Below are 57,671 nucleotides of genomic sequence, written 5' to 3' on the forward strand. Positions count from 1 at the left end.
GTTTTGTTAGCGGCTCTAAAGTGTGCTAAGGGAAGCTCGTCTGGTAGGGGCTCCCATGCTGGGTTATTGAGTTGGTTTAATCTGTTGTGCATAAGCAGGAAAAATAGCTGATATGCATCTTTCCATTGGTAGATTTCAACTTTAGTTAAACAGTCTTTCAGCCATGTGCGTATATGTAGTTTCTTGGCCAGCTCAGTTGTTTCGGCTGGTTGGTTTTCCCATAGCCACTGTTCCAAGTTTAGGATATTAATTTCTTGCTTTATCTCGTCTGGTTCGGAGTAGAGCCAAGGGAAAGGCGCTTCTGGTAACTGAGAGAGGCTAGGGTTTGGATTGTTATATTCTTTCCATTTTTCCAAGTGCCAATATAAAACACTTTTAAAGGGTCCTAGAAGATAAGGAGCTTGTTCACGTTTCAAATAGGCGAGGCTTCTAGCTATTACGCGGGGGTCTTGAAAACGGTAAAGGGATATTTGCTCATCTTCATGTATTTCTATCCTGGCCTGTAAGTGTTTTTTTATAGCAGAAAATTCATGAAATTCTGTACAGGCTAACCAACCCCAGTCCCTTTCTGGATGTTGAATTAGACGTTGAATAGCTACGTTGCCCATGTCTTCAATTCTAATTAGCCAAGGCGCGATGGCAGAAAGCTCTTCATAAGGCGTACCCTGGTAAAGATTGGCGTATTCCTTGATGGCCCCTGAGCCGAATAGCTCCGGTATAGGGTTAGGTTCGGCTAATGAGTCAATAATTAAATAAAGCGATCGCTGCTTATTTGTTTGGGTTTGGATCCACGAATATACGGGGCTCATCTTGCTGAATGTCCTATATCACATACACCTTCACGACATGCCTCGCATATTGGGCAACGGCTTGCACCTAACTGCCGGGCCCTTATAGCCATTTGCAGTTGTACATTGGCTAGTGCTAGCTTGGGTGGTTTCCCCGCCTTATCACTATCCGCTGCCCATGGAACAAGCGGCCCCAGGATCTGAATGCCGGAGCCAACACCAGGGCTTCCGCCTGAGTTGATGTTTACCGCTGCCCCCACCAACGTAACGCCGCTGGGGTCGAGCTTGATGAAGGCGCCGCCTGCCTTGGCGGTCAGTTCAAGGCCTGCTTCGATAACGACTTTGCTTCCGGCATACAGGTGGATCTCATTCCCGGTCTCGATGTATTGCCCATTACCCAGCTTGATGTGCTGATTCTGGCCCACTGTAAGGTGGTCATTAGCCTTGATCTCGGTTTTACGGTCCAGGTCTGTTGTGTGGTGCTCTTCGGCTTTGAATTCCGTGTAGCTGTTTGCCTCGATGCGGTCATGCCGCTCATGGCCGACGCGGATCTTTTGGTCGTTCTCGATGTTCTCGTCCCAGTCCCGCTGGGCATGGATATAAATCTGTTCCTGACCTTTCTTGTCTTCGATGCGCAGCTCGTTGTAGCCGCCACCGCCTGGAGTGCTCAAGGTCTTGAAGACGGTACGCGTCTTGTTGGCGGGCAGGTCGTATGGGACGACGTTCTCCTTGTGATACAGGCAGCCGGTGATTAGAGGTTGGTCAGGGTCAGCCTCGAGAAACGTCACCAGTACTTCCATCCCGATACGGGGAATGGCGATGCCACCGTAGCGGTCACCGGCCCAATTACTGGCTACACGGAGCCAGCAACTGGTCTGTTCATTGGCCTGGCCTTCACGATCCCAGTGAAACTGGACCTTTACGCGACCGTATTCATCGCAATGGATTTCTTCGCCCTGGGGGCCGGTCACGACTGCCGTCTGACTTCCCAAAACAGCAGGCTTGGGATGCTCAAGAGCCGGGCGGTAGGGGACGTCCCACGGGGTAGCGGTAAAGCGGTTGCGGTAGCCCTGGGTGAAGCCATCTTCTTTGGAGACGTCACTGGTGACGGACTCTTCCAACACCTGAGGCTGTCTTCCTTCATGAAAGACTTCCTGGATAAGCCAGAGGGCATTCCAGGACGTGCGGGGGTGGCTGGTCAACGGTAGAAAGTGCCCGCTGACCAGACCCGCGTCGCTTTGTCCTTCTGCGAGTTGTGAATCAGACTGATGGCGCTCCAATGCGCGTTGGGCAAGGTGTTTGCCCCGGGTACGATCGGTAAAGCGGCCCGGATAGTCATAGTCCTCCAGATCAGGGGAGGATGGACCCTGGTAGGCTGCCTCCATCAACAGGCGTGGCTTCTCGAAGGTGTAATCGCGGCGTGTAACCCGACTGGTTCGCGTCGCCAGGCGCACACCGAAACGGCGAACGACTTCATGTTGAGCCGCTAAGCCGGAGTCTTGCTGATAAGGCACAGAGGACAGCTTGGGGAAGACCGTCTGATCGTCTCCAAAAACGAGCACATGACCGCTGCTGCTGTGCTGAAAGTGGTAGCTCAGGCCTTCTTCTTCACAGAGACGCTGGATGAAATGTAGGTCGCTCTCATCGTATTGAACACAGTAGTCCCTCGGTGGATAGACCGTCTTGCCGAGCTGGAAGCGATAAGCTCCTTCGAACAGACCATGCTCCTTGAGGATCGCTTCGATGATCTTGGGGACGGTAAGCTGCTGAAAGATACGCTGATTGACGCGGTGCGCCAGGTAGGCCAGTTGAGGCACAAGGCTGACACGGTAGCGCGTCAGGCGCTTGCCCGAGTCGCCTTGAGCGGCACGGTAAATAAGTCCGTGAACACCGCAGCCGCTAGGGCCAAAAGCAAGGTAGGCCGGCTTGTGCAGCAGGCTTTCCAGATCGAGATCAGGCTGTTCGCTGACAAGCTCGATATCGAAACGATACGTTTGATTGAGGGCTTCGTGGCCTTCAAAGCTCAGGACCTGCAGGTCTGTCGACAGGCCTTCGAGCGAAAGGGTGATATGGCTTTCATTTGCGTCCAGCATCCTGCTGAGCCTTCTTTCCTTGAAGAACAGGGCGCGGAGAGTGCCGAACTAGACCACACATTACCGTGAACTGTGTCGCAATAATGGCTATAGGGCAATAAACCTGCCCGAATGGTTAGACCCATCCCTCCAGCCGCATTGTTGCGCGAACCAGACGTTGCTCTTCCTGTTCGATCTCCCGCAGATTGTCACGAATGCTGTGGATATGGTCGAGCGCCGCGCGGCGGGCCTGATCGGGCAAACGCTGGGTAACAGTCTGATAGAGGCGGGTGTGCTGGCGGTCGATCTGCCTGCGTTGCGACGGGCGGTGATAGAGGTTGGCTATACAGGCAAACACCGATCCGAGCAGCAGATCATTCAACGACTGGAGGGTATGCACCAGGACGGGATTGTGTGACGCCTCGCTGATGGCGAGATGAAACGCATGGTCCAATCGGGCATGGGTATCTGCGTCCAACGCTTCCGGGTTTTCACAAGCCTCGCACAGCGCCTGATAACGCCGGCCAATCAACACAAAGTCCGCCTCTGTACCGCGCAAGGCTGCCAACCGGGCGGCTTCTCCTTCGAGCAGGGCGCGCACTTCGAGCAGATCGAAGAGCGTACGGGGTTGACTGCCAAACAGGTGCAGCAGTGGGCTGGTGTCATTCGAGGCGCTAAGGCGAGCTACAAAGGAGCCTCGGCCCTGGCTGGTTTCAATGATGCCCCTTGCTCTCAGCACACCGAGTCCTTCACGCAGGGCCGCCCGCGAAACTCCCAGCTTGTCGCACAGGCGACGCTCGGAGGGCAGGGCTTGCCCGACCTTTAATACGCCATCAACGATCAGCCGTTCGATCTGCTCGCTTACAGCATCGGCAACCTGTCTTCGCTTGGTGACTTCAAGAGTGCTCATGGCTCTGGTCTGACCAGTTGGTAAAGGCTTAGTGGGCATGAGTGCATGGTCTTTCGTCAAGGTGCATGGCGTCTGTGGGGCTAAGACTTTCGGCTAAGGCTGAGTATTAAAAAACTGGTCTGACCAGCTTTTAGTGGCATAGACGTCTTGGCAAACGGGGAGTAAAAGAAAAGCACGTAGCCTTGAAAGGCCCAGGCCCTCCGGCACAAAAACAACAAGATCGGTACTCTGGCAATGAATATCCTGTATGACGAACGCGTCGATGGCGTACTGTCCAAGGTCGACAAGGCTAGTCTGATTAAGGCATTGGAGGCCGCGTTGCCCGGCGTTCAGCTCCTCCACGCACGCGAAGACCTGAAACCCTACGAGTGTGATGGCTTGTCGGCATACCGCACGACGCCCATGGCCGTCGTGCTCCCGAATACCATTGAGCAGGTGCAGACCTTAATGCGGCTCTGCCATGAGCGTAACGTCCCAGTCGTTGCGCGGGGAGCAGGGACGGGGCTTTCCGGTGGTGCTCTGCCGCTGGAGCAGGGCGTGCTGCTGGTCATGGCGAAATTCAATCGGATCCTTGAAGTTGACCCGGATGCGCGCCGTGCACGGGTTCAGCCCGGCGTGCGTAACCTGGCGATTTCCCAGGCAGCCAATCCTTACGGGCTGTATTACGCCCCGGACCCGTCCTCCCAGATCGCCTGTTCCATTGGCGGCAATGTGGCTGAGAACGCAGGGGGCGTGCACTGCCTGAAGTATGGACTTACGGTGCATAACATCCTGAAGGTCGACATTGTGACCGTTGAGGGAGAGCGTCTGACCCTGGGTAGTGAGGCGCTGGACACGCCCGGGTTTGATCTGCTGGCCTTGTTCACGGGTTCGGAGGGGCTTCTAGGCGTGGTGGTGGAGGTGACCGTCAAGCTTCTGCCCAAGCCACAAACGGCCAAGGTGTTGATGGCCAGCTTCGACAGTATTGAAAAAGCCGGTCGAGCAGTCGGCGATATTATCGCTGCAGGCATCATTCCTGGCGGTCTGGAAATGATGGATAACCTCTCCATTCGGGCGGCGGAAGATTTCATCCATGCAGGCTATCCGGTGGACGCCGAGGCTATCCTCCTGTGTGAGCTGGATGGGGTGGAGTCTGACGTTCATGCTGACTGCGATTGCGTTCGTGATGTCCTGGCGCGGGCCGGAGCCACCGAGATTCGGCTGGCCCGGGACGAGGCCGAGCGGCAGAAATTCTGGGCAGGCCGCAAAAACGCATTCCCGGCAGTAGGCCGGATTTCTCCCGATTACTACTGCATGGACGGCACCATTCCCCGCCGTGCATTGCCGGGCGTTCTCAAGGGAATTGCGGATCTGTCCGAGCACTACGGCCTGCGGGTTGCCAATGTCTTCCATGCCGGGGACGGCAACATGCATCCGCTGATCCTGTTTGATGCCAATCAGCCGGGCGAACTTGAGCGCGCAGAAGAGCTGGGCGGCAAGATCCTCGATCTGTGTGTGGAGGTAGGTGGCAGCATCACCGGTGAGCACGGCGTAGGGCGAGAAAAGATCAACTCCATGTGTACGCAGTTCAAGCCTGATGAATTGACGTTATTTCACGCCGTCAAGAAAGCCTTTGATGAGAAGGGATTGCTCAACCCGGGCAAGAACGTGCCGACGCTGCACCGCTGCGCTGAGTTTGGCGGCATGCATGTACATCACGGCAAGCTGCCTTTTCCTGAACTGGAGCGCTTCTGATGGACGCCATGACTGCTTCCCATGATGCTTCTCAGGCGCTTCAGGACGAAGTGCTGCAGGCTATTGAGCAACGTCAGCCGCTACGCATCCGGGGCGGCGACAGCAAGCGTCACCTGGGCCGACCGGTAGACGGTATGGAAATCGATGTGCGCGCCCACCGAGGCATCGTTACCTATGATCCCACTGAGCTTGTAGTGACGGTACGGACAGGCACTCCACTGGCTGAGTTGGAGGCTGCGTTGGAAGCCAACGGCCAGATGCTGCCCTGCGAGCCGCCGCATTTCGGCCCGGGCGCGACGGTAGGCGGCATGATTGCGACGGGCTTTTCCGGCCCGCGTCGGCCCTGGGTAGGCTCGGTGCGGGATTTTGTCCTGGGGACCCGGGTCATCACAGGCGAGGGCAAACACCTGCGCTTTGGCGGTGAGGTCATGAAGAACGTGGCGGGCTATGACCTGTCTCGTCTGCTAGCCGGGAGCTTTGGTTGCCTGGGGCTGATTACCGAGGTGTCTCTCAAGGTTCTGCCCAAGCCGCGGACGTGTACCCGTCTAAGGTTAGAGCTGGATGCCCCGCGCGCGCTGAGCAAGCTGGCCGAGTGGGAGCGCCAGGCCATTCCGCTGGCAGGGGCCTGCCATGATGGCCGCGCATTACATATTCGTCTGGAGGGCGGTGAGGGTTCTGTCGCGGCCGCTCGGGATCGCATTGGAGGTGAAGACCTGTCTGTTGCGTACTGGACGGATCTGCGCGAGCACCGACTGGAATTTTTCGCTGATCCACGTCCACTGTGGCGCCTGTCGCTACCCAATCACAGCCCTGTATTGGAGCTGCCCGGCTCGGTCCTGATGGATTGGGGCGGTGCCCAGCGGTGGCTGAAAAGCGATATGGATGCCGCCACGCTCAGGCCTCTTGTCGAGCAGGTCGGGGGGCATGCCACCTGTTTCACGCCTGATATCACGCGCGAGCCATTCCACCCACTGGCACCTGCGCTTCTCAAATATCAGCGTCAGCTCAAGCAGCAAATGGACCCGCATGGGCTGTTCAATTCTGGTCGACTGTATGCGGAGCTGTAATGCAAACAATACTAAGTGAAGAAGCACGTCGCCTACCGCAGGCAGCGGAGGCCGAACGCGTACTGCGTAGCTGCGTACACTGCGGCTTCTGCAACGCGACCTGCCCGACCTATCAACTGTTGGGCGATGAGCTGGATGGGCCACGCGGACGTATCTACCTGATCAAGCAGATGCTGGAGGGCGGACCCGTAACAACGAAAACACAACTGCACCTGGACCGCTGTCTGACCTGTCGCAACTGTGAGACGACCTGTCCGTCCGGCGTGACTTACCACAATCTCCTGGATATCGGCCGTGCCGAACTGGAGCGCCGCGTGCCTCGCCCCATGGGGGAGCGCCTTCTGCGGGCCGGCTTGCGCACCGTGCTGCCGCGTCCTGCGTTATTCAAGGCGCTGGCGGACGCAGGGCAAACACTGCGTCCACTCTTACCGGATGCGCTAAAGAGCAAACTTCCTGCCGATCCGCTCCCCGCGGGAGAGCGACCGGCGGTACGTCATGAGCGACACGTGTTGATGCTGGAGGGCTGTGTTCAACCAGGACTATCGCCCAACACCAACGCTGCAACGGCGCGGGTGCTGGATCGCTTGGGGATTAGCGTGGTCGATGCGCCGCGAGCAGGATGCTGCGGCGCCGTTGAGTTTCACCTTAATGCCCAGCATGACGGACTTGACCGTGCCCGCCGCAATATCGATGCCTGGTGGCCTGCCGTGGAAGCAGGCGCGGAGGCAGTTGTGCAGACGGCCAGCGGTTGCGGCGCATTCGTCAAGGATTACGGTCATCTGCTGAAGGATGATCCCGCCTATGCCGCCAAGGCCCGCCGAGTATCCGAACTGGCAAAGGATATCGTCGAGGTGGTTCGTGCCGAGCCGTTGGAGCGGCTGGTGGTGAGTGCGGATCACCGGTTGGCCTTTCATTGCCCCTGTACCCTGCAACATGCCCAGAAGCTGGGCGGCGCTGTAGAGGAGGTCTTGCAGCGTCTGGGCTATACGCTGGCGACGGTGCCAGACGCCCATCTGTGCTGCGGCTCTGCCGGCACCTATTCGCTCACTCAGCCGGAGCTGTCTCGTCAGTTGCGAGACAACAAGCTCGCCGCGCTTGAGAGCGGGCAGCCCGATCTGATCGTTACCGCCAATATCGGTTGCCAGACCCATCTGGGCGGTGTTAGTCGTACACCGGTCCGACATTGGATCGAGATTGTCGATGCCGCTCTGAATTCCGAACCCTACCATCCTCACGTGGAGAATCTGCATGCAAAGCAAAGCCGTCCTGACCGTCACTGAAGTGAATCGCATCCTGGAGGCCGCACGCGCCGAGGCCGAGCGCAACCAGTGGGCCGTCTCCATTGCGGTAGTGGACGATGGCGGACATCCGCTGGCGCTGCTCAGGCTCGACAATGCCGCGCCAACCAGCGGCTACATCTCTACGGAAAAAGCCCGGACCGCAGCCCTGGGGCGCCGTGAATCCAAAGGGTTTGAAGACATGATCAACGGCGGGCGTACCGCCTTTTTATCTGCACCGATCCTGGCTGGCATGCTGGAGGGTGGTGTGCCGGTCATGGTCGAGGGACAGGTCGTCGGCGCGGTAGGCGTTTCAGGCGTCAAGGCCGATCAGGATGCACAGGTGGCCAAAGCGGGTGCTGCGGCTGTTTTGGGTTGAACCGATAAGAAGAACACAGGGATTACGACATGACTCAACGCACTTCTTGCCATCGCTTACAGGTAGCCACCTCCTTGCATCGCTTTGTCGAGGAGCAAGTGTTGCCCGGTACGGGAATCGATAGCGCTGCTTTCTGGCAGGGCTTCGATGCTCTGGTGCATGACCTGGCACCGCGTAACCAGGCACTGCTGGCCGAGCGTGATCAGATCCAGGCAAAGCTGGATGACTGGCATCTTACCAATCCCGGCCCGATCAAGGACATGGCGACCTACCGCCGCTTTCTGGAGTCGATTGGCTACCTGCTGCCGCAGCCGGAGAAGGTCCAGGCGACCACAGCCAATGTCGATACTGAAATCGCGCAGCAGGCTGGTCCGCAGCTGGTTGTACCGGTGCTCAATGCGCGTTATGCCCTAAACGCTGCGAATGCGCGCTGGGGCTCGCTTTACGATGCACTCTACGGCACCGACGCCATTCTAGAGGACGAAGGCGCCGAGAAAGCCAAGGGCTACAACCCCGCTCGCGGAGCCAAGGTTATCGCTTACGCCCGCGACTTCCTGGACCGGACCGTTCCGCTGGCCAAAGGCTCCCATAAAGAGGCGACGTGCTACCGGGTCGACGGCGGCCGTCTCGTGGTAGACATGAAGAATGGGGCCTGCGAGCTGGCCGATCCGTCAGCCTTTGTCGGCTATCAGGGCGATGCATCCGAACCATCGGCCATTCTGCTCAAGCACAACGGTCTGCATTTTGAAATTCAGATCGATCGTCACTCCCAGATCGGCCAAACCGACTGTGCTGGTGTGAAGGACATCCTGATGGAATCGGCCGTCAGCACCATCATGGATCTGGAGGACTCGATTACTGCTGTGGATGCACAGGACAAGGTCCTGGCTTACCGTAACTGGCTGGGCCTGATGAAGGGCGATCTGGCTGAAGAAGTGACCAAGGGTGACAAGCGTTTCACGCGTACGCTCAACCCGGACCGTGAGTATACGGCGGCCAATGGTGAGAGCCTGTCGCTGCATGGCCGCTCGCTTCTGTTCGTACGTAACGTCGGCCACCTGATGACCAACCCGGCCATTCTGTATGCCGATGGTCAGGAGATTCCTGAAGGCATTATGGATGCCGTGATGACCGTGACCATCGCCCTGCATGATCTGGCACGCCGTGGCAACTCCCGTACCGGCTCCATTTATATCGTGAAACCAAAGATGCACGGGCCGAAGGAAGTGGCTTTTGCGGCTGAATTGTTTGGACGGGTCGAGTCCATGCTGGGACTGCCTGCCAACACGATCAAGATGGGTATCATGGATGAGGAGCGCCGTACCAGCGTCAACCTCAAGGCCTGTATTGCCGAGGCGGCTTCCCGCGTGGCCTTTATCAACACCGGTTTCCTGGATCGCACCGGCGACGAGATGCACACCAGCATGGAAGCGGGTGCGATGCTGCGCAAGGGCGACATGAAAGGAAGCAAGTGGATTGCCGCCTACGAGCGCAACAACGTCCTGGTTGGTTTGTCCTGCGGGCTGCGTGGCCGCGCCCAAATCGGTAAGGGCATGTGGGCCATGCCTGACCTCATGGCCGCCATGCTGGAGCAAAAGATTGGTCATCCTAAAGCTGGCGCCAATACCGCCTGGGTGCCATCGCCTACGGCTGCGACCCTGCATGCGCTGCACTACCATCAGGTCGATGTGCAGGCGATCCAGCAAGAACTGGAGCAGGTCGATGTCAACGCCGCCCGTGACAGCATTCTGAACGATTTGCTGACCATTCCAGTTGTCGAGTCTGCCAACTGGTCTGTCGAGGAGATTCAGCAGGAGCTGGACAACAACGCCCAAGGCATTCTAGGTTATGTCGTGCGCTGGGTAGACCAGGGTGTCGGCTGCTCCAAGGTGCCGGATATCCATAACGTCGGCCTGATGGAAGACCGCGCCACACTGCGTATCTCTAGCCAGCATATTGCCAACTGGTTGCGCCACGGCGTAACCAATCAGGCACAGGTGATCGAAACGTTGCAGCGGATGGCCCGTATCGTGGATGAGCAAAACGCAGGTGACTCCCTGTATCGCCCCATGGCGCCCAACTTCGAAACGTCCTATGCCTTCCGGGCCGCCCGGGACCTGGTTCTAAAGGGACGCGAACAGCCCAACGGTTATACCGAGCCGCTGCTTCACGAGTGGCGATTGAAAGCCAAGGCAGGCTTGTAAGAACCTTGAAAAGGGACGCTAACAGCGTCCCTTTTTTGTTGGCTCAAACAAGGATCGGTTGGGTGACCGAAGCTGACTATCTGGTCGCATCATGAACCTATGGCCCTTTTGGCGTGTTCGCTACACTCAGGGAATACTCACAAAAAAGCGCCGGATACCCTGCGCCTCTGCTGGAGGATTGCCCCATGGCTGACTACCAAGCTCCCCTACGTGATATCCGTTTCCTGCTCAACGATGTGTTCAGGGTGCAGGAGGCGTGGCAGCAGTTACCTGAGCTGGCGGAACGGGTCGATACCGAGACGGCCGACGCCATTCTGGAAGAAGCGGCCAAGGTGGCTGCCCGCACCCTGTCTCCACTCAACCGCAATGGGGATGAAGAGGGCTGCCGTTGGGATGGGGGCAAGGTGATTACGCCAAAAGGCTTCCGGGAGGCGTATACCGTCTATGCCGAAGGCGGTTGGGTAGGCGTAGGCGGTGATCCTGAGTACGGTGGTATGGGCATGCCCAAGGTGATTTCTGCTCAGGTCGAGGAAATGGTCCATGCGGCCAATCTATCCTTTGGCCTGTACCCCATGCTCACGGCAGGCGGTTGCCTGGCCATCCATGCCCATGCCAGCGAAGAGCTGAAAGCGCGGTATCTGCCCAACCTCTATTCCGGTGTATGGGCAGGCTCCATGTGCCTGACCGAGCCCCATGCCGGCACAGACCTGGGCATCATCCGCACCCGTGCCGAACCGCAGGCGGATGGCAGTTATGCCATTACCGGTACGAAGATCTTTATTACAGCCGGTGAGCATGACCTGACGGAAAACATCATCCACCTGGTGCTCGCGAAGCTTCCGGACGCACCTACCGGCTCCAGAGGCATTTCACTTTTCCTCGTTCCAAAGGTCCTGGTCAATGAGGACGGCAGCCTTGGCGAGCGCAATACCCTGGCGTGCGGCTCCATCGAGCACAAGATGGGTATTCACGGCTCCAGTACCTGCGTGATGAACTTTGATGGCGCCAAGGGTTATCTGGTCGGTGAGCTCAATAAAGGGCTTGCTGCCATGTTCACCATGATGAATTACGAACGCTTGGGTGTAGGTATTCAAGGACTGGGAGCAGGGGAGCGTTCCTATCAGAGTGCCGTTGAGTACGCCCGTGAGCGCCTGCAAAGCCGCGCGGCAACCGGCCCTTCTGCGCCCGACAAGGCGGCTGACCCTATCATCGTTCATCCTGACGTACGTCGCATGCTGTTGACCATGAAGGCCTTGAACGAGGGCGGTCGTGCATTTTCCACCTATGTTGCGATGCAGCTCGATATCGCCAAGTTCAGCAACGATGCTCAGGCGCGCTCACGTGCCGAAGGCATGGTGGCGCTATTGACTCCTGTAGCCAAGGCTTTCCTGACAGATCTGGGGCTCGAGATTTGCGTGCATGGCCAGCAGATCTTTGGTGGGCATGGGTACATTCGTGAATGGGGGCAGGAGCAGCTGGTACGAGACGTTCGTATTACCCAGATATACGAGGGCACCAACGGTATCCAGGCGCTGGATCTGATGGGGCGCAAGGTTGTAGGGTCGGCGGGAAGCCTGTATCGGCCTTTCTCGGAAGAGATCAGAGCCTTTATCGAAATACTGAATGACACGTCATCCGAGTTTGCCGAACCGCTGCGAGCAGCGCTGGATAACCTGGACGCCCTGACCGAGTGGGTCATGAACGAGGCCAAAACCAATCCGAACGAGATAGGTGCAGCGTCGGTGGAGTACCTGCATGTGTTGGGTTATACCGCCTATGCCTACCTGTGGGCACGCATGGCTGAAGCCGCATTGCAAAGCGATCATGCCGAGCTGCGCAGTAGCAAGGTCGCAACGGCGCGGTTCTACTTTGCCCGACTGCTGCCTCGCATTCATTCGTTGACGGCTTCGGTAAGGGCAGGCAGCGGCGTGCTGTATGAGCTGGAGGCTGCACAGTTCTGATGTAAGCAAATACTTACAGGATGTTGCATGACTTGGCTCTATTAACCCTACATTTATAGGGAATATCATTCAGCTATCGAGTTCAGCGCAGGAAGCGCCCCAGTTAAAACAGGGAGTTAGAGGACTGCACCAGGACGGTGCCCGATACGGAAATCCTCCATAGTCTGCAAAGCCCCGCTACGGCGGGGTTTTTTCTGCCTGGCATTCGAGGAACCGACTCCCGTGCAATAGGTCCTATAGCTGTTTCGACGGCCTGTTACGAGGAGCTTGCAAATGGACCTGATCAGAATCATCTGCGCCATCATCCTTCCGCCCCTAGGCGTTTTCCTCCAGGTTGGTCTCGGAGGCGCTTTCTGGTTAAACATCCTGCTGACCATTTTGGGCTATATTCCAGGCATTATTCATGCTGTCTGGATCATCGCTCGACGTTAGTCCAGCCAATGGATAATCCGGCTCGCGATTGAATTAATTGAACGCGGGCCGCTTCGCTTTCCGTTTTTTCGTGCATGCTTGCCGTACTGCGGCTGCCTTGCAGCAGGTGGCCGCTTTTTCATTCATGACTGATATTGAGTAACGCATGAATCGTGAGTCGCCTGTCGATCAGCAAAGCTTTCGTCGAATCCTGAGCCGTAACCTGACTCTGCCATTAGGGATCGGTTTTCTTACTTCGGCGTTCTTTGTTGCTGTCGTTTATTACCTTCTTTCCGTAAACCAGTGGATCGAGCATACCGATCGGGTTATCAGTAGCAGTAACAATGTATTCAGGCTCGCGGTAGATCTGGAAACAGGTATGCGGGGTTATCTGCTAAGTGATGATCAATCCTTTCTTGAGCCCTACCAGCGTGCACAGGCTACGTTTCAGCCTCAGTTGGATGAGCTGAAAAGTCTGGTTTCAGATAACGAGGTCCAGCTACGTCGGCTTGAGCGCATTGAAAGCTTGCATCGTTCCTGGCGTGAATATGCGTCTCGAATGATCGCGTTGAATCAGCAGAACGGCGACTTCATGAAGCACGTACGCGACGGCGAAGGCAAAGACTTGATTGATGCTATCCGTCGCGACTTCAATGATTTCATTGCATTGGAGCAGCAGCAACGAGCCGAGCGTAGTTCAACGGCCAGTCAGGCCACCATCATCATTGTTGCGTCATTTCTGTGTGTCAGCCTCTTGCTGAGCGGCCTGCTGGCCTTCCTGGGGCGCCGTGAACTGACGCGCTTGTCTAATACCTACACCACCGCGCTGGATCAGCAGCTCGATCATGCCGAGCAAATGCAACGGCAAGCTTGGTACCGTGCCGGACAGATGCAGCTCTCCGAACAGGTGATTGGCCAGCAGACACTGCCTCTGCTAGGGCAAAGTATCCTGCAGTTCCTGGCCCGCTACCTGGGTGCTTCTGCAGGGGCGATCTATATCGTCCAGGACGATAACCGTAAGCTGGAGCGCGTAGCCGAATATGCGTTGAGCGAAGAGAACCTTTCCACGAGACGCACGCTGGCCTTGGGTGAAAGCCTGGTGGGACAAGCGGCTCTGGAGTCACGCATCATTGAGCTGAAGGATCTGCCACGTGATTATCTGAAGGTCAGCTCGGCCGTCGGCGAGACCACTGCCGCAGCGGCCCTGATCGTACCGATTGAAAGTGATGGTATGGTCAATGGCGTGGTGGAGCTAGGCTTTACCCGCAGTCTGGAAGCGCGGGATACCGAGTTGCTCAAGCTTGTCTCCTCAGCGATTGGTTCTTCCATCGAGGCCGGCAAGTATCGCCAGCGTCTGCAAAAGCTGTTGGCCGAGACCCAGCAGCTCAACGAAGAACTGCAGGTACAGCAGGAAGAACTCCGCACCGCCAACGAAGAGCTCGAAGAGCAGTCCCGTGCGCTCAAGGAGTCTCAGGCGCACCTCGAGCAGCAGCAGGCGGAGCTTGAGCAGACCAACGAGCAGCTCTCCGAGCAGACCCATGAGCTGCAACAGCAGCGCGACATGCTCGACGAGCGCAACAACCTGCTCAACGCAGCGCAGACTGAACTGGAAGATCGGGCTCGCGAGCTTGAGCGTGCCAGCCAGTACAAGTCGGAGTTCCTGGCCAACATGTCCCATGAACTACGGACACCGCTCAATAGCTCGCTTATCCTGGCCAAGTTGTTGGCCGATAACACGGATGCGAACCTTACTGCCGAGCAGGTCCGTTTTGCAGAGTCCATCTATTCTGCTGGCAATGACCTGCTCAACCTGATCAACGATATCCTCGACATTTCCAAGGTCGAGGCAGGCATGCTGGAAATCAGGCCTGAGCAAGTGTCCGTCAAGCGTGTCGTCGACACCCTGAAAAACTCATTCAATCCCGTGGCCGATAGCCGTGAGCTGTCTTTCACGGTTGATCTTGCCGACGATCTGCCTGGCTTTGTGTACTCGGATCGGCAGCGTATCGAGCAAATTCTCAAGAATCTGCTTTCCAATGCATTCAAGTTTACCGAGCGAGGCGGCGTTACGCTCAAGGTGACGCTCGATCAGAACCAGGTCGCGTTCGCGGTCACCGACTCGGGCATTGGTATTGCGCCAGATCAGCAGGAGGTCATCTTTGAAGCCTTCCGTCAGGCCGATGGCGCAACGACCCGTCGTTACGGCGGTACCGGTCTGGGACTTTCCATTTCCCGCGACCTGGCCAAGCTGCTGGGGGGCTCCATTGAAGTACAGAGCGTTCCGCAGCAGGGCAGTACCTTCACCTTGCGCCTACCCCTGCAATATGAGCAGCCACTCATTGCCGACGCACCTGCTTCCCGTGTTCAGGCCGCTCCTGCGCTGCGTCCTACCAACGAGGCGCCAGCTCCAGTCGCGGTTGCTGCATCCGTTGCTGCCGCGCCGTCATCGGTGCCAGTAGTGACGGCTGACGAAATAAGCCCGGCCCGCCCGAGACCGTTCCCGGACGACCGTGAAAGCTTCCCCTTCCCGGATCGCAAGGTACTGGTGATTGAGGACGAGCCACAGTTTGCACGTATCCTTTACGATCTGGCCCATGAGCTGAAATACAGCTGCCTGGTGGCACATGGGGCCGATGAAGGCTTCGACGTCGCAACCGAGTTCACGCCAGATGCCATTCTGCTGGACATGCGTCTACCCGACCATTCAGGCCTTACCGTGCTTGAGCGGCTCAAGGAGAATCCCCATACACGGCATATTCCGGTGCATGTGGTATCGGTTGAGGATCGGGTCGAGGCCGCCATGCACATGGGGGCCGTCGGCTATGCCATGAAGCCCACGACCCGTGATGAGCTCAAGACCGTCTTCAGTCGACTCGAGGCCAAGTTTTCGCAGAAGATGAAGCGCATTCTGCTGGTCGAAGACGATGCGCTGCAGCGCGACAGCATCACCAAGCTCATCGGTGATTCAGATGTGGAAATTACCGCGGTAGAGCTTGGCCAGGAGGCACTTGAGCTGCTGCGTAACAATATCTATGACTGCATGGTAATCGACCTCAAGCTGCCCGATATGGAAGGCAACGAGCTGCTTGAGCGCATGGCCAATGAAGAGATCTGCTCCTTCCCGCCGGTCATTGTCTATACCGGGCGCAGTCTGACCCGTGATGAAGAAGCGAACCTGATGAAGTACTCGCGCTCGATCATCATCAAAGGAGCCCGTTCGCCCGAGCGTTTGCTGGATGAGGTCACACTCTTCCTGCACAAGATCGAAGCCGACATGCCGCCTGAGCGCCAGAAAATGCTCAAGACTGCCCGCAGCCGCGACAAGGCATTCGAAGGTCGTAAGCTCCTGTTGGTAGATGACGACGTACGCAATATCTTCGCCCTGACCAGTGCGCTCGAGCAGAAGGGAGCAATCGTCGAAATCGCCCGCAATGGTCTTGAGGCGGTGGAGAAGGTACAAACGATCGAAGGTATCGATCTTGTACTCATGGACATCATGATGCCAATGATGGACGGCTATCAGGCCATGCAGGAAATTCGCAAGATTCCTTACCTGCAAAAACTGCCCATTATTGCTATTACCGCCAAGGCCATGAAGGACGACCAGGAGCGTTGTCTGCGTGCCGGGGCCAATGACTATCTGGCTAAGCCTGTCGATCTGAACCGGCTGTTCTCATTAATCAGGGTATGGATGCCGTCACTGGAGAAGCTGTAACCATGTGTCCCGACCGTACCCTGGATATTGAGCTGCGCTTGCTCATCGAGGGTATCTATCTCAAATACAGCTACGACTTTCGGGATTATTCCGGCGCTTCGCTCAAGCGCCGGGTGCTCCATGCGCTGTCGAAGTTTGAATGCGAAACTATTTCAGAGCTGCAAGCTCGCGTGCTGCATGATCCCCAACTGTTCAGCGAGCTGCTCCAGTTCCTGACGATTCCGGTCAGCGAGATGTTTCGTGACCCCACCTATTACCTGGCCATTCGAGAGCACGTAGTCCCTGTGCTCAAGACCTATCCATCGCTCAAGATCTGGATTGCCGGGTGCAGTACGGGGGAGGAAGTCTATTCCATGGCCATCCTCTTTAAGGAAGAGGGGCTGCTGGACCGTACGTTGATTTACGCCACCGATATCAATCCACAATCGCTGGATCGTGCCCGGCAGGGCGTCTTTCCGCTGGAGCGGGTGCGTAAATACACACAAAGCTATCAGCTGGCCGGCGGCAAGAATTCCTTTTCCGACTATTACACAGCGGCCTACGATGGGGCGCTGTTTGATAAGTCACTTATGGCCAATGTCACCTTTGCCGACCATAGCCTGGCTACGGACATGGTGTTTTCTGAGACGCACTTCATCTCCTGCCGAAATGTTCTGATCTATTTCAACAAAGGCTTACAGAATCGCGCGTTCGGTTTGTTTCATGAGTCGCTGTGCCACCGAGGCTTTCTCGGACTCGGCAGCAAGGAGTCGCTCGATTTCTCTGCCTATGCGGGTCATTTCGAACCGGTCGTCAAAAAAGAACGACTTTTCAGGCGGTTATAATCGTCATGAAACAAGGGCCGGATACCCTCTTTTCGCTGCCGCAGCGGCAAATTGAAGCAATTGTTGTAGGCGCTTCCGCGGGTGGGCTACAAGCACTTAGTGTACTATTGGTCGGCTTGGTCGAAACTTTTCGCCTGCCTATCGTCGTGGTAGTACACATGCCCGAGGACAAGGACAGTAAACTAGCGGAAATTTTCCGACTGCGTCTGGAGATAGACGTCAAGGAAGCAGATGAAAAGGAACCGCTGCACCCTGGCACACTGTACTTTGCGCCGCCTGGGTACCATCTGCTGATCGAACAGGACAAAACGCTCTCCCTGAGCCGGGAAGAGCGTGTGCACTTTTCGCGGCCTTCAATCGACGTATTGTTCGAAAGTGCTGCAGACGTATTTGGCGAGCACCTTTGTGGTGTTCTACTGACCGGAGCCAATGAGGACGGCGCGGCAGGCTTGAGAGCGATCCACCGTGCCGGTGGGTTGACCGTTGTTCAGGATCCGGCTGAAGCCTTCGTGCCTACGATGCCAGAAGCGGCTCTCAAGTTGTTTACTCCTGATTTCATTTTGCCTGTCAGAGACATTAATACATTGCTCGTCGAGCTGGAACAGAACAATGCTTAAAGAAGTGAATACAGCAAAGATTCTCATCGTTGACGATCTTCCAGAGAATCTTTTGGCACTTGAGGCGTTGTTGAAACACGAGGACCTCTCTGTATTCAAGGCAGGTTCTGCCGAGGCTGCGCTTGAGCTATTGCTCGTGCACGAATTTGCGCTTGCCATTCTGGACGTGCAGATGCCGGTCATGAACGGCTTCGAGCTTGCCGAAATGATGCGAAGTACCGAGAAGACCAAACATATTCCAATCGTCTTTGTCAGTGCTGCCGGTCATGACCGCAACTATGCCTTCAAAGGCTATGAGAGCGGAGCTGTAGACTTTCTTTACAAGCCGCTCGACATCCATGCGGTCAAGAGTAAGGTCAGCGTATTCGTGGACCTGTACCGGCACCGCAAGGGCATGCGGCGTCAGCTTGAGGCGCTTGAGCGTAGCCGTCAGGAGCAGGAGGTGCTGCTGGCCGAGCTGCGCCAGACGCAAGTTGAGTTGCAGCATGCGGTGCGGATGCGCGACGACTTCATGTCTATCGTTTCCCATGAGCTGAAGACCCCGCTCAATACGCTGATTCTTGAAGCCCAGCTGCGCAAGATCTACCTGGGCAAGAATAATATGGCAGCTTTTACGCCTGAAAAGCTGATGGAGATGGTCGAGAGGGACGAGCGTCAGGTACAGAAGTTGGTACGTCTGATCGATGACATGCTCGACGTATCCCGTATCCGGACGGGCAAGTTGTCTATCCGACCTTCCCGTTTCGATCTGGTGAAACTGGTTTCCAGTATCGTCGAAAATTTCATGCCGCAACTCAACGCGACTGGCTGTGACGTCACGGTAGAGCTTCCCGAATACATCGAAGGGGAGTGGGACGAATTCCGAATCGAGCAGGTTGTTGCCAATCTGCTTACCAATGCCATGCGCTACGGTGCAGGCAAGCCCGTTCATGTGAAACTGGATGTCAAGGACGGCTGCGCTGTACTTAGCGTACGCGACTTTGGTATCGGTATCTCGCCTGAGAATCAGGAGCGTATTTTCCGCCAGTTTGAGCGCGCTAGTGGAAGCGAAGGCGTTGCAGGGCTGGGCTTGGGGCTTTATATCGCCGATCAGATCGTCAAGGCGCACCGTGGCACGATAGGTGTCTGCAGCATCGAAGGACAGGGGGCTACGTTCAGCGTGACGCTTCCTCTCGGCGAGTCGACGGCGACTGAATCGGCTAAGCCGAGGTTGACCCTGGTAGAGACAGGTATGCATTCCGCGCAGGGCTCGGCCTCCGGATCGTCAGGTCTGAAGGCGTAAGGAGAGCAGAAATAAAAAAGGCTTACCGAGGTAAGCCTTTTTTATTACGCGCTTGGCGCTGAGATATGGCAGGGGCGGCTGGATTCGAACCAACGCATGGCAGGATCAAAACCTGCTGCCTTACCGCTTGGCGACGCCCCTGTGATACTTTCGAATTTCTGGTGGGCCCGGAGAGACTCGAACTCTCGACCAAAGGATTATGAGTCCTCTGCTCTAACCGACTGAGCTACAGGCCCTACGAGAGGGGCGCATTATACCCATATAGAAGCAAATGGCAAAATAAAGCGCATAAAAAACCGGAGCTTTTGCTCCGGTTTTTCATTTACTCGTCGAGGAACGAGCGAAGATGCTCGCTACGAGACGGATGACGCAGCTTACGCAAGGCCTTGGCTTCGATCTGACGAATACGCTCGCGTGTCACATCGAACTGCTTACCGACCTCTTCAAGTGTATGGTCAGTATTCATATCGATGCCGAAACGCATGCGCAGTACCTTGGCTTCACGAGCCGTCAGTCCTGCCAGTACATCGCGAGTCGCTTCCTTCAGGCTTTCGCTGGTCGCTACCTCGATCGGAGACTGCATGGTGGAGTCTTCGATGAAATCACCCAGGTGCGAATCTTCATCATCACCAATCGGTGTTTCCATGGAGATTGGCTCTTTAGCGATCTTCAATACCTTGCGGATCTTGTCCTCAGGCATATCCATACGCTCACCCAGCTCTTCCGGCGTCGGCTCGCGGCCCATTTCCTGCAACATCTGGCGGGAAATACGATTGAGCTTGTTGATCGTCTCGATCATGTGAACCGGAATACGGATGGTCCGTGCCTGGTCCGCAATGGAGCGGGTAATCGCCTGACGAATCCACCAGGTCGCATAGGTGGAGAACTTGTAGCCGCGGCGGTATTCGAACTTGTCTACCGCCTTCATCAGACCGATGTTGCCTTCCTGGATCAGATCAAGGAACTGCAAGCCACGGTTTGTGTACTTCTTGGCGATCGAGATCACGAGACGCAGGTTGGCCTCAACCATCTCTTTTTTCGCCCGACGAGCCTTGGCTTCGCCGATGGACATGTTGCGATTGATCTCCTTGATCTCGGCAACTGTCAGGTCAAGCTCCTTTTGCAGGGCAATCAGCTTTTCCTGGTTGCGCTGGATATCAGGACGCAGGCGCTCAATCGCCTCGGCATACTTGGGCTTGTTCTTGAGAACCTTGTCTACCCACTCAAGGTTGGTTTCGTTGCTCGGGAACGAACGCAGGAAATCAGCGCGGGGCATACGTGCATCACGTACACACAGCTGCATGATGGCGCGCTCCTGGGCACGAACACGATCCAGCGACTCGCGAACGCGGCCTACCAGTATCTCGTACTGCTTGGGTACCAGCTTGATCGGCATGAACAGCGTGGCCAGGGCCACCAGCTCTTCAATGGCCTGATCGCTGCTACGGCCATGCTTCTGGAGCGCCTTTTGGGTTTTCTCCAGTTGTTCGGCTACGGCTGCGAAGCGCTGACGAGCTTCTTCCGGGTCCGGACCGCTTTCGGTCTCTTCCTCGGAATCATCGCTCTCGCTTTCTTCTTCGTCGTCGCTCTGGGCTGCAGCGGCATCCTTGGCCTTGGGCACAGGAATGTCATCGCTTTCGCTCTCAGGCAGCGTGCCGTCATCGGGATCGATGTAGCCGCTGAGAACGTCAGACAGGCGACCGCCTTCGGACGTAACCCGATCATATTCGCTGAGAATGTATTCAACCGAGCCCGGGAAGTGAGCGATAGCGCTCATGACTTCACGGATACCTTCCTCGATACGCTTGGCGATTTCGATTTCGCCTTCACGGGTCAAGAGTTCAACGGTACCCATCTCACGCATGTACATGCGCACGGGGTCGGTGGTACGACCAACATCGCTTTCAACTGCTGCCAGTGCGGCGGCGGCTTCTTCAGCGGCGGCTTCATCGGTATCCGCTTCTGCGAGCAGTAGGGTATCCGCATCCGGAGCTGTTTCGAATACGTTGATCCCCATGTCGTTGATCATGCGGATGATGTCTTCCACCTGTTCTGGATCGGAGATATCCTCCGGCAGGTGATCGTTGACTTCCGAGTACGTCAGGTAACCCTGCTCGCGACCGCGGGCGATCAACTCTTTAAGACGAGATTGCTGTTGCGCTTTTCCGGACATAAACACCCTTCCACGAAGGCATAGGCGGGCAAAAATAAGCTGAGTATTATAGCCGATTAGGCGGCTTTCTTGCCAGAATCAGGTTGATGGCACAGCTGGGCGGCTAAGAAGCTCGCGCAGACGGTCCTTCTCTTCAATGCTGAGTTCGCTTTGGCGCGCCTTGCGGAGCAGCTGTTCAAGGCTGCGTTCACGCTGGCTTGCTGCAAGCCTAGTAATGGTGTCGAAAAACTGTTGTTCAAGGTTATCACCTGAAATCAACCACTCTTTTTCGGCTAAAACACGTAATAGTTTGCCTTGTTCAGTGCCGTGCCAGCGTGCCAGCAGCTGCAACGTGCTCTGTTCGGGCTTCTTCTGCAAGGCATCAACCAGGGCAACAAGAAGCTGTGCGTACTGGTCATTTTCTTCGGCAATGTTCTTTGCATCCTGAACCTGCAAGGCCAGCGAAGGGCGGTGTACCAGGCTGCGTAATGCGGCAAGCGTAGGCGGTTCAACCTTTACCGGCTCGCGTGGGGCACGCATGGCAGGGTCACCTTTGAAGCCGAACGACTTCTTGCCGCGGAGCCCATTTTTCCCGCCATACGAGGGCTTGCCTGTGCGAGTGCTCGGGTAGGGCGCAGCAGGCGCAGGTGAGTCATAGCCGCTGTCGTAGTAGGCATCCTGCTCGTAGTAAGGCTCGTCCGTAGGCCGTGGTGTCGCGGCTGGTGCGCTGGCAAACTGATTGAGCGACTCGTTGTTGAGCCCGGTCAGCTCGGTCAGGCGCAGGCGCATGAGCGCTTTCAGGTTATTTCCCGGGACCTTTTCAATCAGCGGTATGGCCAGTGTCGCCAGGTGCGCCTTTCCCTCCAGAGTAGACGGGTCAGCCTCGGCTGCCAGTTGCTGGAAGAAATACTCGGCCAGTGGCAGCGCCTGCTGGACGAAACGTGCCTGAAACGCGTCCGGGCCCTCTGATCTGACGAGAGAATCTGGATCTTCGCCTTCGGGAAGAAAGAGAAAGCGGATCTTGCGACCGTCCTGTAGGGTGGGGAGCGCTGATTCCAGCGCGCGCCATGCTGCGCTACGACCGGCCTTGTCGCCATCAAAGCAGAACAGAATTTGAGGCACCAGACGAAACAAGCGCTTGATGTGCTCCTCACTGGTAGACGTACCCAGGGTGGCAACAGCATTTCGTATGCCTTGCTGCGCCAGGGCAATCACGTCCATATAGCCTTCCACGACAATGATCTCGTCAAGATCGCGGTTGGCTCGGCGAGCCTCGAACAGCCCGTACAGCTCTTGACCCTTATGGAAAACAGGCGTTTCCGGAGAGTTCAGGTACTTGGGTTTCTCATCGCCCAGTACCCGACCGCCAAACGCGATAACGCGTCCACGGCTGTCCTTGATCGGAAAAATGACCCGATCACGGAAGCGATCGTAGCGTTTGCCGTTTTCAGTATTTTCGATCAGCAGGCCGGCCTCGATCATGGCTTTTTGCTGAAGCTCGTCACCTGCCAGATGCTTGAGCAGATTGTCCCAGCCAGGCGGTGCGAATCCCAGGCCATAATCACGTGCGATCTCGCCGGTCAGGCCGCGTTTCTTCAGGTAATCCACCGCGGCTTTACGCTGGGGGTGACTCTTGAGCGACTGACGATAGAACGTGGCTGCGTCGGCCAGCAGCGCATACAGCGGAGAGTCCACCATCTGCCGCGGCTTGCGTGGGCCGCCACTGGTGCTTTCTTCCCGGGGAACGTCAAGACCGGCTTTTCTGGCCAGCTCTTCAACAGCTTCGGGAAACTCCAGATTGTCATGGTCCATGACAAAGCCGAGGGCATTTCCGCCTGCGCCGCAGCCGAAGCAGTAATAGAACTGCTTGTCTGGACTTACGCTGAACGAAGGGCTCTTTTCGTTATGAAAAGGACAGAGCGCACTAAAATTCTTGCCGGTTTTTTTTAGCTTGATGCGTGACCCTACCACTTCGACAATGTCGGTGCGGTTGAGCAGGTCGTCGATAAAGCTCTGGGGGATCAATCCGGCCATGGTGCATTCGGCTCAGGGAGGGCCATTAGCATACGCGATGAAAAACGGTTGCTTCCATGCGCAGGTCGCTTGGTTGAATTATAAATTCGACTATCGAAACTTGAGCATACTAACGCACGTTGCGAAAGGATGTTCAACAGGAATGCGCCAGGCATGGGACATGCTTGACAGGTGGTGCGGATTAGCAGATCACATACGTTCAGCCCGACCAGTGGTCGGGCGGAGCCGTTAGCCTTGCAGGCGTCTGATCAGTACAGACGCTCGCGGCGGCGCTGTTCGCGCTGCACTTTCTTGGCATGACGCTTAACAGCAGCAGCTGCCTTGCGCTTACGCTCGGAAGTAGGCTTCTCGTAGAACTCGCGGCTGCGAACTTCAGCCAGAACACCGGCTTTTTCGCAAGAGCGCTTGAAACGACGCAGGGCTACGTCGAAGGGTTCGTTTTCTTTGACTTTGACGGCGGGCATCCAGGTCGTACCTTCAATGTTTTACCGGGGGTTGATTCAACGCTTGAGGCCTTGGCCATGTAAAGCGTCGGTTTTTAAGGGTTGCGGATAGTAACGCTTCGCCGGGGTAAATGCAAAGCTTCCGGACGAAAGCACTGGTCTGAGCAAATGGGTGGGATTATCATGCCTTCCTTCATTCATCGTCAGGCCGAAGGCCATCTGCCCATGCGTGTTCTGGGACTCGAAACGTCCTGCGACGAAACAGGTGTCGCACTCTTTGACAGCGAACGTGGACTTTTGTCCGATGCGCTATTCAGTCAAATCGATTTGCATCGTGTTTATGGTGGGGTAGTGCCTGAATTGGCCTCCCGTGACCATGTAAAACGAATGCTTCCTCTTATTAATCAGGTATTGGCTGAGGCAGGCAGCAAGCCGGCCGATGTCGATGCCATTGCCTATACGGCCGGTCCGGGCCTGGTCGGTGCGCTGCTGGTAGGCGCCTCCTTTGCCCAGGCGCTGAGTCTGGCATGGGGTGTTCCGGCGTTGGGGGTTCATCACATGGAAGGCCATTTGTTGGCGCCCATGCTGGAGGAGCAGCCGCCGGAATTTCCGTTCGTCGCCTTGTTGGTGTCTGGTGGCCATACGCAGCTTGTACGGGTGGACGGTATCGGCCGTTATCAGCTTCTGGGCGAGTCGGTAGACGATGCTGCGGGGGAAGCCTTTGACAAGACTGCCAAGCTCCTGGGGCTCGGTTATCCAGGCGGGCCGGAGATTGCTCGACTTGCGCTCAATGGCAATCCTGATCGCTTTGTCTTTCCGCGTCCGATGACAGACCGGCCTGGTCTGGATTTCAGCTTCAGCGGTTTAAAGACTTTTGCTCTCAACACTTGGCAGCAATGCGAGGCGGCAGGGGATAACAGTGAGCAGACGCGTTGCGATATCGCCTTGGCCTTTCAGCGTGCGGTCGTCGAGACGCTGACGATCAAGTGCAAGCGTGCCCTTAAGCAAACAGGCCTCAAGTCTCTGGTAATTGCTGGCGGTGTCAGCGCCAATACTGCGCTGAGAACTTCGTTGGAGACCATGCTCAAGGAGCTACGTGGGCATGTCTTTTATGCCCGCCCACGTTTCTGTACGGACAACGGCGCCATGATTGCGTATGCCGGTTGCCAGCGTCTGCTGGCCGGTCAGCAGGATGGTCCCGCTATTCAGGTGCAGGCGCGTTGGCCAATGGAGCAGTTGCCGGCGGTCTGAGTAACGTCAAGGGCGTGGTCTGGCAAATCTTTTGGAACAAAAGCTGTCACGCTCTCTAGAAGTGACGTTCTCGTCCTGCCAGCAAGGCTTTGAGATTGGCTCGGTGGCGAAGCACGATAAGGATGGTCAGCGCGAGCAGAGGCAATAACGCGGCATGTTGTTGCCAGGCGATAAGCGGCAGGCACAGCAACGTGGCGGCCAGTGCAGCCAGGGAGCTGATACGGGTCATTGCGAAGACGATTCCCCAGATGCCAGCCGCCAGCAATGCAGCCCAGGGATACAGGCCTAGCAACATACCGGCCGCTGTGGCGACGCCTTTGCCGCCGCGAAACTGAAAGTAGAGCGGATAGACATGGCCCAGTACTGCTGCCAGACCGATCCAGGCCTGCTCGACCTCTGACAGGCCCAGGGTACGTGCCAGGAGAATAGGGACGAGGCTTTTGCTCAGGTCGCCTAGTAATGTCAGGATGGCAAGGCGCTTGCCACCAAGACGAAACATGTTGGTTGCACCGGGATTGCCTGATCCACTGGTTCTGGGATCGTTAAGACCAAAGGCGCGGCTGAGCAGGACGGCAAACGATACGGAGCCGAGCAGGTAGGCAAAAGTGGCCAGCAACCAAACCATAATGATGTTCCCGGAGGGGCAGTCCCTTCAGATTCTAATGGGAATCTTCGTCTGACCGCGATACGGTGGCTGGGCTTTTCAAATAATGCGCATATGGGCGCTGGAGAGGGTCGTGGACAAGGTATTCATCGAGGGACTGGAAGTTGACACCGTTATTGGTGTGTATGACTGGGAGCGCGAAATTCGTCAATGCTTGCGTCTGGATGTCACCATGGCTTGGGACATTCGTCCTTCCGCCGAGAGCGATGAACTGGACAAGACGTTGAATTACGCCGCGGTGGCAGAACGTATTACAGCGTTCGCCCAGCAGTCGAGCTTCCAGTTGGTCGAGACGTTTGCCGAGCGCCTGGCCAGTCTCTTGATGCAGGAGTTTCAATTGCCCGGGTTGCGGCTGAAGATTACCAAGCCGGGTGCCGTACCGACGGCGGCAGGGGTTGGTGTGGAGATCGAGCGCGGATGTCTCTGACCACGGTATACCTGGGCCTTGGCAGCAATACCGCGCGTGAGCAGCATCTGACGGCGGCACTGGAGGCCTTGTCCGCCTTATGCGGAGAGCTGGCATGCTCTCCCGTTTTTGAAAGCGAGGCCGTGGGTATCAAGAGCGAGCCGTTCTTCAACCTGGTCGTCAAGGCCCAGACAGAATTGTCCCTGGCTGACTTGATTGTTCGCTTAAAGCACATCGAGGCTGATAATGGCCGATACGCGGCAGATCGTACCGGTTTGCCGCTTGATATCGACATTCTGACCTATGGCGATCTCGTAGGAAACCTGGATGGGCTGATTCTGCCGCGGGCAGAAATTCTCAAGAATGCCTTTGTGCTTTGGCCGCTCTCGTTATTGGCCGCCACAGTTAGGCATCCTGTCGATGGCCGTGATTACGCTTCTCTTTGGGCTGCGATGCCCAAGGTCCAGCGTTTATGGCCGGTACCGTTTACATGGCGTGGACAGGCATTGACGCCAGCCACGCTGTGTCAGGCCTTTCCAGCAGAATAGTCACGGCAATACGCCTCGATGGCCTCGAGGCGCGACTGCTTCAAAGCCTCCCCAAGTTCGGCGCCTTTAAGTCCTTTCTCCAATAAAGGTTGTACTGTTACTGCGCGTGCAGCCTGCGCAATCGAGCGCATGTAATTTGCCTGCGCATAGGGGAGTGCTGCGTCATAGTGGTCCATTTCACAGGCTTGAAGGAACTCCTCGAAGCGAGCCGGCCGACGGAACAGGTCGAAGCACTGGAATAGCGCCAGAAGCGCTGTTGAACTCAGCTCGGCTGCACGCTGGACGTGCGGGTGATACTGGCTGACCAATAACGCCAGCTCACTGCAGTCACGCGGCAACTTGAAGCGGTTATTGATGGCTTCGATCGTGTCGGTAACCTGGTTTGACTCGTGTTGATCGCCCTTCACCTGCATGAGTAGACATGACCAGCGTATGGGAAGGGGTTGCTTATGACTGGCGCATTGGCGCAGTACCCGCAAGGTATGGCTGGTAGACGGATCGGCATCGGCTTTGAGCAGGGAGTCGATCTCGGGTATCAGTACAGCCAGCGCACCACAGACATGCAGGGTCTGAATGAAAACATCCGGCCTTGACTCCATCAGCGCCCGGGAGATTTCTTTCCACATGCGCTCGGGTGTCAGGGCGTCCAGTTCACCGCTGGTCGCCATGCGCTGCATCAGCTCAAGGGTCTCCGGAGCGACATTGAACCCAAGCGGAGCATAGCGGGCCGCAAAACGAGCTACGCGCAGCACCCGCAATGGGTCCTCCATGAACGCTGGGGACACATGGCGCAGCAGACGTGCATGTAGATCCTTCAGGCCACCATAGGGATCAATCACGTGGCCCGCTTCGTCTTCTGCCATTGCGTTGATGGTCAGATCGCGGCGGATGAGATCGTCTTCCAGGGTGACGTCCGGGTCTGCAAAAAAGGTGAAGCCGCCATAGCCACGACCGCTTTTACGTTCAGTACGCGCCAGGGCGTATTCCTCGCCGGTCTTGGGATGAAGGAAGACGGGAAAGTCCGCACCGACGGGGCGAAAACCCTGAGCGGTAAGCTCTTCAGCGGTACCTCCGACAACAACCCAATCGACTTCCGTAACGGGCTGCCCTAGCAATCGATCCCGGACCGCGCCACCCACCTTGTATATCTGCATGCTTCACCTCCTGAAGGCAGCAGGATAACGATGAAGTAGGTAAACGCCAAAAAGGATATAAAGAAACAAGGCCTCACAGGAGGCCTTGGATTTAGATGGGCGAGATAGCGATGTCGGTACGCCGAGGGTTAAGGTCCCGGTGGCCGTCCCGGGGCGGAACGTGCTGGGTGCTGACGATCTGATCGCCCTGAGCGGTTTCAAGGTGAATGTCAAAGCCCCATAAGCGATGCAAGTGCTTGAGTACCTCCTCGGTAGAATCGCCCAGGGGTTTGCGATCATGCTGGGTGTGCCGCAGCGTGAGCGAGCGATCACCGCGACGGTTGATATTCCAGATCTGGATATTAGGCTCACGATTGCCCAGATTGTACTGGGCTGCCAGCTGCTCACGAATCAGGCGATAACCCCGATCATCATGAATTGCCGCGACTTCCAGCTCATCACGGTGATCATCGTCCAGAATGCTGAACAGCTTGAGATCCCGGATAACCTTGGGCGACAGGAATTGAAGGATAAAGCTTTCGTCCTTGAAGCTCTTCATCGCGAACGTAACGGTAGAGAGCCAGTCGCTGCCTGCGATATCCGGAAACCAGCGCTTGTCTTCTTCGGTAGGATTCTCACAGATCCGGCGAATATCGCGGAACATGGAAAAGCCCAAGGTGTAAGGGTTGATGCCGCTGTAATAGGGGCTGTCGAAGCTTGGCTGGTAGATCACGCCTGAGTGAGACTGCAGGAACTCGAACATGAAGCCATCGGTTACGAGGCCTTCATCGTAGAGATCGTTGAGCAAGGTGTAATGCCAGAAGGTTGCCCAGCCTTCATTCATTACCTGCGTTTGCCGCTGCGGATAGAAGTACTGAGCGATCTTGCGCACGATCCGGATAACTTCACGCTGCCAGGGCTCTAGCAGCGGGGCATGTTTCTCAAGGAAATAAAGAATATTTTCCTGAGGCTCAGACGGGAAACGCGCATCCTCTTCGTGTTTATCCTTGTCGCCCATCTTGGGGATGGTGCGCCAGAGATCATTTACCTGTCGCTGCAGAAGCTCCTCACGCTCCTTTTGCCGACGGCGCTCCTCTTCAGCGGAAATGGGATAGGGTCGCTTGTAACGATCCACACCATAATTCATCAGTGCATGGCAGGAGTCGAGGAGGTCCTCTACCGCATCAATGCCATGGCGTTCTTCGCATTGCGTGATGTACTGCTTGGCGAACACTAGGTAATCGATGATGGAGCTGGCGTCTGTCCAGGTCCGGAACAGGTAATTGCCCTTGAAGAAGCTGTTATGCCCATAACAGGCGTGGGCAATTACGAGGGCCTGCATCGTGATGGTGTTTTCCTCCATCAGATAGGCGATGCAAGGATCCGAATTGATCACGATTTCATAGGCCAGGCCCATCTGTCCGCGCTTATAATGCTTTTCGGTATGCAGGAAGTGCTTACCATAAGACCAGTGGTTATAGCCGATAGGCATGCCAACAGACGCGTAAGCGTCCATCATCTGCTCGGCTGTGATAATTTCAATTTGGTTGGGATAGGTATCCAAGGCATAGCGCTTAGCGATACGACCGATTTCCCGGTCATACGTCTGTACAAGCTCAAATGTCCATTCCGAGCCGGTGGAAATAGGCTGACGCTTCATGACACAAGCCTCCGCTGGAACAGTTCACGAAACACCGGGTAAATATCGGCAGCCGATACGATCTGCTGTTGCGAAAAGGACTCGGGAAACGCCCCGCGCACCTGTTCGTATTCGTACCACAAGGCCTGATGTTCCCGTGGCGTGATCTCTACATAGGTGTAGTACTGCATGAACGGCAGTATCTGGCGGACTAGGATATCCCTGCAGATAGGCGAGTCGTCATTCCAGTTGTCACCGTCCGAGGCCTGCGCGGCATACAGGTTCCACTCGTTGATGGGGTACCGCTCCGCCATGATTTCCTGCATGAGCTTCAATGCACTGGACACAATCGTGCCGCCCGTTTCACGGGAATAGAAAAACTCCTCTTCATCCACTTCACGTGCGCTGGTGTGGTGACGAATAAACACCACATCGATTCGCTCGTAATTACGCTTGAGAAACAAATAGAGCAGGATGAAAAAGCGCTTGGCGATGTCCTTGGTCGCCTGAGTCATCGAGCCGGAAACGTCCATCAGACAGAACATCACGGCCTTTGAGCTTGGCGTAGGCTGTTTGCTCAACAGGTTGTACTTGAGGTCAAAGGTATCCAGGAACGGGACCTTATCGATCCGGGCGCGCAGACGCACAATCTCGGCTTCGAGCGCCTGGATATCAGTGATGTTGTCCGGCTCCTCGACACGCAGGCGTGCAAGCTCTGCCTTGACTTCGCGCAGCTTGTTGCGGCTTCCGCCCGACAGAGCAATTCGCCGGGCATGAGCGGAGCGTAAAGTCCGGATGATATTGATGCGCGACGGATTCCCTTCGCTGCTGATACCAGCACGTACCGTCTTGAACGTGTCGCTGCCGGTCAGCTGTTTTTTCACCAGATTCGGCAGTTCAAGATCCTCGAACATGAAGTCGAGAAATTCGTCCTGGGTAATCTGGAACACGAAGTCATCCATGCCTTCGCCGCTGTTGCTGGCTTTGCCTTGGCCTGCGCCGCCACCACCGCCTCCTTGGGGGCGCGGAATGCGGTCTCCTGAAGAAAATTCCTTGTTACCGGGATGAACGGTCGTTTGCTTGCCGCCACGACCGTGATGCAGCACGGGCTCATCAATGTCGCGGCCAGGAATACTGATTTGCTCGCCATGCTCCATATCGGTAATGGAACGGCGGCTCACGGCCTCTTCGACCGCCTTCTTGATGTGCTCGCGGTAACGCCGCAGAAAACGTGTACGGTTTACCGTGCTCTTATTCTTGCCATTCAAACGCCGGTCGATGACATAACTCATAGACGCCCTCCGGGCTCGGAAATGGAGCAGTCCGCGGTCCTACGATAGGCTTGGCATATTGCGATTTGCCTACCGCCGGACAGGTCACGGCAGAGCACGGTCACGCCGCCTCTGCCTGTGACGATACGACTGCGTTCTTTACTGCGATTTCCGTACCCGCAGATACCACTCGGACAGCAACCGCACTTGCTTCTCGGTATAGCCACGCTCGACCATGCGAGTCACAAAGTCGTTGTGTTTTTGTTGGTCCTCCTTGCTTGCCTTGGCGTTGAAGCTGATAACCGGCAGGAGATCCTCGGTGTTCGAGAACATCTTCTTCTCGATGACCGTGCGCAGCTTCTCGTAAGAGAGCCAGCTGGGATTCTTGCCATTGTTATTGGCACGCGCGCGCAGCACAAAGTTGACGATCTCGTTGCGGAAGTCTTTCGGGTTGCTGATGCCTGCCGGCTTCTCGATCTTCTCCAGCTCCTCGTTCAGCGCCGCGCGATTGAGAATTTCACCTGTTTCCGGGTCACGGTATTCCTGATCCTGAATCCAGAAATCGGCGTACAACACGTAGCGGTCAAAAATGTTCTGTCCGTATTCGCTGTACGATTCAAGGTAGGCGGTTTGAATCTCTTTGCCGATGAACTCGACATAACGAGGTGCCAAGTATTCCTTGATAAAGCGCATGTAGCGCTCGCGGACTTCTGCCGGAAACTGCTCCTGCTCGATCTGCTGCTCAAGCACATACAGCAAATGAACAGGGTTGGCTGCAATCTCGTTGGCATCAAAGTTGAAGACACGTGAAAGAATCTTAAAGGCAAAACGGGTCGACAAACCGTTCATGCCTTCATCGACACCTGCTGTGTCGCGATACTCCTGAATCGATTTGGCCTTGGGATCAGTGTCCTTCAGGTTTTCACCGTCGTATACCCGCATCTTGGAGTAGATATTCGAGTTCTCAGGCTCTTTCAGGCGTGAAAGTACAGAGAACTGCGCCAGCATTTTGAGCGTATCGGGCGCGCAATGAGCTTTGGATAGAGAGCTGTTGATGAGGAGCTTGTCGTAGATCTTCATCTCATCCGAAACACGCAGGCAATACGGGACCTTAACGATGTAGATACGGTCGATGAAGGCCTCGTTATTCTTGTTGTTACGGAAGGTATGCCATTCTGATTCGTTGGAGTGCGCCAGGATGATCCCACTGTAGGGCAAGGCACCCAGACCTTCGGTACTGTTGTAGTTGCCTTCCTGAGTTGCGGTCAGGAGTGGGTGCAGCACCTTGATAGGTGCCTTGAACATTTCCACAAATTCCATCAAGCCTTGGTTGGCTCGGCATAAAGCGCCTGAGTAGCTATAGGCGTCTGCATCGTTTTGCGGATATTCCTCGAGCTTGCGAATGTCGACCTTGCCGACAAGCGCGGAAATGTCCTGGTTGTTCTCATCGCCTGGCTCGGTCTTGGCGATAGCGATCTGGTTGAGGATGGAGGGGTGTAGCTTTACAACACGGAACTTGCTGATATCTCCGCCGAACTCCTGCAATCGCTTGGCTGCCCAAGGCGACATGATGCTGCGCAGATAGTGGCGAGGAATGCCATAGTCCTCTTCAAGAATCTGGCCATCTTCATCAGGATTGAATAGGCCCAGCGGAGATTCAAAGACCGGAGAGTCCTTGATGGCATAAAACGGAACACGCTCGATCAGCTGCTTGAGCTTTTCCGCCAATGATGATTTACCACCCCCTACAGGACCCAGGAGATAAAGGATTTGCTTTTTCTCTTCGAGGCCTTGGGCAGCATGCCGAAAATACGAAACGATCTGCTCGATGCAATCTTCCATCCCGTGGAAGTCTGCAAAAGCAGGGTAACGACGGATCACCTTGTTGGAAAAGATGCGCGAAAGGCGCGGATCGCTGGCGGTATCTACCAGCTCCGGTTCACCAATGGCCATGAGCATGCGCTCAGCGGCACTGGCATAGGCAGTACGGTCCTTCTTGCAGATCTCAAGATATTCCTGAAGGGAATATTCTTCCTGACGAGTCGCTTCGAAACGCCCCTGGAAGTGACTGAAAATGCTCATGACGTCTCCTCGCTGGATACCCTCGAGCCGGCTGGGATCGGTCGTACGCGTGCACGGAAAACAGCAACAGTCGACGGAGCAACCGTTTGGAATTCCCCCGAACACCTAATGGTCGTACCGATGGCCCGCCGGAAATCCGGCTCCCTGAATGGGAAGGCCTAATCCAAGAATAGTCCGATTATGGAGATGTGGAAGCCCCTCTTTAGACTTATGTGTAACGGGATCGTCAAAAGCGTGTGCTAAGCACTTGAAGGATCAATCAAAACGAGCCGCTTTCCGTCTCGTCGGGATATACGCTTCGCCAGACTTCGAAGCCGCCATCGAGGCTGTAGACTTCGCTGAAACCCTGCTGGGAAAAAAAAGCGGCAGCGCTCTGGCTTGAATGACCGTGATAGCACACGACAACCAGCGGCTGATCCATATCGGCCTGGGCCATGAAGTCGGGCAGGGTCTGGTTATCGATCCGCTGAGAGCCCGCAATATGCAGGGTGGCGTAGCTATGAGGGTCGCGGATATCCACAACTGTTGCGCCACGCTGGCGCAGCTCCAGCGCCTGTTCAGGATCAATGCAGTGAAACTCGCTCATCTTTAGTCTCCTTCCTGGCAGGCGCAACTGTGGCGCTCGCCGGTATCGACATTTAGTAAGGTCATTTTGTTGCCCCAGACACAGCCGGTATCCAGCGCAAACACGCCCGGCTCATCGCAGCGGCCTTCGAGTGCCGCCCAATGGCCAAAGATCAGCCGATGCTGACGCGTCAGACGACCAGGATGGCTGAACCACGGGGCATAGCCGTCAGGCGCACTGCCGGAGGCTTCCTTGGTTTTCAATTCCAACGTGCCGTCCGGTGCACAGAAGCGCATGCGCGTCAGGTAGTTGGTAATAACGCGCCAGCGAGTAGCACCCTCCAGGCTCTCCTCCCAGAGTGCCGGCTCATTGCCGTACATACCGTCTATGAACTGTGGAAAGTGCTCATCATCCCGCAGAACAGTTTCTACTTCCTTGGCCAGGGAGAGTGCCTTCTCCAGCGTCCACTGCGGCGGCAGACCAGCATGAACCAGAATCGTATCGCGCGGCTCATCGTAATGAAGAAGCGGCTGCTGGCGAAGCCAGGAGAGCAGCTCGTCGCAGTCTGACGCCTTGAGGATCTTGCGCAGCGTATCGCTTTTCTTCATGCGTTCGGGATGGAGCGAAACCGCCAGAAGATGAAGGTCATGGTTGCCCAGTACGGTGACGATGGACTCCCGCATGTCATACAGGAAACGCAGCGTTTCCAGTGATTGCGGGCCACGGTTGACCAGGTCACCAACCAGCCAGAGACGGTCCTGCGCAGGATCGAAGTCTACTTCTTCGAGCAGGCACTTGAGCGGGTCAAGGCAACCTTGCAAGTCGCCAACGGCATAAAGCGTCATCAGTGTAAGGAACCTGGAACAGCGAGGCGGAAGGGCGCAATAACGGCATCGAAGGTATGGCCGTCACTGGCCTCCATCTGATAACTGCCACGCATACTGCCTACGCGGGTTTCGAGCACCGTACCGCTGCTGTATTGGTGCGTTGCTCCTGGTGCAAGTACAGGCTGTTCGCCTACCACACCAGCACCGCGCACCTCCTGGGTTCGACCATTGCCATCGGTAATGATCCAGTGCCGTGCATGCAGCTGTGCCGGCAGACTGCCCTCATTGGTAATGGTGACGTCATAGGCGAAGGCGAAGCGATTCTGCGCCTCCTGAGACTGCTCCGGCAGGTAGCGTGTGGAAACAGCTACTTTAATGGAATAGCGTGGGTCGGACACTGAGGCTGACCTCTTAAATATTCAGGTTATTCAGATGACCTTAGTTGCTCTGTGGCTGATCTGCCAAGGCATTGGCCAAGCGGACAAAGGCTGCGATATCGAGTTGCTCGGGGCGTAGACCCGGCTCAACGCCGGCAGCCTCGATGGCATCACTGTTCATGAGACCCTTGAGTGTATTGCGCAAGGTCTTGCGGCGCTGATTGAACGCTTCACGTACGACTCGCTCAAGCATCTTTGGATTTTTAGCGGTATACGGACGTTCGGTATGTGGAACAAGGCGCACAATGGCCGAATCCACCTTGGGTGGAGGATTGAATGCACCAGGGCCCACATTGAAAAGGTGCTCAACGCGACAATGGTATTGAACCATGATTGACAGACGTCCCCAATCGCCGCCGCCTGGCTCTGCTGCCAGCCGCTCGACGACTTCCTTCTGCAGCATGAAGTGCATGTCGGAGATAACGTCTGCATGGTCCAAAAGATGGAAGATCAATGGAGTGGAAATGTTGTAGGGCAGGTTGCCCACGACACGCAGCTTCTCGCCACTAACCAGTTCGGCAAAATTGAACTTGAGGGCATCACCCTGATGGAGGGTGAACTGAGGGTTCAGGCCAAACTTTAGCTTGAGCAGGGGGATAAGATCCTGGTCAAGCTCTATGACATCCAGCGTTGCGCCACTGGACAGTAGTCCTTCCGTGAGCGCCCCTTGGCCAGGGCCGATTTCCAGCAGATGTTCACCTGCCTTTCCATTGATGGCGCGCAGGATGCGGTGGATGACGCCGGCATCATGAAGAAAATTCTGTCCAAAACGCTTGCGCGCCTTGTGTTGATAAAGCTCAGTCATTGATATGTGTTTCGGCCATTTGATAGGCCGTCTCCAGGGCAACGCTCAGGCTGCCGGTATCGACTTGGCCCGTTCCGGCCAGATCTAGGGCGGTACCATGGTCGACCGATGTACGAATGATCGGTAGGCCTAAGGTAATATTGACCGCGGCACCAAAGCCTTTGTGCTTGAGCACAGGCAGGCCCTGGTCGTGATACATGGCGAGCACGGCGTCGCAGTGATCAAGGTATTTGGGTGTGAATAGTGTATCAGCTGGCAAAGGGCCTATCAGTTCAAGGCCTTCTTCACGCAACTGCTCAAGTGCAGGCTCGATGATCTCGATCTCTTCCCGGCCCAGGTGTCCGCCTTCGCCGGCGTGGGGATTGAGGCCACAGACCAGAATTCGCGGCTTCGGAATACCGAATTTCTCTTGCAGGTCAGCCTGAAGTATCCGCGCTACACGCTGGACACGCTCGCCAGTGATGGCGTCCGCCACTTCACGTAAGGGCAAGTGCGTAGTGACAAGAGCCACGCGCAGGCCCCTTGTTGCCAACATCATGACAACCTGCGGAGTATGGGTCAGGTCGGCAAGAAATTCGGTATGTCCGGAGAACGCAACGCCTGCTTCATTGATCACGCCCTTGTGAACCGGTGCGGTAATCATGCCGGCAAAGTGGCCATTGAGGCAGCCCTGCGCGGCCCGAGTCAGGGTTTCCAGAACATAGTGACCATTGGCAGGACTCAATTGGCCAGCCACCACGGGTGCGCCTAGTGGTGTGTCCCATACATAAAGCGCCCCGGCGTTAGTGGGCTCTACAGGCCAGTCAGATGGCGTAACGCTGATAAGGGAAATTGAGAGGCCGAGCTGCTGGGCTCGCTCGGCAAGTAGAGACTGGCTGGCAATAGCAATAAGAGGGTAGGGCTGAGGATGCTGAGCAAGCAGCAGGCAAAGGTCCGGACCGATGCCTGCTGGCTCCCCGGGCGTCAAAGCAAAGCGCTTTGGCCCTATCACTTTTTGATTTCCACGTAAGCCTCGTCGCGGATCTGACGCAGCCACAGCTGCAGCTCCTGATCGTACTTGCGGTTACGCAGAAGGTTGAGGGCTTGCTGTTGACGAACCTGCTCGCTGTTGTCCGTAGCGCGACGACCCAGGACTTCCAGAATGTGCCAGCCATATTGCGTACGGAAAGGCTGAGACAGCTGGCCTGCAGAGGTGCTGTTCATGACCTCGCGGAACTCAGGTACCAGAGACTCCGGGTTGATCCAGTTCAGGTCGCCACCGTTAAGTGCCGAACCGGGATCTTCCGAAAAGCTCTTGGCCAGTTCGGCAAAGTCTTCACCACCCTCGATGCGCTCACGCAGACGTTCCGCTAGACGACGTGTCTCCTCGTCGCTGCGAATTTCGTTTGGCTTTAGCAGAATATGGCGGACATGAACTTCGTCAACCACCGAGCTTTCGCCGCCACGCTTCTCCTCAACCTTGAGGATGATAATACCGCCCGGTACACGAGCAGGCTCAGTGACGTCACCTGGCTTCATCGAGCTGATCATCTGATCGAAGGGAGGTGGAAGCTGGGCGGCTTTCCGCCAGCCTATCTCACCGCCATCCAAGGCGTTATCGCCAGCCGAGTTGGCAATGGCAAGTTCGCCAAAGTCAGCACCCTGACGAGCCTTGTTATAGATCTGCATGGCCTTTTGGCCAGCAGCCTGGATTTCACTGGAAGAAGCGCTATCCGCCACAGGAATCAGAATATTGGCCAGGCGGTATTCTTCTGATAGCTGAATGCGGCCCAAATCGGAGTTCAGGAAATTCTGCACTTCCTGCTGACTGATTTGAATGCGCTGGGCTACCTGACGCTGCCGTACGCGACTGATAGTTAACTCACGACGTACCTGGTCGCGAACATCGTCATAGGTCAAGCCATCCTGAGCCAGCGCCTGACGAAACTGAGCCACGCTCAGTCCGTTGCGCTGAGCGATTGTGGCAACCGCCTGGTTTAGCTCGTCTTCCGAGATACGAATGCCGCTACGTTCAGCGATCTGCAGCTGTATGTCTTCCAGAATCAGCCGTTCCAGTACCTGATTTTCTACAGCACTGTCGGGTGGTACTTCGCCGCCCCGCTTGGCAATGTTCTGCTTCACCTCGGTCAGGCGCTGTCTGAGCTGACTCTCCATCACCACATCGTTGTCTACAATGGCAACCACTCGATCCAGCGGTACCACGGCAGCATGGGCCATTGAGCTGATAGTCAGCGCCACACCTAAAGCAAGTGGGCGCATGGCGTTACATAGCTTGGTCTTCACGTTCACGATAGCCTTGAATGCCTTTATCCAGGAAGCCTTCGGTCTTGCCACCGAAGACGTTGCCGAGCCCTTTCAGGACGATCTGCAGGAAGACGCCGCGGTCAGACTTGGATGTTTGGGAGTTGTAGAAAACATCATCATCCGTATCGACCCAGTAGCGGTTGATCAGACGCAGCTTCCAGCAGCAGCTGTCATATTCGAAGCCGCCAAAGGCCTCGAGTGTACGGCTCTTGTTGTAGTCGAATTGCCAACGGGCAATGGCGGACCACTGCGGAACGATTGGCCAGATGACAGAGAAATCATGCTGGTCGATCTTGTAATCGTTGCTGTTGTAGGCGAAACGGCCCAGGTTGGGATCATAAACGCGTGTATTGCTTCTGTAGCGATAGCCTGCGTTGACGATCTTTCGGGGATCGTTTTCCGGCTGGTAATGGAACATTACGCTGCCAGAGTCCGTGTGGTTAATGGTCGGATCCCAGTTGAACTCTCCATTGACGCGCCAGTCGCGGTTGAAGCGGTACATACCCGCCAGTGCATAGGGCGAGCGCCAGGAATCAGCCTGGGGATTATCGATATTTTGATCTATACCCGGAGCGGGGAAGCGACGTGCGTATTCAATATCATCTTCCGTCAAACCTGGCAGTTGTACGCGACGGTCGCGGAAGTAGAACAGTTGGCCAAAGCTGACATTGGCTCGCTCAAAGCCACTCGGCTCGATGAAGCGGGAGGTTGCACCCAAGGCCAGCTGATTGGCATCGCCAATCCGGTCTCTGCCTGTAAAGCGGTTATCACGCCACAAGGAGTCATAGCTGAAGGTATATTCGCTGGTATCGAATACCGGGATGTCATCCTGGTCCTTGTATGGGACATACAAGTACTTGGCACGAGGCTCCAGGGTCTGCTTGCCGCCTTCGCCGAACAGGTTGGAATTACGATCGAAATACAGACCGCTGTCGATGCTTACGATAGGCACAGAACGGCTTGGGCTATCGTTGAAGCTTTGTAGACTGGAGCCTGCAAAGCGACGGCGAGCGTCTGAGAATGAAGAGTTCAGATCACTTTGACCTTGGCTGTCCAGATCCAGATCGTAACGAGTATAAGCATATCGAACAGAGGGCGTCAGGTAGCCCCAGCTGGCATTCATCGGCAGGGAAATACCAGGCTCAGCGTGGATACGATCACCTTCGGCGCGGGAAAGGCCAAACAGTCTCACGTCAGCACGCTGGCGGTCGGAGCCTAAAATTCTATCTCCTCTTTCATCGACATCAAAGTAAATGTCATTGTCCAGGCTGCGTTCAAATCGAACAAACTCAGTACCATAGGTAAACTGCAGACCGCCTGGGTTGTAAGGCAGGCGCCCATCCAATGTGAGTTGTGGCAGGCGGTTATACGGTGTCACGTCGGATACCGTAGCGAGCTGGTAAGCCTGTGCGTTCAAGCGCGCCGTATAGGTATCACCACGGTACGTCAGTTGGCCCTGCTGGTTGACGTAGGTGGGTTTGCTGATGCCTAGATCGGTATCCAGATCCTGGAAGTAATACGGATCGCTGATCTTGGTGTAGTCGACTTCTGCCAGCCAGCGGGAGTCCAGGCCTGTGCGGTTTTTCCAACCGTACAGCCAGCGCCTGTCCGTTGCTTCCGGCATGCCTTCATGATCATTTTCCTGATCGTTCAGGTACGCCGCGCTGATCTGACCTTCGCTGCTGCGTGTCAGATAACGGAACTCACCTTCCATCATCAGGCCGCGCTTGGTCATGTAGCGTGGGTACAGAGTCGCGTCGTAATTGGGCGCCAGGTTGAAGTAGTAGGGCGTTACGACGGTTAGACCGTTATCGCTCGACGAGGCAATGGTCGGCGGCAGGAAGCCTGACTGACGACGATTATCGATCGGGAAATAAATGAACGGTGTATAGAGGACCGGGAAGTCCTTGACGCGCAAGGTCGCGTTGGTGGCATAGCCCAGGCCGGTCGCGGGGTTCAACGTAACGTTATTGCCCTTGACGGTCCATGAGTTGCTGCCCGGCTCGCATGTCGTATAGGTACCGTCTTTTAGACGGATAATGGCGTCTTCGCCGCGCTTGACATACAGCGCGCTGCCCCGAATGCGGCTCTGGTGCACAACGTATTCGGCGTTATCCACCTGAACGGCGCCGTTGTCGAGTTGCACTTGAGCATTGTCGCCCACCACGAGCATGCCATTGTCACGGAACTTGACGTTACCGTTCAGCTCGCCCCGGTTGTCAGTCCGATGCAGGTTGGCCTCATTCGCCTCGACCTGCATGTGACCTTGCCGCAGGATTACATCACCTGCGAGGGTGGCGGTTTGAGTCTCTTCCTGATAGCGAGACACCTTGGCGGTGACGTACGTCGGCGATTCGCTCATCGGCGTTTTGTCATTCATGCCGGGGCGCTGTGGCTCGACATAGGCGCCCGAGCAGTAGGGGCCTGTTTCCGCCAGCTGCGCAGGGGTCAGCTTTTCACGCGGCACCCAATCCAGATGGCTATAGTCCGCGCTTCGGGAAGCAAGGCCTCGGCCTTCGCTCTCGGTGACCAGCGTCTTCCCCGGCTCTCGGGCGGCTGCGGTCTGCGGGCCATCGCCTGCACTGACAGCCGACTCCGTATGAGCTGGGCGGGGAGGCACATTACTCGTGGCCTCGGTAGTATTACACGCCCAGCCGCCTGTGGCGGAAGGAGCGCAGTTGAACTGCTGGGCTGCCGGAGCAGCAAGAACGGAGGTCAGCGGCTGAAAAGCCAGCAGACTGCCAGTAACCAGCAAGGGAAACTTTCTGCGAAACGCGGGGGATTTCACGGCCATCCTTAAAGTTATCCTGCGCGCCATCGGCCCGGAAACGGACCGCAGGCCTCTCGATGGGCTCAAAAAGATATCGGATAATAAAGCATGACCTGCGCAACGGCTAGGGCCGAGGGAAACCGTTATAAATGTCTGAAGATGTTCGCTTTACCCAACTCTGTCAGTGGCTGGACGCGTGTCTGCCTGAATTGTTCAATAAAAAAGGCTGGGGAGCGCCTGGAGAAGGCGAGCTGACCCCCGCCAGTAGCGATGCAAGTTTTCGTCGTTATTTTCGCTGGGAATGTGACGGCCGTACCCTGATCGTTATGGATGCACCACCTCCACAGGAAGACTGCCGGCCGTTTGTGCATGTGGCCGCGCTACTGGCCGAGGCCGGTGTGCATGTGCCGGAAATCCTGGCTCAGGATATAGAACAGGGCTTTTTACTGCTGGATGATCTAGGGCGGCAAACATACCTTGACGTACTGACATCCGATAATGCCGACGCGCTTTTTAATGACGCTTTGAATGCGTTATTGACCTATCAGGTTCTTCCGACGGAAGGTCATCTGCCAGAGTACAACCGCGCCCTGTTAGCACGTGAGCTACAGCTATTTCCTGACTGGTATGTCCGCTACGTTCTTGATCATCGCCTCGATGCGGCGCAACAGGACGCGTGGGAGTCGGTCTGTGAGCTGCTGATTGACAGCGCACTGGCGCAGCCGCGCGTCTTGGTGCATCGCGATTACATGCCGCGCAACTTGATGGTCAGTATGCCAAATCCGGGTGTCCTGGATTTTCAGGATGCGGTATACGGCCCCATTACCTATGACGTGACCTGCCTTTTCAAGGATGCCTTCCTGAGTTGGCCGGAGGAGCGTGTCAGAGGGTGGATCGAAACTTACTGGACCCGTGCCCGGCAGCAAGGCTTGCCGGTTGGCGAGGATTTTGAAGATTTTTACCGAGCCAGCGACCTGATGGGCGTACAACGACACCTCAAGGTCATCGGGATCTTTGCGCGCATTTGCCATCGAGACGGCAAGCCCAAGTATCTGGCTGACGTGCCGCGTTTCTTCGCCTATATCGAGGCGGTTATCGCGCGGCGCCCTGAACTCGCGCCTTTGAAGGCCTTGCTCGCCGAGCTTCGGGAGGCCTCTACCGTATGAAAGCCATGATTCTTGCGGCAGGGCGTGGAGAGCGGCTTCGCCCGCTTACCTTGCATACTCCAAAGCCTTTGGTTAAAGCATGCGGTGTACCGTTGGTCGAATACCAGATTCGGGCTTTGAAGGCGGCTGGTTTCAACGATTTTGTTATCAATCATGCGTGGCTGGGGCGGCAGATAGAAGACTACCTGCAAGATGGCTCGCGGTTAGGCGTCAGTATCGTGTACTCGCCTGAAGGTGAGCCGCTGGAAACCGGCGGCGGCATCTTCAAGGCGCTTCCGCTGTTAGGTAAAGAGCCTTTCCTGGTGGCTAATGGCGATATCTGGACGGATTACGACTATCGGCCGTTACAGCTGACCGCCGGTGATTTAGCGCATCTGATTTTGGTCGATAACCCTCTTCACCACCCTGAAGGGGATTTCTTTTTGAGTAATGGACGCGTGGTTGAAGCTGGCGAGGCTTGCGACAGGTTTACCTACAGCGGTATTGCAATACTGCATCCCGATCTATTTCGCACCTGCGAGGCAGGCGCCTTCAAGTTGGCGCCTGTACTGCGCGCAGCCATTGCAGAAGGGCGTGTCAGCGGGACGCTGCATACCGGTCGTTGGGTCGATGTAGGAACCCATGAGCGGCTGGCAGAAGTCGAGCAACTGATCGAGGCGAGCGCCTAGTGTTCTGGCCATGGCCTTTAACGCTGTCCGGGGCGCTTACCGGCTGGGCAGTAGCTGATCTTTCTGGAGCATTGCTGGGTGCAATGTTAGGGCATGCGGCCGAGCGTAAGCTGGGACTCACCTCCTGGTCTGCGCTGCGCCTGCGGCTGGGGCAGGTTGGTTTTGAGCATCAGCTCTTGTTTGAACTGCTCGGCCATCTGGCCAAGGCAGGGGGGCAAGTGTCGACGGCACATATTCGCCAGGCTGAAGGTGAAATTAAGCGATTGGGTTTGGACGTTGAGGGCCGCCGCCGTGCAATCGCTGCGTTCAATCAGGGTAAAACGGCAGTTCGCTCGGCTCGTACCCGGCTGGCTGCAGCGGAAAGTCAGGCTGAAATTATCATTCGTGCCTGTTGGCGAATGGTATGGGTGAACGGCAGCGTCCGGCCTGGTGAGCGGGACCTGATCCGGCAATGGGGATTGTGGGCCGGGCTCTCACAAACGCGAGTAGATGAACTGCAGCCCATGCGGTCAGCGAAGAAGCCGCGGGCAAACAATGGCTATAAAGAGGCTTTGGCGCTGCTAGGGGTAAGCGAGAGCAGCGATAGCAAAAGTATCAAGCAAGCCTATCGGCGATTGCTCAGCAGGCATCATCCCGACAAGGTTCAAGGTGCCGGCGCCAATAAATATGTGGTTCAGGAGGCAGCGGAAAAAACCGCTGCCTTGCACGCAGCCTATCGGCTTATCAAAGAACGGCATGGCTTTCGTTAGTGCGCAGGCTGCTCTCCACCGCCTGCCGCTATGTGTGTGCTAAGCCAGCCTCGCACACGACGATACAACTGTTCCTGCTCATTGGAGGGGTCGCCGGGAATCGTCTTTAGGGCAACCTGGGTGTAATCGCTGGCCTGTTCCCGCTTGGCAGCCTGGCGGCGCTGCTGGGCCGAGGCTTGAGCGATCGAAGACTGGTTATGATAGAAGTCGCCTGTTGCTACCTTGAGCTTGGGCACGATCGCATCCAGATTTGAGCCCGAATTAATCGGTGCCTTGCCATCAATGATAATCAAGTGATGAAGCTCGCTGGGCTCTCGTTCAGCGAGGTAGCGAGCTGCCCAATAGGCTCCGGTACCGTGACCGAGCAGAATCACCTGCTTGGAGCCTCGCTGTAGCGCAAAGTCGATTCCGGCCGCCAGTCTAGCCATGACGCCCTCCGCATAGGCATCCTGCAATGCTTTGGCATCCGAGGGTGCCTTGCCTGCCTGTGCGGGTTCGCCACTACCTATTTCAGCCTGGGTTTCAGGTGTTGGTGCGGTGCCGGTCACACCTTCTACGGGTGTGGGGGACGCACCCTCTGCAGTGGATGCATCGGCATCGGCAGGAGCAGAAGTCGCCCCATTGGCGTTACGCGGCAGTGGAGCCTGGTTTTGCGGGTCGGGCAGGGTCAGACTAAGTGTCTGCCAACCTTCGTCGGGCAATTTTTGCCTGAGTGGGCTGATGGTGTTGGGCCAGTCAGCGGACTCGCCATCACCCGGTATCAGGACGATCGTTCCCTGAGGCTGGGCAGTATTGGCAGGTTTCCATAAAGCCAGGAATTGCTCGTTGCCCGCCGTCAGGGTCTGCTGCTCGCTTTTGGGGAGCGTACGCTCCAGCGCCTGCGCAGTATCCTGACTGCGTCCAATCGGAGCTGCTCGTTCGGCAGCAGGGGCTGGCGGGGTAGTAGCTTCTTCGGCAGAGGCATTGTTGGCCATGCCAAGAGCAATCAGCAGCAGGGTCTTGTTGAACACACCGGGTCGGCTAAACATGAAGTGCACTTCGTCCTGTCCAGAATGGGCGGAAGACTAATCACCTTTGGTCATGCTGTCATGGGCGATGTCTACCGCGGCACGCAAATAAGAGGCATCTACTTGCACTGACCGCCACAAGCGGCAAGTGTGCCCTGCAAGATGTGCTGTGCAAGACAGCAGCGGGGAGAAATGCCGGTTGTCAGCTCTCTAATGCATGAATGCCCAGCCGCTGCATTGGGTACAATGCCGCTTTCCGCTGACTTGCCTTGAGGCTTTTCCATGCAACCTTATGCTATCGCTCCGTCGATCCTCTCCGCTGACTTTGCCCGTCTGGGTGAAGATGTAGACAAGGTGCTCGCAGCGGGCGCCGATATCGTCCATTTCGATGTTATGGACAACCACTATGTGCCCAATCTCACGATTGGCCCCATGGTCTGTTCGGCGCTACGCAAGTATGGCGTGACGGCGCCTATCGATGTGCATCTGATGGTCAAGCCAGTGGATCGTATTATCGGTGATTTCATTGAGGCGGGCGCCTCGTTCATCACCTTTCACCCGGAGGCTTCAGAGCATATCGACCGCTCACTGCAGCTCATTAAGGCAGGTGGTTGTAAAGCAGGGCTGGTCTTTAACCCGGCGACGTCCCTGGACTGCCTGAAATACGTCATGGACAAGATCGACATGGTGTTGCTGATGAGTGTAAATCCGGGCTTTGGTGGCCAAAAGTTCATTCCGAAAACACTCGACAAGCTGCGCGAGGCACGTGAGCTGATCGATGCCTCCGGCCTGCCGATTCGTCTGGAAATCGATGGCGGCGTCAACGTTTCCAACATCGGTGAAATCGCACGTGCCGGTGCCGATACGTTTGTTGCGGGCTCCGCCATCTTTAATGCGCCGGATTATGCAGAGGTCATCAAGACCATGCGTAATGAGCTGGCCAAGGCACGTGCGGTATGAGTCAAGGCGTGCTGGAAACCTTGTTTGATGGAAAGCAGCCACGGCTGATCATGTTTGATCTGGACGGCACGCTTCTCGATTCAGCCCCAGATCTGGCCGCAGCGGTTGATGCCATGCTTGAAACGCTAGGTCGACCCCCTGCAGGGCTGGATAAGGTCAGGCTGTGGATTGGCAATGGAGCCCGTGTGCTGGTTCGTCGTGCCTTGGCGGATCAGATGGAGCACAGCCACATCACGGAGGCTGAGGCAGATGAGGCACTGAGCCTTTTCATGTCTCTTTATGGGGGCAGCCACGAGCTCACGGTCGTGTACCCCGGCGTTCAGGAAGCGCTGGCGACGCTCAAGGCCAAAGGGATTGCGATGGCCGTCATTACCAACAAGCCGGAGCGCTTTGTTGCCCCACTTCTGGATGACATGCAGCTGGGCGGTTTTTTCTCCTGGATCGTAGGAGGGGATACGTTACCTCAACAAAAGCCTGATCCTGCCGGGCTCCTCTATATCTTGGGCAAGGCGGGTGCCAAGCCTGACGACGCCTTATTCATTGGTGATTCACGTAACGATATCCGTGCTGCACGGGCTGCCGGAGTGCGCTGCGTCGCGATGACCTATGGCTACAATCATGGTCAGCCCATAGCCGATGAGTCACCTGACTGGCTACTGGACGACCTTAGGCAGTTACTGGCTTAGCGATAAAATGCCACACTCGCTATGGCAAAGAGGTTGATTCAGCGAGTTGCCTGAGCTAGTGTGGCCGTATTCCTATCTACCCGGTGAAGAGATCGAATCGTGGTGGTCACCTGCAAACTGTGGATGAAGGTCATCAAGGCCCTGGCGCGTTGGCGCTGGCGCGCCTGACTCATTCCTGGCCGGCATGCCCGGCGCGTTTTGCACCTGACCTTTACCCTCCACGAGGCTGATCATGACCCGCGAAGAATTCCTGCGTTTGGCCGCTGCCGGCTATAACCGTATTCCCCTGACATTCGAAACCCTGGCTGATTTCGACACGCCGCTGTCGCTTTATCTCAAGTTGGCCGATACCACCAATACGTACCTGCTTGAGTCTGTCCAAGGTGGTGAAAAATGGGGTCGCTACTCCATTATCGGGCTGCCCAGTCGCACCGTACTGCGAGTCTATGGTCACCAGGCCACGATTCATGAGGGCGATGAGGTCGTCGAAACCGTTGAGGTCGAGGACCCGCTAGCGTTTGTCGAAGCATTCCAGCAGCGCTATCGCGTGCCCACACTGCCTAACCTTCCGCGCTTCAATGGTGGCTTGGTCGGCTATTTCGGCTACGACTGTGTCCGCTACGTTGAAAAGCGCCTGGGTGCCTGCCCCAATCCTGACCCGCTGGGCAATCCCGATATCCTGCTGATGGTATCTGATGCTGTCGTGGTGTTCGATAATCTATCTACCAAGATGCATGCCATCGTGCTGGTCGACCCGGCCGATGAAAATGCCTACGACCAAGGCAAAGCGCGCCTGGATGAATTACTGGAGCGCCTGCGTCAGCCTATTACGCCGCGCCGTGGACTCGATTTCAGTGCACCTCAGGCGCAGGAGCCCAAGTTTCGAGCCAGCTTTACTCAAGCGGATTACGAACAGGCGGTTGTCAAGATCAAGGACTATATCTTGGCTGGGGACTGCATGCAGGTCGTGCCTTCCCAGCGGATGTCCATCGATTTCAAGGCCGCCCCCATCGACCTCTATCGCGCGCTACGCTGCTTCAACCCAACGCCCTACATGTACTTCTTCAACTTCGGTGATTTCCATGTCGTAGGCAGTTCGCCGGAAGTCCTTGTTCGAGTAGAGGAAGGGCTGGTAACGGTTAGACCTATCGCCGGAACGCGTCCACGAGGAGCGTCTGAGGAGCAGGATCTTGAGCTCGAAAAAGACCTGCTCAGTGATGAAAAGGAAATTGCCGAGCATCTGATGCTGATCGATCTAGGTCGTAATGATGTTGGCCGCGTATCGTCGACCGGCTCGGTCAAGCTGACCGAAAAAATGGTGATCGAGCGTTATTCCAATGTCATGCACATCGTGTCCAACGTGACCGGCCAGCTCAAGGACGATTTCAATGCCATGGATGCCCTGCGTGCCATCCTGCCGGCAGGTACGCTGTCCGGCGCGCCGAAGATCCGCGCCATGGAAATCATCGACGAGCTGGAGCCTGTCAAGCGAGGTGTCTACGGCGGTGCCGTAGGATATCTGGCCTGGAATGGCAATATGGATACTGCCATCGCGATTCGTACTGCCGTCATCAAAAACGGTGAGCTTCATGTTCAGGCCGGTGGGGGCATCGTTGCAGACTCTCAACCTGCTGCGGAATGGGAGGAAACGATCAATAAACGTCGTGCGATGTTCCGCGCGGTTGCACTGGCTGAACAAACTTCTACGACTTCGCGTACCTGAAGGAGCGCTACCATGTTACTGATGCTGGATAACTACGACTCCTTCACCTATAACCTCGTGCAATACCTGGGCGAGTTAGGGGCAGACGTAAAAGTCGTACGCAACGATGAAACGACCGTAAACGAAATCGATGCGCTGGCGCCGGAGCGCATTGTCGTTTCCCCAGGCCCCTGCACACCGAATGAGGCAGGCGTCTCGCTCGAACTGCTGAAACATTTCGCAGGCAAAGTGCCTACTTTGGGTGTGTGCCTTGGTCATCAGAGCCTGGGGCAGGCATTTGGAGGTGAGGTGGTCAGAGCGCGTGAGCCGATGCATGGCAAAACGAGCCTGGTTTATCACAAGGGTGAGGGTGTATTTGCCGGATTGCCCAACCCCTTTACGGTCACGCGCTACCATTCGCTTGTGGTGAAACGAGAAACGCTGCCGGACTGTCTGGAAATTACTGCCTGGACTCAACACGAAGATGGAACCATGGATGAAATCATGGGGCTCCGTCACCGCGAGTACATGCTGGAAGGTGTCCAGTTTCACCCCGAGTCGATTCTTACCGAATACGGTCATGACCTGCTGGCCAATTTCCTCAAGCAGACCGGAGGCGCACGCTAGTCATGGATATCAAGGAAGCGCTCGGCAAAATCGTCAGTCAACTCGACCTGACCACAAGCGAAATGCAGGACGTTATGCGCCAGATCATGACCGGGCAATGTGATGATGCCCAGATCGGCGCTTTTCTCATGGGCATGCGTATCAAGAGCGAAACCATCGATGAAATTTGTGGTGCCGTAAGCGTGATGCGCGAGCTGGCTACCAAGGTTGAATTGCCCAGCCTTGAGCACGTTGTGGATATCGTGGGAACAGGAGGGGATGGGGCCAATATCTTCAATGTATCATCGGCTTCTGTCTTTGTTGTCGCGGCTGCTGGGGGAAAAGTAGCCAAGCACGGCAACCGTGCTGTTTCAGGTAAAAGCGGCAGTGCCGACCTGCTTGAAGCGGCGGGGATTTATCTCAACCTGACGCCCGAACAAATAGCCCGTTGCGTTAACGAGATAGGGGTAGGCTTCATGTTTGCCCAATCTCACCACAGTGCGATGCGCCATGCTGCAGGCCCTCGAAAGTCTCTGGGGCTGCGTACGTTATTCAACATGCTAGGTCCGTTGACCAGTCCAGCCGGTGTCTTGCATCAAGTAGTAGGGGTATTCACGCCTGCACTGTGCCGTCCCCTTGCCGAAGTGCTGCAGCGGCTAGGCAGCAAGCATGTGCTGGTTGTTCACTCCAGGGATGGGCTTGACGAGTTCAGCCTGGCGGCGCCTACACGTGTTGCTGAACTCAAGGATGGACAAATTCAAGAGTATGAAGTCCTTCCGGAGGATGTTGGTATCAAGAGTCAGAGCTTGATCGGGCTTACAGTCGACAGCCCGGAGGCTTCATTAAGTCTGATCCGGGATGCCCTGGGGCGTCGGAAAACCGAGGCTGGGCAAAAGGCCGCTGACATGATTGTGCTTAATGCGGGAGCCGCATTGTATGCAGCTGATCTAGCTTCAAGTTTGCAAGAAGGTGTCAATCTGGCGCATGACGCGTTGTACAGCGGCCTTGCCCGGGAAAAAATGGATGAGTTGGCCAGCTTTACAGCGGTATACAAAGTGGAGAATCAAGCGTGAGCGTACCTACCGTTCTGCAAAAAATCCTGGCCCGCAAAGCTGAAGAAGTAGCACGGCGTAAGTCAGCGCTTCCACTGGCCGATCTGGAGGCCTTGGCGCAGGCCTCTGAATCACCAAGGGGATTTGCCCAGGCCCTGATGGATCGCGTGGCGCGAAGAGAACCAGCGGTCATTGCTGAGGTCAAGAAGGCCTCGCCCAGTAAGGGTGTCCTGCGGGAGGAGTTCGTGCCGGCAGATATTGCGCGAAGCTATGAAGCAGGCGGCGCGACCTGTCTTTCGGTCCTGACGGATATCGATTTCTTTCAGGGCAGCGATGCCTATTTGAAGGAAGCCCGGGCAGCCTGCTCATTACCTATCATTCGTAAAGACTTTATGATCGATCCATACCAGGTCATTGAAGCCCGTGCGATTGGTGCTGACTGCATTCTTCTCATCGTGTCCGCCCTAGACGATACCTTGATGGCAGAGCTAGCCGCTACAGCAAAGTCGGTTGGCCTCGATGTGCTTGTTGAAGTTCACGATGCAAATGAGTTGGAGCGAGCGCTGAAAACGCTCGATACGCCGCTGATCGGTATCAATAACCGCAATCTGCATACATTTGAGGTGAGCCTGGAAACAACACTGGACCTGTTGCCATCTATTCCGCGAGAGCGTCTGGTGGTAACCGAGAGTGGCATTCTGAACAGGGCTGACGTTGAGCTGATGCAAGTCAGCGATGTGCATGCCTTTTTAGTAGGTGAAGCATTCATGCGTGCAGAGGATCCCGGACACGAGCTGCACCGGCTGTTCTTTCCTGAAAGACGCGCGGGGATCTCCTCCCCCGACGTAGAGTGATTAATAAAAAAGCCGGCGCGAGCCGGCTTTTTTGTCAGAGCATGGTGTGTTTAGCGAGTACCAAACACAACCATTGTCTTGCCTTTCACATGGACAAGGCCCTGCTCTTCCAGAGACTTGAGTACGCGACCGACCATTTCACGTGAGCATCCAACGATGCGACCAATTTCTTGGCGTGTGATTTTGATCTGCATACCGTCCGGATGCGTCATGGCGTCGGGCTGTTTGCACAAGTCAAGCAGCGTACGAGCGACACGACCAGTCACGTCCAGGAAGGCAAGATCACCTACCTTACGCGTAGTCTGGCGCAGACGCTCGGCCATCTGGCGGCCCAGCGAGAAGAGCATGTCGGGATCTTGCTGGCTCAGTTCTCTGAACTGGCTGTAGCTGATCTCGGCAACCTCGCACTCCGTGCGTGCACGAACCCAGGCGCTGCGTTCGGGTTCGCTTCCTTCCTTGGCAAATAGCCCCATCTCGCCGAAAAAGTCGCCCGCATTCAAATAGGCAATGATCATTTCGCGACCTTCGTCGTCCTCGATCAGAATCGTTACCGACCCTTTGAGGATGAAGAACAGGCTTTCACTGTTATCACCCGCATAAATGATCGTCGTCTTGGCGGTATAGCGGCGACGCGAGCAATGCGCGAGCAGTTTATCGAGATGTTGAAGTTTTGCAGGAGGAATAATAGCGGCCATGCTGGTTCCTGAAGTTGAGACAAGCCTTGTCTACAGGGATTTGAACATATCGGCAAGTTTGCCACTAAATTAAAGTGAATTTTTACTCTGCAGATCACGACTTGTGAAGTGTGCGACGTGACTAACAGTTTAATGGCAGTTTGATAGCATTCCATCACATTTATGGGGCTGTGGTACTCTATTTTTTTACTTGCTGTGGAGTCTCATGGTGAAAGCACGAATTCAATGGGCCGGTGAGGCCATGTTTCTGGGCGAGTCGGGCAGTGGCCATGTGGTTGTCATGGACGGCCCTCCTGATCATGGCGGTCGTAACCTAGGCGTCCGCCCAATGGAGGCTCTGCTAATCGGCTTGGGTGGCTGCACCAGCTTTGATGTGATGAGTATCTTAAAGAAATCTCGCCAGGCTGTAGAGAGCTGTGAGGCCTTTCTTGAGGCTGAGCGGGCTGAATCCGAACCCAAGGTATTTACCAAGATACACATCCGCTTTGTGGTCAAGGGCCGTGACTTGAAGGAAGCGCAGGTCAAGCGCGCCATTGAGCTGTCTGCAGAAAAGTATTGTTCAGCTTCCATCATGCTGGAGCGTGCGGGCGTCGAGATTTCGCACGGATACGAGATCATAGAGCTTAATTAAGCCCTGACTGTCATCAATTCATCGTCTTTCGGGCGCAACCTCTGGCGGATAGCCCTCAGGCTCTGCATAATGCGCCCCTTTTCAGGGCAAGGCCCGACAAGCACAGCCACAATCGCCAATGCGAAGAGGTATGAAACGGCCCTACGCACCTGCGCCTTATGCAGATGACGGGCATTCACGACCACGGTCAGAGACCGTACCTATGGGAGTTCCCTACGGTGAAAAGTAAACTCAGGCTCCATGGTTTCAACAACCTGACGAAGACCTTGAGCTTCAATATCTATGACATCTGCTATGCAGAGACGTCAGAAGATCAGCAAGCCTATGTACAGTACATTGATGAAGAGTATGACGCCGAGCGTCTGACTCAGATCCTGACAGACGTCGTGGATATCATCGGTGCCAATATTCTGAATATCGCTCGCCAGGATTACGACCCTCAGGGCGCCAGCGTGACCATTCTCATTTCGGAGCAGCCTGTTGAGCCTACCGAAAGCCAGATCGAGGAATCACCCGGTCCGCTACGTGAAACAATTCTAGGGCATCTGGATAAAAGCCATATTACGGTTCATACCTATCCGGAAATTCATCCCGTTGACGGTATAGCCACATTCCGTGTCGATATCGATGTGTCTACCTGTGGCGTCATCTCACCGCTAAAGGCATTGAATTATCTGATTCATCAGTTTGATTCGGATATTGTGACTGTCGACTATCGCGTTCGTGGTTTTACCCGCGATGTGGAAGGACGCAAGCACTTTATCGATCATGAGATCAATTCCATCCAGAACTACCTGTCTGAAGACACGCGTTCGGCCTATCAGATGACGGATGTAAACGTCTATCAGGACAATCTGTTCCACACCAAGATGCTATTGAAAGAGTTCGAGCTAGAAAATTACCTGTTTGGTGATGCTACTCAGAATCTTTCGCGTGAGCAGCGTGAGCAGGTAACGCAACGCCTCAAGCATGAGATGCGTGAGATATTTTCTGGTCGTAACCTGCCTCGTTAAGCAGCAGGTTGAAATTAAAAGGGCGCTTTGAGCGCCCTTTTTGTTGTCTTAAATGCGGTATGTGCTTTTGGTCATGACCTTTGAAAGAAGCGTCATGCCAAGTTTGATAGGCGTAGCGAAGCGTAGCCCGCCTGCATCCAGGGCATGATCCGCATGTTGCTCCTCGTCAATGCGCATCTGCTCAAGAATCGCTCGGGAGCGCTTGTCTTCCGAAGGAAGCTGCATCAGGTGCTCATCAAGATGCTTACAGACTTGCTCTTCTGTCGCGGCGACAAAGCCAAGGCTGAGACGATCGCTGATCAGGCCAGCAGTCGCGCCGATGCTAAATGATAGGCCATAGAACAATGGATTAAGTACGCTGGTATGGCTTCCCAACTCCTTAATTCGCTGTTCGCACCAGGCGAGGTGATCAATCTCCTCGTCAGCGGCTTCTTCCATGGCGCTTCGAATTTCAGGCAGCTTGGCCGTCAAGGCCTGTCCCTGATAGAGCGCTTGTGCGCACACTTCTCCGGTGTGGTTGATGCGCATCAGTCCAGCCACGTGCCGGGTGCTGGACTCATCCAGCTCGGCTTCCGAATGACTCAGCGCAGGAGAGGCCCTATTAGGGTGTCCATTGAAGGGCAGCAGTGTTTTTAATGCAGCATCAACCTGCATGAACAGGTGATCTGCAGGGGAATAGTGACGATCGTTAGCCATTCCAATCTCCAGGTTCAAATCAGGGGAGGGTAAAGGAACGCTTAACCCGGCGGCCACGTCATTTGCCGTTGGCCAAGTACATGCATATGGATGTGGTAAACCGTTTGTCCACCCATTGGATTACAGTTCATGACCACCCGGAAGCCTTCATCGCAACCTTGTTCCTGGGCCAGGCGTTGTGCCGTAAACAGGATATGACCTGCTAGCGTCTTGTCATCGGTTTCGCTCAGGTCATGAAGCGTGGCGATATGCTTCTTGGGAATGACAAGAAAATGAACGGGGGCCTGGGGCGATATGTCATGGAAGGCAATGACATGATCGTCCTCATAAAGCTTGCGGGCTGGAATCTCTCCCGCCACGATTTTACAGAACAGGCAGTCCATGGATGTCTCCTGTGTATTTGAAGATCAAAGTGTAGCGAGGGTTATCTTTTGCGCACAGACGCAAGTCAAGGTGATGTCAGCATGCGGCCTATTCTGGCGGTAACTTTTCTTACAAGTGAGCGTGGCAAAAAACGAGGTACCATTGCCGTCAGGCGGTTTCGCCATCCGCAATGAATGATGGCCTTGCGCTTGGCGAGGCCATGCATGGCGATCAATGCAACCTCCTCGGCGCCCATCATGGTTTTGCCTTTCTCCATTGAGGCAGTCTGCATGCCAGCTTTGCGGAAAAAGCTTGTACGCGTTGGGCCAGGGCATAACACCGAGACGGAAATGCCTCGGCTTTTTAGTTCTTCACGCAGCCCTTCGGAAAGATGCAGGACATACGCCTTGCTGGCGGCATAGCTGCTCATAAGCGGAATGGGCTGGAAGGCGGCTGTCGAAGCCACGTTGAGAATCTGTCCGCCGCCCTGTTGAGCCATGTGCGCACCTAGGGCATGGCAGAGGCGAGTCAGAGCCAGCACATTCAACTCAATAAGGTGCTGCTCGCGTGACCAGTCGGAGGAAAGAAAGGGGCCGCCAGTCCCCATGCCTGCACAGTTCACAAGCAGGTCGATAACCTTCTCGCTCTGCTCAAGCTCGTGCAGAAGCCCTGTCACATGCAGCGGCTCCGACAGATCGCAAACACGATAAAGTACTTCCACGCCAAATCGCTGGGCCAGCTCACTGGCAATGCTTTCAAGTGCCTCCCGCTTTCGGGCAAGTAAGATCAAGGGATGACCGCGGCGCGCCAGTGCTTCAGCAAGCGCAAGGCCTATTCCACTAGAGGCGCCAGTAATTAATGCATAGCGAGGCATGATGCTCCCTCAGAAGTACGGCATGAAGTTGGACCGCTCCGGCGTGGTAGGGTGCCCTTAGCTAGGGCGCACAAGGGAGGCCAGAATCATGGCGATCACAATAAATAGCCAGATACCCGCTAAAAGCTTGACCGCCATGCTGTTAGGTGGAGGCGGTGCACCATAGCGATTGGCTGTACGTGATCCTGGTAAGACCATCAGCACAAAAGTAAACAGGCCTCCTATGAGCGGAACGATGCTCAAAAGCCAGAGCCAGCCTGACCAGCCTAGATCATGCAAGCGTTGAACACCTATGCTCAGGTTAATGAATAGCATTGCAAGGCCAAGCAGGGCACTAAGCCCAAGCCCTGTAAGGATTGAGGAATGCGACGTCATGAGACTTGAGATCCCTACCGTTGTCAGCAGCATAAAAAAGGCAGCAAAAAAAGCGGCAGATGCTACAAGCGACCAAGCTAAAAAGCGCAGGCGTCCTATTCGACCTTTGAGGCTGAAGATCTTCAAGGCACCGTGTTCATGTTCGCCATGGGTATAAAGGTCTGCTTGAGGCGGAGCATAAGGAGACGCGGCCATCACTGGCGCAGCTGACGGCGCGGGCGGCTCTGACGCTAGCTCAGCCTGACGTGCCAGGTACTTTTCAACAATAATGCCGCACTGCTCGCATTCGTCGCGCTTGATCTGCTCATGTCCACATTTTGGACAAGTCATTAACCGTGTGCTTTCTTTTGCTAGTGTTTCTCTGTCTTCAACCAGCGTAAGCATGGAGGCCAAGTCCTGTTCTTTCCTGGCTTGAGCGCCAGCTTGTCTCAAGGCTGCCAGATAACGATCAGCTTCAGGTTCCGAAAGGTCCCTTTTTAATGTAACGGGACCGCGAAACAGCTGGGCTATTTTCTGCGTATCACTTTTGAAAAGTTTCGCAAGATTCTCCAGTACATCATCTCGACTGACACCGGGGAGCAATTGCCCATCAAAGGTAATCTTGTAACGCGTATCAGACATGGCGAGCTTCCTTGTCGCACAATAGAAGAGGCACGCAGCATATTGTCAGGATATGCTGCGTCTGGAAATTTAGTAGGGTTTGATGACAACCAGAATCACGATCGCAATCAGGATCAGGACGGGAGCTTCATTAAACCAGCGGTAGAATACATGACTGTGTTTGTTTTCACCTCGCGCAAAGCGTTTCAGCATGGCACCGCACATGTGGTGATAGCCGACCAGCAAAAAGACAAGTGCAAGCTTGGTATGCATCCAGCCCTGACTCAGCCAGCCTGGATTCAGGACCAGTAATACAATGCCGAAAACAAGCGTAGCCAACATTGAAGGCAGCATGATTCCTCGATACAGCTTTCGCTCCATCAGAATGAAGCGCTCACGGCTAACGGTGTCTTCACTTTGCGCGTGGTAGACAAACAGTCGGGGCAAATAGAACAGACCGGCAAACCAGCAGACTAAAGCTATGATGTGTAACGCTTTGATCCATAGATAGAGCATCAAGTATCTCCGGCAATATAAAACCAGAGATAGTAGATGCCCGTGTTACAGGCGTCACCTTATAAGCGATTTAAGTTTTAATTATCGGTCGGTCGCAGAATAGTTGACCATTTTTCTGGGTTAAGCGGATAATGTTGCATATTGCAGTTGGTATCGGCGAAAGCCGGGAGATTCAAGCATGACCATCGAAACCTTCATTCCGACTCCCTTATTGTTCTCCCCCGGTGCAGCCAATAAGGTAAAGAACTTAATCGATGAGGAGGGCAACCCTCGTCTTAAGCTGCGCGTGTTTGTGACGGGGGGAGGGTGTTCTGGCTTCCAGTACGGCTTTACATTTGATGAAGATACGGCTGAAGACGACACCATTGTAGAGCGTGACGGCGTAAGTCTGGTTGTCGATCCCATGAGCTTCCAGTATCTGGCTGGCGCTGAAGTCGATTATCAGGAGGGGCTGGAGGGTTCGCGTTTCGTCATTAAGAACCCTAATGCGGCAACTACATGTGGCTGCGGTCAGTCTTTCTCAATCTAAGAAGGCTTTACTGAGGCGCCGCGTTTAAACGCGGCGCTTTCGCTTAGGCAGGATACAGCGCGCCTAAGATTCTAGGCCCCTTAGCCGCTGTTACGTCCGGGCAGTTACCCGGTATGCGCTCAACAAAACAATGTGCCAGCCAGGCAAATGCCATTGCTTCTACCAAGTCTGGCGAAACGCCAAGTTCGTCTGTGGTTGTAACGAGCGTTTCTGGTAAATGAGCAGAGAGTCGCTTAAGCAGAAACTCATTGTGAGCACCGCCGCCGCAGATAAATAGCTCGGCACATGTGGGTTGAACCAGTCGCAGCGAATCACAGACAGAAATGGCGGTAAGCTCGGCCAGGGTTGCCTGAACATCGGCTACCGGTATCGCAGGAAGCACTGAGAGCTTTTGTTTTAACCAGCTTAAATTGAATAGCTCGCGCCCAGTACTTTTAGGCCCCTGTTTGGCAAAGAAAGGATCAGACAAAAAGGCATTAAGAAGCATGGATGAAATGGAGCCACTGGCAGCCCAGGAACCAAACTGGTCATAAGGCTCGCCTTTGTGCTCGTTTATCCATGCATCCATCAATACATTACCTGGGCCGCAATCAAAGCCTTCTATAGGGTGGCCGGGTGATAGCAATGTAATATTGGTAAATCCGCCGATGTTAAGAATAGCTCGCTCTTTCGCCGGATCTCCAAAGATGGCCGCGTGAAAAGCAGGGACGAGGGGAGCACCTTGTCCACCAGCAGCTACATCCCGTCGACGAAAATCTGCAACAACATCAATCCCTGTCAGCTCTGCAAGAAGTGCCGGGTTGCCGATCTGAATCGTGTAGCCATCAGATGGACTATGCCTGACTGTCTGCCCGTGACTACCAATCGCTCTGATATGCGAGGTCGATAGCTGCGCTTCGCTGAGGAGTTGCTCAATACCTTGGGCAGCCAACTGGACCCAATCCTGCTCAGCCAGTGCGGCACGTTCCAGTTCGTTGTCGCCAGCACTGCACAGCTCAAGAAGCTTATGTTTGAGGCTCGATGGCATCGGCACATAATGAGAGCCGATAAGCGTGCATCTAGTAGCTGTTTGATCAATAAGGGCAATGTCCAGTCCGTCCAAGCTGGTACCAGACATTAGCCCTATATAAAGCGTCATACCTGTCAACGCTTGTTCATGGCAAGAAGGGTGGACTTTTCCTGGTCCATGCGGGCCATTAAAGGCTGGCTTTGGCTCAAGAAACGTTTCACCTCATTTTTTGCGATAGGATCAGCCATAGGTAGCTTTACGCCGAGCGGATCGACATGCGTACCATTGATGCGGAATTCATAGTGCAAATGAGGTCCCGTTGCGAGTCCTGTCATGCCTACATATCCA

The 57,671-nt window shown here is 55.6% G+C and carries 52 protein-coding genes, 2 tRNA genes and 1 pseudogene (1 of these 55 running past the window's edge); 26 read left to right on the forward strand and 29 right to left on the reverse strand.

Features of this window, described 5'->3' with window-relative positions; all coding sequences use genetic code 11:
• The 3 genes from B3729_RS21505 to glcC all read right to left on the reverse strand — a co-directional run.
• A partial coding sequence (locus tag B3729_RS21505) for a DUF4123 domain-containing protein (RefSeq protein WP_286788962.1) occupies nucleotides 1-809 on the reverse strand: 809 nt, incomplete at its 3' end.
• A complete protein-coding gene (locus tag B3729_RS21510; RefSeq protein ID WP_286788963.1) occupies nucleotides 806-2,881 on the reverse strand; it encodes a type VI secretion system tip protein VgrG in 2,076 nt (691 codons plus the stop codon). The genes B3729_RS21510 and B3729_RS21505, both read right to left, overlap by 4 nt.
• A 115-nt stretch (nucleotides 2,882-2,996) precedes the next feature.
• The gene (glcC, locus tag B3729_RS21515) at nucleotides 2,997-3,770 is read right to left on the reverse strand and encodes a transcriptional regulator GlcC (protein ID WP_286788964.1); all 774 of its coding nucleotides are present in this window, start codon (nucleotides 3,768-3,770) and stop codon (nucleotides 2,997-2,999) included.
• Between the two features lie 234 nt (nucleotides 3,771-4,004).
• Here glcC and glcD point away from each other — a divergent pair, with 234 nt between their 5' ends.
• From glcD to B3729_RS21570, 11 genes are all read left to right on the forward strand, one after another.
• Nucleotides 4,005-5,504, forward strand: a complete 1,500-nt coding sequence (gene glcD, locus B3729_RS21520; RefSeq protein ID WP_286788965.1) for a glycolate oxidase subunit GlcD — start codon at nucleotides 4,005-4,007, stop codon at nucleotides 5,502-5,504.
• 8 nt (nucleotides 5,505-5,512) lie between these two features.
• On the forward strand, nucleotides 5,513-6,571 hold the full coding sequence (gene glcE, locus B3729_RS21525; protein ID WP_286788986.1) for a glycolate oxidase subunit GlcE: 1,059 nt from the start codon (nucleotides 5,513-5,515) through the stop codon (nucleotides 6,569-6,571).
• Complete coding sequence (gene glcF / locus B3729_RS21530; protein WP_286788966.1) at nucleotides 6,571-7,851, forward strand: glycolate oxidase subunit GlcF; 1,281 nt, start codon at nucleotides 6,571-6,573, stop codon at nucleotides 7,849-7,851. Before glcE ends, glcF begins: the two co-directional genes overlap by 1 nt.
• The gene (locus tag B3729_RS21535) at nucleotides 7,820-8,227 is read left to right on the forward strand and encodes a heme-binding protein (protein ID WP_286788967.1); all 408 of its coding nucleotides are present in this window, start codon (nucleotides 7,820-7,822) and stop codon (nucleotides 8,225-8,227) included. Before glcF ends, B3729_RS21535 begins: the two co-directional genes overlap by 32 nt.
• 29 nt (nucleotides 8,228-8,256) lie before the next feature.
• Nucleotides 8,257-10,431, forward strand: coding sequence for a malate synthase G (locus B3729_RS21540; RefSeq protein WP_286788968.1), 2,175 nt, complete (start codon nucleotides 8,257-8,259; stop codon nucleotides 10,429-10,431).
• A gap of 185 nt (nucleotides 10,432-10,616) precedes the next feature.
• Nucleotides 10,617-12,392 carry an acyl-CoA dehydrogenase C-terminal domain-containing protein gene (locus B3729_RS21545; RefSeq protein ID WP_286788969.1) on the forward strand — a complete coding sequence of 592 codons (1,776 nt, stop codon included), beginning with the start codon at nucleotides 10,617-10,619 and terminating at the stop codon, nucleotides 12,390-12,392.
• Between the two features lie 273 nt (nucleotides 12,393-12,665).
• A complete protein-coding gene (locus B3729_RS21550; protein WP_122041471.1) occupies nucleotides 12,666-12,824 on the forward strand; it encodes a YqaE/Pmp3 family membrane protein in 159 nt (52 codons plus the stop codon).
• A gap of 145 nt (nucleotides 12,825-12,969) precedes the next feature.
• The gene (locus tag B3729_RS21555; protein WP_286788970.1) at nucleotides 12,970-16,518 is read left to right on the forward strand and encodes a response regulator; all 3,549 of its coding nucleotides are present in this window, start codon (nucleotides 12,970-12,972) and stop codon (nucleotides 16,516-16,518) included.
• Between the two features lie 2 nt (nucleotides 16,519-16,520).
• Entirely contained in the window at nucleotides 16,521-17,342 is an 822-nt protein-coding gene (locus B3729_RS21560; RefSeq protein WP_010795994.1) for a CheR family methyltransferase, read from the forward strand.
• Nucleotides 17,343-17,347: 5 nt separating this feature from the next.
• Nucleotides 17,348-17,959, forward strand: a complete 612-nt coding sequence (locus B3729_RS21565; RefSeq protein WP_010795993.1) for a chemotaxis protein CheB — start codon at nucleotides 17,348-17,350, stop codon at nucleotides 17,957-17,959.
• Nucleotides 17,952-19,241: a hybrid sensor histidine kinase/response regulator gene (locus B3729_RS21570; protein WP_219651603.1), complete on the forward strand. Its 1,290-nt coding sequence runs from the start codon at nucleotides 17,952-17,954 to the stop codon at nucleotides 19,239-19,241. The genes B3729_RS21565 and B3729_RS21570 overlap by 8 nt, the downstream gene beginning before the upstream one ends.
• A gap of 66 nt (nucleotides 19,242-19,307) precedes the next feature.
• On the opposite strand, the gene B3729_RS21575 is transcribed toward B3729_RS21570, so the two are convergent.
• From B3729_RS21575 to rpsU, 5 genes are all read right to left on the reverse strand, one after another.
• A tRNA-Gln gene (locus B3729_RS21575) sits at nucleotides 19,308-19,382 on the reverse strand.
• Nucleotides 19,383-19,400: 18 nt separating this feature from the next.
• Nucleotides 19,401-19,477, reverse strand: a tRNA-Ile gene (locus B3729_RS21580).
• An 86-nt stretch (nucleotides 19,478-19,563) separates the two neighbouring features.
• Nucleotides 19,564-21,414 carry an RNA polymerase sigma factor RpoD gene (rpoD, locus tag B3729_RS21585; protein WP_010795991.1) on the reverse strand — a complete coding sequence of 617 codons (1,851 nt, stop codon included), beginning with the start codon at nucleotides 21,412-21,414 and terminating at the stop codon, nucleotides 19,564-19,566.
• 78 nt (nucleotides 21,415-21,492) lie between these two features.
• Nucleotides 21,493-23,427: a DNA primase gene (gene dnaG, locus B3729_RS21590; RefSeq protein ID WP_286788971.1), complete on the reverse strand. Its 1,935-nt coding sequence runs from the start codon at nucleotides 23,425-23,427 to the stop codon at nucleotides 21,493-21,495.
• 248 nt (nucleotides 23,428-23,675) lie between these two features.
• Entirely contained in the window at nucleotides 23,676-23,891 is a 216-nt protein-coding gene (rpsU, locus tag B3729_RS21595; RefSeq protein ID WP_010795989.1) for a 30S ribosomal protein S21, read from the reverse strand.
• A gap of 204 nt (nucleotides 23,892-24,095) precedes the next feature.
• Between rpsU and tsaD the strand changes: the two genes are divergently transcribed.
• Nucleotides 24,096-25,121 (forward strand): tRNA (adenosine(37)-N6)-threonylcarbamoyltransferase complex transferase subunit TsaD, encoded by a 1,026-nt coding sequence (gene tsaD / locus B3729_RS21600; protein ID WP_026004189.1) that lies wholly within the window; start codon nucleotides 24,096-24,098, stop codon nucleotides 25,119-25,121.
• Nucleotides 25,122-25,176: 55 nt separating this feature from the next.
• Here tsaD and plsY read toward each other — a convergent pair whose 3' ends face one another.
• Entirely contained in the window at nucleotides 25,177-25,746 is a 570-nt protein-coding gene (plsY, locus tag B3729_RS21605; protein WP_010795987.1) for a glycerol-3-phosphate 1-O-acyltransferase PlsY, read from the reverse strand.
• A gap of 112 nt (nucleotides 25,747-25,858) precedes the next feature.
• Here plsY and folB point away from each other — a divergent pair, with 112 nt between their 5' ends.
• Nucleotides 25,859-26,212, forward strand: a complete 354-nt coding sequence (folB, locus tag B3729_RS21610; protein WP_010795986.1) for a dihydroneopterin aldolase — start codon at nucleotides 25,859-25,861, stop codon at nucleotides 26,210-26,212.
• The gene (gene folK, locus B3729_RS21615; protein WP_010795985.1) at nucleotides 26,203-26,739 is read left to right on the forward strand and encodes a 2-amino-4-hydroxy-6-hydroxymethyldihydropteridine diphosphokinase; all 537 of its coding nucleotides are present in this window, start codon (nucleotides 26,203-26,205) and stop codon (nucleotides 26,737-26,739) included. The genes folB and folK overlap by 10 nt, the downstream gene beginning before the upstream one ends.
• Here folK and B3729_RS21620 read toward each other — a convergent pair.
• The 11 genes from B3729_RS21620 to B3729_RS21670 all read right to left on the reverse strand — a co-directional run bounded on the left by B3729_RS21620 (nucleotide 26,718) and on the right by B3729_RS21670 (nucleotide 40,596).
• On the reverse strand, nucleotides 26,718-27,893 hold the full coding sequence (locus tag B3729_RS21620) for a multifunctional CCA addition/repair protein (RefSeq protein WP_286788972.1): 1,176 nt from the start codon (nucleotides 27,891-27,893) through the stop codon (nucleotides 26,718-26,720). The genes folK and B3729_RS21620 overlap by 22 nt on opposite strands.
• 91 nt (nucleotides 27,894-27,984) lie before the next feature.
• Entirely contained in the window at nucleotides 27,985-29,532 is a 1,548-nt protein-coding gene (locus B3729_RS21625; RefSeq protein WP_286788973.1) for a SpoVR family protein, read from the reverse strand.
• The gene (locus B3729_RS21630) at nucleotides 29,529-30,803 is read right to left on the reverse strand and encodes a YeaH/YhbH family protein (RefSeq protein WP_010795982.1); all 1,275 of its coding nucleotides are present in this window, start codon (nucleotides 30,801-30,803) and stop codon (nucleotides 29,529-29,531) included. Before B3729_RS21630 ends, B3729_RS21625 begins: the two co-directional genes overlap by 4 nt.
• Nucleotides 30,804-30,941: 138 nt before the next feature.
• Nucleotides 30,942-32,864: a PrkA family serine protein kinase gene (locus B3729_RS21635; RefSeq protein WP_010795981.1), complete on the reverse strand. Its 1,923-nt coding sequence runs from the start codon at nucleotides 32,862-32,864 to the stop codon at nucleotides 30,942-30,944.
• Between the two features lie 259 nt (nucleotides 32,865-33,123).
• On the reverse strand, nucleotides 33,124-33,450 hold the full coding sequence (glpE, locus tag B3729_RS21640) for a thiosulfate sulfurtransferase GlpE (RefSeq protein ID WP_010795980.1): 327 nt from the start codon (nucleotides 33,448-33,450) through the stop codon (nucleotides 33,124-33,126).
• 2 nt (nucleotides 33,451-33,452) lie between these two features.
• A complete protein-coding gene (locus B3729_RS21645) occupies nucleotides 33,453-34,274 on the reverse strand; it encodes a symmetrical bis(5'-nucleosyl)-tetraphosphatase (RefSeq protein ID WP_150346480.1) in 822 nt (273 codons plus the stop codon).
• Nucleotides 34,274-34,654 carry a Co2+/Mg2+ efflux protein ApaG gene (gene apaG, locus B3729_RS21650; protein WP_010795978.1) on the reverse strand — a complete coding sequence of 127 codons (381 nt, stop codon included), beginning with the start codon at nucleotides 34,652-34,654 and terminating at the stop codon, nucleotides 34,274-34,276. The genes B3729_RS21645 and apaG overlap by 1 nt, the downstream gene beginning before the upstream one ends.
• Before the next feature lie 40 nt (nucleotides 34,655-34,694).
• Nucleotides 34,695-35,498, reverse strand: a complete 804-nt coding sequence (gene rsmA / locus B3729_RS21655) for a 16S rRNA (adenine(1518)-N(6)/adenine(1519)-N(6))-dimethyltransferase RsmA (protein WP_010795977.1) — start codon at nucleotides 35,496-35,498, stop codon at nucleotides 34,695-34,697.
• Entirely contained in the window at nucleotides 35,491-36,486 is a 996-nt protein-coding gene (gene pdxA, locus B3729_RS21660; protein WP_122044713.1) for a 4-hydroxythreonine-4-phosphate dehydrogenase PdxA, read from the reverse strand. Before pdxA ends, rsmA begins: the two co-directional genes overlap by 8 nt.
• Nucleotides 36,486-37,781, reverse strand: a complete 1,296-nt coding sequence (locus B3729_RS21665; protein ID WP_026004190.1) for a peptidylprolyl isomerase — start codon at nucleotides 37,779-37,781, stop codon at nucleotides 36,486-36,488. The genes pdxA and B3729_RS21665 overlap by 1 nt, the downstream gene beginning before the upstream one ends.
• Nucleotides 37,762-40,596 (reverse strand): LPS-assembly protein LptD, encoded by a 2,835-nt coding sequence (locus B3729_RS21670; protein ID WP_286788974.1) that lies wholly within the window; start codon nucleotides 40,594-40,596, stop codon nucleotides 37,762-37,764. The genes B3729_RS21665 and B3729_RS21670 overlap by 20 nt, the downstream gene beginning before the upstream one ends.
• Nucleotides 40,597-40,721: 125 nt before the next feature.
• On the opposite strand from B3729_RS21670, the gene B3729_RS21675 reads away from it, so the two are divergent.
• The 3 genes from B3729_RS21675 to B3729_RS21685 are packed head-to-tail and all read left to right on the forward strand — an operon-like array spanning nucleotide 40,722 to nucleotide 43,155.
• Nucleotides 40,722-41,738 carry an aminoglycoside phosphotransferase family protein gene (locus B3729_RS21675; protein ID WP_286788975.1) on the forward strand — a complete coding sequence of 339 codons (1,017 nt, stop codon included), beginning with the start codon at nucleotides 40,722-40,724 and terminating at the stop codon, nucleotides 41,736-41,738.
• Complete coding sequence (gene murU, locus B3729_RS21680) at nucleotides 41,735-42,406, forward strand: N-acetylmuramate alpha-1-phosphate uridylyltransferase MurU (RefSeq protein WP_286788976.1); 672 nt, start codon at nucleotides 41,735-41,737, stop codon at nucleotides 42,404-42,406. Before B3729_RS21675 ends, murU begins: the two co-directional genes overlap by 4 nt.
• Complete coding sequence (locus B3729_RS21685; protein ID WP_286788977.1) at nucleotides 42,406-43,155, forward strand: DnaJ domain-containing protein; 750 nt, start codon at nucleotides 42,406-42,408, stop codon at nucleotides 43,153-43,155. Before murU ends, B3729_RS21685 begins: the two co-directional genes overlap by 1 nt.
• Here the strand turns inward: B3729_RS21685 and B3729_RS21690 are convergent.
• A complete protein-coding gene (locus B3729_RS21690; RefSeq protein WP_286788978.1) occupies nucleotides 43,152-44,183 on the reverse strand; it encodes an alpha/beta hydrolase family protein in 1,032 nt (343 codons plus the stop codon). The genes B3729_RS21685 and B3729_RS21690 overlap by 4 nt on opposite strands.
• 261 nt (nucleotides 44,184-44,444) lie before the next feature.
• On the opposite strand from B3729_RS21690, the gene rpe reads away from it, so the two are divergent.
• The 6 genes and pseudogenes from rpe (at nucleotide 44,445) to trpC (ending at nucleotide 50,022) form a co-directional block, all read left to right on the forward strand.
• Nucleotides 44,445-45,122: a ribulose-phosphate 3-epimerase gene (gene rpe, locus B3729_RS21695; protein ID WP_122041487.1), complete on the forward strand. Its 678-nt coding sequence runs from the start codon at nucleotides 44,445-44,447 to the stop codon at nucleotides 45,120-45,122.
• Nucleotides 45,119-45,805: pseudogene (locus tag B3729_RS21700) on the forward strand (phosphoglycolate phosphatase); the annotation flags it as partial. The gene rpe and the pseudogene B3729_RS21700, both read left to right, overlap by 4 nt.
• A gap of 235 nt (nucleotides 45,806-46,040) precedes the next feature.
• A complete protein-coding gene (gene trpE / locus B3729_RS21705; protein WP_286788979.1) occupies nucleotides 46,041-47,531 on the forward strand; it encodes an anthranilate synthase component I in 1,491 nt (496 codons plus the stop codon).
• 12 nt (nucleotides 47,532-47,543) lie between these two features.
• Nucleotides 47,544-48,137 carry an anthranilate synthase component II gene (locus tag B3729_RS21710; RefSeq protein WP_010795966.1) on the forward strand — a complete coding sequence of 198 codons (594 nt, stop codon included), beginning with the start codon at nucleotides 47,544-47,546 and terminating at the stop codon, nucleotides 48,135-48,137.
• A 2-nt stretch (nucleotides 48,138-48,139) separates the two neighbouring features.
• A complete protein-coding gene (trpD, locus tag B3729_RS21715) occupies nucleotides 48,140-49,189 on the forward strand; it encodes an anthranilate phosphoribosyltransferase (protein WP_286788980.1) in 1,050 nt (349 codons plus the stop codon).
• Nucleotides 49,186-50,022, forward strand: a complete 837-nt coding sequence (trpC, locus tag B3729_RS21720; protein ID WP_286788981.1) for an indole-3-glycerol phosphate synthase TrpC — start codon at nucleotides 49,186-49,188, stop codon at nucleotides 50,020-50,022. The genes trpD and trpC overlap by 4 nt, the downstream gene beginning before the upstream one ends.
• A 50-nt stretch (nucleotides 50,023-50,072) precedes the next feature.
• Here the strand turns inward: trpC and crp are convergent, their stop codons facing one another.
• Complete coding sequence (gene crp, locus B3729_RS21725; RefSeq protein ID WP_010795963.1) at nucleotides 50,073-50,717, reverse strand: cAMP-activated global transcriptional regulator CRP; 645 nt, start codon at nucleotides 50,715-50,717, stop codon at nucleotides 50,073-50,075.
• 208 nt (nucleotides 50,718-50,925) lie between these two features.
• On the opposite strand from crp, the gene B3729_RS21730 reads away from it, so the two are divergent.
• Together B3729_RS21730 and speD are read left to right on the forward strand one after the other, a co-directional pair.
• A complete protein-coding gene (locus B3729_RS21730; protein WP_026004192.1) occupies nucleotides 50,926-51,348 on the forward strand; it encodes an OsmC family protein in 423 nt (140 codons plus the stop codon).
• Nucleotides 51,349-51,566: 218 nt separating this feature from the next.
• On the forward strand, nucleotides 51,567-52,361 hold the full coding sequence (speD, locus tag B3729_RS21735; protein WP_010795961.1) for an adenosylmethionine decarboxylase: 795 nt from the start codon (nucleotides 51,567-51,569) through the stop codon (nucleotides 52,359-52,361).
• A 48-nt stretch (nucleotides 52,362-52,409) separates the two neighbouring features.
• On the opposite strand, the gene coq7 is transcribed toward speD, so the two are convergent.
• From coq7 to hemJ, 5 genes are all read right to left on the reverse strand, one after another.
• Nucleotides 52,410-53,057: a 2-polyprenyl-3-methyl-6-methoxy-1,4-benzoquinone monooxygenase gene (coq7, locus tag B3729_RS21740; RefSeq protein WP_010795960.1), complete on the reverse strand. Its 648-nt coding sequence runs from the start codon at nucleotides 53,055-53,057 to the stop codon at nucleotides 52,410-52,412.
• Between the two features lie 41 nt (nucleotides 53,058-53,098).
• Entirely contained in the window at nucleotides 53,099-53,440 is a 342-nt protein-coding gene (locus tag B3729_RS21745; RefSeq protein ID WP_010795959.1) for a histidine triad nucleotide-binding protein, read from the reverse strand.
• A gap of 65 nt (nucleotides 53,441-53,505) precedes the next feature.
• A complete protein-coding gene (locus B3729_RS21750) occupies nucleotides 53,506-54,294 on the reverse strand; it encodes an SDR family NAD(P)-dependent oxidoreductase (RefSeq protein WP_286788982.1) in 789 nt (262 codons plus the stop codon).
• Nucleotides 54,295-54,351: 57 nt separating this feature from the next.
• Nucleotides 54,352-55,290 carry a DUF805 domain-containing protein gene (locus B3729_RS21755; RefSeq protein ID WP_286788983.1) on the reverse strand — a complete coding sequence of 313 codons (939 nt, stop codon included), beginning with the start codon at nucleotides 55,288-55,290 and terminating at the stop codon, nucleotides 54,352-54,354.
• 69 nt (nucleotides 55,291-55,359) lie between these two features.
• Nucleotides 55,360-55,785, reverse strand: a complete 426-nt coding sequence (gene hemJ, locus B3729_RS21760; protein WP_010795956.1) for a protoporphyrinogen oxidase HemJ — start codon at nucleotides 55,783-55,785, stop codon at nucleotides 55,360-55,362.
• Nucleotides 55,786-55,963: 178 nt separating this feature from the next.
• Between hemJ and erpA the strand changes: the two genes are divergently transcribed.
• Entirely contained in the window at nucleotides 55,964-56,314 is a 351-nt protein-coding gene (gene erpA / locus B3729_RS21765; protein WP_019367557.1) for an iron-sulfur cluster insertion protein ErpA, read from the forward strand.
• A 43-nt stretch (nucleotides 56,315-56,357) separates the two neighbouring features.
• Here erpA and B3729_RS21770 read toward each other — a convergent pair whose 3' ends face one another.
• Together B3729_RS21770 and B3729_RS21775 are read right to left on the reverse strand one after the other, a co-directional pair.
• Nucleotides 56,358-57,452 (reverse strand): anhydro-N-acetylmuramic acid kinase, encoded by a 1,095-nt coding sequence (locus B3729_RS21770; RefSeq protein ID WP_286788984.1) that lies wholly within the window; start codon nucleotides 57,450-57,452, stop codon nucleotides 56,358-56,360.
• A gap of 5 nt (nucleotides 57,453-57,457) precedes the next feature.
• On the reverse strand, nucleotides 57,458-57,671 hold the 3' end of the coding sequence (locus B3729_RS21775; RefSeq protein WP_010795953.1) for a peptidoglycan DD-metalloendopeptidase family protein. 1,217 nt of this gene lie beyond the right edge of the window; the window shows 214 of its 1,431 coding nt (coding positions 1,218-1,431); the start codon falls outside the window, past its right edge; it ends in the stop codon at nucleotides 57,458-57,460.

Origin of the sequence: Pseudomonas sp. UBA3149, assembly GCF_002364655.1 — a bacterium.
Lineage (GTDB): Bacteria > Pseudomonadota > Gammaproteobacteria > Pseudomonadales > Pseudomonadaceae > Chryseomonas > Chryseomonas luteola.

Coding starts and splice junctions, on each gene's coding strand:
- rpsU (WP_010795989.1), bottom strand. CDS start 23,891: ATGCCCGCCGTCAAAGTCAAAGAAAACGAACCCTTCGACGTAGCCCTG.
- B3729_RS21670 (WP_286788974.1), bottom strand. CDS start 40,596: ATGGCCGTGAAATCCCCCGCGTTTCGCAGAAAGTTTCCCTTGCTGGTT.
- glcE (WP_286788986.1), top strand. CDS start 5,513: ATGACTGCTTCCCATGATGCTTCTCAGGCGCTTCAGGACGAAGTGCTG.
- B3729_RS21550 (WP_122041471.1), top strand. CDS start 12,666: ATGGACCTGATCAGAATCATCTGCGCCATCATCCTTCCGCCCCTAGGC.
- glcC (WP_286788964.1), bottom strand. CDS start 3,770: ATGAGCACTCTTGAAGTCACCAAGCGAAGACAGGTTGCCGATGCTGTA.
- erpA (WP_019367557.1), top strand. CDS start 55,964: ATGACCATCGAAACCTTCATTCCGACTCCCTTATTGTTCTCCCCCGGT.
- trpD (WP_286788980.1), top strand. CDS start 48,140: ATGGATATCAAGGAAGCGCTCGGCAAAATCGTCAGTCAACTCGACCTG.
- B3729_RS21620 (WP_286788972.1), bottom strand. CDS start 27,893: ATGCAGATATACAAGGTGGGTGGCGCGGTCCGGGATCGATTGCTAGGG.
- B3729_RS21645 (WP_150346480.1), bottom strand. CDS start 34,274: ATGACGCTTTATGCCGTTGGCGACTTGCAAGGTTGCCTTGACCCGCTC.
- glpE (WP_010795980.1), bottom strand. CDS start 33,450: ATGAGCGAGTTTCACTGCATTGATCCTGAACAGGCGCTGGAGCTGCGC.
- B3729_RS21570 (WP_219651603.1), top strand. CDS start 17,952: ATGCTTAAAGAAGTGAATACAGCAAAGATTCTCATCGTTGACGATCTT.
- hemJ (WP_010795956.1), bottom strand. CDS start 55,785: ATGCTCTATCTATGGATCAAAGCGTTACACATCATAGCTTTAGTCTGC.
- rpoD (WP_010795991.1), bottom strand. CDS start 21,414: ATGTCCGGAAAAGCGCAACAGCAATCTCGTCTTAAAGAGTTGATCGCC.
- B3729_RS21540 (WP_286788968.1), top strand. CDS start 8,257: ATGACTCAACGCACTTCTTGCCATCGCTTACAGGTAGCCACCTCCTTG.
- B3729_RS21755 (WP_286788983.1), bottom strand. CDS start 55,290: ATGTCTGATACGCGTTACAAGATTACCTTTGATGGGCAATTGCTCCCC.
- murU (WP_286788976.1), top strand. CDS start 41,735: ATGAAAGCCATGATTCTTGCGGCAGGGCGTGGAGAGCGGCTTCGCCCG.
- glcF (WP_286788966.1), top strand. CDS start 6,571: ATGCAAACAATACTAAGTGAAGAAGCACGTCGCCTACCGCAGGCAGCG.
- glcD (WP_286788965.1), top strand. CDS start 4,005: ATGAATATCCTGTATGACGAACGCGTCGATGGCGTACTGTCCAAGGTC.
- tsaD (WP_026004189.1), top strand. CDS start 24,096: ATGCGTGTTCTGGGACTCGAAACGTCCTGCGACGAAACAGGTGTCGCA.
- B3729_RS21565 (WP_010795993.1), top strand. CDS start 17,348: ATGAAACAAGGGCCGGATACCCTCTTTTCGCTGCCGCAGCGGCAAATT.
- trpE (WP_286788979.1), top strand. CDS start 46,041: ATGACCCGCGAAGAATTCCTGCGTTTGGCCGCTGCCGGCTATAACCGT.
- coq7 (WP_010795960.1), bottom strand. CDS start 53,057: ATGGCTAACGATCGTCACTATTCCCCTGCAGATCACCTGTTCATGCAG.
- crp (WP_010795963.1), bottom strand. CDS start 50,717: ATGGCCGCTATTATTCCTCCTGCAAAACTTCAACATCTCGATAAACTG.
- B3729_RS21710 (WP_010795966.1), top strand. CDS start 47,544: ATGTTACTGATGCTGGATAACTACGACTCCTTCACCTATAACCTCGTG.
- B3729_RS21545 (WP_286788969.1), top strand. CDS start 10,617: ATGGCTGACTACCAAGCTCCCCTACGTGATATCCGTTTCCTGCTCAAC.
- dnaG (WP_286788971.1), bottom strand. CDS start 23,427: ATGGCCGGATTGATCCCCCAGAGCTTTATCGACGACCTGCTCAACCGC.
- rpe (WP_122041487.1), top strand. CDS start 44,445: ATGCAACCTTATGCTATCGCTCCGTCGATCCTCTCCGCTGACTTTGCC.
- B3729_RS21745 (WP_010795959.1), bottom strand. CDS start 53,440: ATGGACTGCCTGTTCTGTAAAATCGTGGCGGGAGAGATTCCAGCCCGC.
- B3729_RS21630 (WP_010795982.1), bottom strand. CDS start 30,803: ATGAGTTATGTCATCGACCGGCGTTTGAATGGCAAGAATAAGAGCACG.
- B3729_RS21690 (WP_286788978.1), bottom strand. CDS start 44,183: ATGTTTAGCCGACCCGGTGTGTTCAACAAGACCCTGCTGCTGATTGCT.
- B3729_RS21770 (WP_286788984.1), bottom strand. CDS start 57,452: ATGACGCTTTATATAGGGCTAATGTCTGGTACCAGCTTGGACGGACTG.
- B3729_RS21555 (WP_286788970.1), top strand. CDS start 12,970: ATGAATCGTGAGTCGCCTGTCGATCAGCAAAGCTTTCGTCGAATCCTG.
- B3729_RS21535 (WP_286788967.1), top strand. CDS start 7,820: ATGCAAAGCAAAGCCGTCCTGACCGTCACTGAAGTGAATCGCATCCTG.
- B3729_RS21635 (WP_010795981.1), bottom strand. CDS start 32,864: ATGAGCATTTTCAGTCACTTCCAGGGGCGTTTCGAAGCGACTCGTCAG.
- B3729_RS21675 (WP_286788975.1), top strand. CDS start 40,722: ATGTCTGAAGATGTTCGCTTTACCCAACTCTGTCAGTGGCTGGACGCG.
- plsY (WP_010795987.1), bottom strand. CDS start 25,746: ATGGTTTGGTTGCTGGCCACTTTTGCCTACCTGCTCGGCTCCGTATCG.
- folK (WP_010795985.1), top strand. CDS start 26,203: ATGTCTCTGACCACGGTATACCTGGGCCTTGGCAGCAATACCGCGCGT.
- B3729_RS21750 (WP_286788982.1), bottom strand. CDS start 54,294: ATGCCTCGCTATGCATTAATTACTGGCGCCTCTAGTGGAATAGGCCTT.
- rsmA (WP_010795977.1), bottom strand. CDS start 35,498: ATGACTGAGCTTTATCAACACAAGGCGCGCAAGCGTTTTGGACAGAAT.
- B3729_RS21625 (WP_286788973.1), bottom strand. CDS start 29,532: ATGAAGCGTCAGCCTATTTCCACCGGCTCGGAATGGACATTTGAGCTT.
- B3729_RS21560 (WP_010795994.1), top strand. CDS start 16,521: ATGTGTCCCGACCGTACCCTGGATATTGAGCTGCGCTTGCTCATCGAG.
- B3729_RS21510 (WP_286788963.1), bottom strand. CDS start 2,881: ATGCTGGACGCAAATGAAAGCCATATCACCCTTTCGCTCGAAGGCCTG.